Genomic DNA, 44,308 nt, shown 5'->3' with positions numbered 1-44,308 from the left:
TCTGTATTCCCTTCAAACCCCGGGGTCCCATTTGGGGGCCGGGGTTCGTTATCCCGCCCGGGGGGGGGCGCGCGCCCGGCGCCCCCCCCCCCCGCCCCGCCTCACCCACCGATGGTGAGTTGGCGGTCGTGGAAATCGAAGTGCCGCACTGGATACCGGTAGACGTCTTCGATGGTCATCACCGGCGTGAAGAACGGGTACCCGAACACCATGTGGAACAGCAATTGCTCGTTCGTCCACCGAGTGCCATGGGTGGGCCGCTCGAAGCCTTCATCGGTGCAGGAGTCGACCAGCTCGTGTAGACGCCGCCGCGCTCCCTCGAACTCGGCGGCGATCGCACATCGATCCACGGCCGGCTTGGTCATCCTTCGCCTCGGTGTCGACTTCGATTGTCGTCCTGCTGACGCGGGTGAACAAGGCGACGGGCAGGGATGTGTCCGGGTCGAAGCTCGGCTATATGCCGATGGCCGAACGCTTCGCCCGCCAGCAGCTGCATGCGCCCCTCGTCGCCAGCGAAATGCACCTGCACGGTGATTCTTGCGGGTGCGGTGTCACCGTGCGTGCCGGAGCGGAATGCAGAAGTCGCCACACGCGAGCGCGGGGGTCGCGCCGACCGGGAAACCGCTGTGCCGGGCCGCGTCGTGGCTTACCGTCGGATTTGTGTGACTTGCCCGGTCCAGTGAGTAGGGGAGACCGGGCCGTGAGTACCGCTGATGATCTCGACGACGCCTTCACCGATCGCCCGTGTGCGCACGCCATCGGATGAGGCTGTGCTGGGCGTTTTCGTCGTTCGTTTCACACGGAGGAGGACCGCTGTGACCGTCCAGATCGGTTGGCTACGCAAACTTCTCGATGAGGCCGACGGTGCCCCGGCCGAGGTTCCCGTCGATGGTTTCGGTTTCGGTGACGGGCTGCGGGTCCTGTTCCCGGACGGCGTGCTGCGCTTCGGGCACGATGGCGCGGCAACCCGCGAAGCAGTGGGCACTGCCCGTGTCCCCTTCTGCGAGACCGCGGCCGCGCTCACCCTCCAGATCGCCCCGGACGACAGCTCGGCCGCGCTGGAAATGCGCCTGCCCGGACCGGGGGCACCCGCACATCTGCTGGCTCGATGCCTCGGCTTCGAACTGCCTGTGCTGCCGTGTCAGGTGCTGGAGCGGGTCGACATCCGACTCGACGGGGCCGCCGGCGCGTCGCTGGAGGCCAGTGGCCTCGGGACGGTCGTGCGGATGCATGCGAACGATCAGCGGGTGTTCACGGTCGAGGCGGATGGCTGGCATGTGGTGTGCACCCACACGCCGGTGCCACTGACCCAGCTGGCGGAGCTGGGCTCTATCGAGGTGGTGCGCGGTGTGCTGCCCGACCCGCTCGCCACCGAGCTGCCACCGGGCAGCTGGCTACTGCTGCCCGCCGCGCCGACCCGCCCACGCAGGATGCTGGTGCCACTGGCCGCACCCCGCGGGGAGGTCGTACTCGATCCCTCCCGAGTGGACGGCCTCGGGAGGACGCTGCCGGTCGCGCAGCCGCGGGCACACCGCAGCGGGTTCGTGCACCCACCGGTCAGGGCGGTCGCGACCGCCGACGGGTTCGCCCTGCTCGCGGGCACCGGTTCCGGCTCCGAGCGCGGCAACGGCCGCTGGGCGCTGACCATCGGCGAGGATGGCGCGGTCGCCGACGTCACCTACGATTACGACCCGCTGATGATCAGCGGGGCGCTCGGGCTGCTGAACGCTCAGTCGCCGTACAAGACGATCATCGGCGGCGTCCTGATGTTCTCGTTCAAGGGCGCGAAGTCGAGCTTGTACGGCACCGGCGCGGGCGCGTACGTGGTGCCGGAGTCGGGGGCGGCGAAGCCGTCGTTCTTCGGCTACGCCGGGATCGGCGGCAACCCGGGCATCGGCATTCCCGCCATCCGATTGACCGGCGTGGCAGTCGGTTTCGGCTGGAACAGCCGTATCAGGGTTCCCGCGGTCACCGAGCTGGACGACTTTCCGTTCGTCAAGGCGCTCAGTGACCCGGCGTCGATCGGCGGCGAGACCGAGGATCCGGTCGAGATCCTGCGCACCCTCACCCTCACCGCCAATCCGTGGATCACGGCGAAGGACGACGAGCTGTGGGTGGCGGCCGGGCTGGGGTTCACCCTCGCAGAGCTGATCGAGGGCCGGCTGTTTGCCCTGGTGCAGACCGGCGAGGAGCTGACCATCGCCCTGATGGGCACCGGCGCCGCCGACCTACCCAAGGGAGCCGGGCGCAAGTACGCCCGGATCGGCGTCGGTCTGAGCGCGGTGATCAAACCCAAGCAGGGTGAGCTGGCATTCGACGCGGGTCTCACCAGCGATTCGTACCTGCTCGACCCGAATTGCCGGTTGCGTGGCGGGATCTCGCTGCGAACCTGGTTCGGGCCCAGCCCGTACGCGGGCGACTTCGTCTTCTCCGTCGGCGGGTTCCACCCGAACTACCGTGCGCCGAAACAGTATCCGGCGCAGCCGCGGGTCGGCTTCGATTGGGACTTGACCGGTTCGGTGACCATCTCCGGCAACGCCTACCTGGCCGTCACCGCGGGCGCGGCGATGGCGGGCGGCGGGTTGGCCATCCGGTTCCACTCCGGCGTCGTGCGGGCTTGGTGCACGGCGCAGGTCGATGCGCTGATCCAGTGGAAGCCGTTCTACTTCGACGTAGGCCTGAAGGTGTCCATCGGGGTGTCCGCTTCGGTGAAGATCATCTTCGTCCGCATCACCATCACCGTGGAAATCGGTGTGCACCTGGAAGTCTGGGGTCCACCGACCGGCGGCACGGCCAGGATCAAGCTGTGGTTCATCTCGTTCACCATCAACTTCGGTAACGGCCGCGCAGGGGCCAGCAACGAGCTGGATTGGCCTGGGTTCAGCGCACTGCTGCCGCCGGCGGAGAACAACGTGCGCGTGCTGCCGGGCGCGGGCCTCCTCGTCGAGAAGCACCCCGCCACCCGCACCCTCGCGAACGACTATTGGGAGGTATCGGCAAGCGGATTCACCTTCACCACCGACACCACAGTGCCGCTGACCAAGATATTCCTCGGCACCGCGACAGCACCCGCGGAATCGGGTAGCACGGTGAACCTGCGGCCCACCCGGTGGCGCGGCGTCACCAGCAACCAGCGGGTGAAACTCACCCTCGACGGCGCCGCCCGCGACCTCGGCGAATGGTCACGGGCCAAACGCACCGCCACCGTCGCCGCCGAACTGTGGGGCTCCCGCGGTTCCGGCAGCTTGCCCAGCGACGGCAACCACGTGGTGCCCGATCAGCTGCTGGGCGCCGCGATGACCTCGCCTGCACCGCGGCACGGCACCTCCACCGGATTCATCGACCAGGAGGCGATCGCATTCGACCCGGTCGACCCCGACGGCGCGCAGCCTCTGGACCCGAACGCAGGCCCGGTCGGCGCCCTTCCCACACGACCGGGCGGTGTCATCGCCACCATCGCCGCCACGGTCGCGGCCACCGAGCAGACGGCCGCGCGCCAGCGCCTCGCCGGGCAGCTCACCGCGCTCGGCTTCGACCTCGGCGCCCTCGACAACAACCTGTCCGGTTACGCCCGGGCCTGCCAGACGGCATTCACCGCCGAACCGATGCTGGTGTCCGCCAACTGAATCCGCTCCCTCCAGCGCCCGCCGAGAACAGGGGAACCTTCGCCATGCCGACAACCAGTCATCGCACCCGATTCTTGGACCACCGGATCCCGTCGCTCTACGCGGGCCAATACCTGATCAGCGTCGAACAGAACATCGACACCGTCGCCACCCTGACGACCCGGCAACAGCACTTCGGCGTGCGCGGGCCGCGATTCTCCTTGGGCGGCTCCGAGATCCACGGCTGCTACCCGGTGCCGGGAGCCGTCGGAAAGTACAGCCAGATCCTGCCGCACATCACCCTCGACGCCGCCGGCCTGCCTTGGGCGCGGCTGCTCGGTTCGTCCGGCGACGGCGTCCCATGGGTGGCGCTGCTGTTGTTCCGTGAAGGTGAACTGCCCGAGGACCCGCAGGCAGTCGGCGAAGTGACCGTGTCCACGGTCCGGCAACTGCTCGACCGCGCCGCCGGGCCCGGGAAACCGCCGACGATCACCGACGGGTCACTGATGGACGGCGAGGCCGAATTGGCCTGCAGCAGCATCCTCGTGCCCGCGAACGTGTTTGCCACGATCCGCCCGACCGTCGCCGAACTCGCGCTGCTCGCCCACATCCGGGAGGGCGGGCCGCCCGACGCCGATCACGTGCGCGGCACCGACCCCGAACCGCAGCTCTCCGACCTCAACGCCACTGTCGTCAGTAGCCGATTCCCGGCCGCGACCGCGGGCAGGCATGTCGCGCACCTGGTTTCACTGGAAGGGATGCATCAGTACCTCACCGGCACTCCACCGAGCGAGGGCCTGCGCCTGGTGACGCTGCACGCGTGGGCATTCGAGACGCTGCACGACACCGGCATCGGGTTCGGCGACCTCGTGCAGCACCTGGCCGCCGAACCCGATCTGGCGCTGCGGGTTCCGCTGGCCAGCGGATCCGCCGACGGCGATGCGATCGAACGACTGCGTTCCGGCGCCACCGCCATGGCGCAGCGTCTGGAATCCGGTGAGCGCAGCGTCAGCTTCTACCGCGGCCCACTCACGGCCGACCCCGCCCAGCGCCTGCCCGCCCCCGCCGCGCCCCGGCTCGAGTCCGCTGGGGAAGCTCTCATCTACTTGAAGCAGTGGGGGATCTTCGACACCGGCTACGCCAGCGCGTTCAGCCTCGGTCGCACCCTCGCGCTGGCTGATGCCCCGTTCCGGGACCGGCTGCTGGAATTCCGAAAAGTCGCGCGCCGCGCCGCCCGCCGGATCGGTGCGCATCCCGACCTGATCGCCGGACGCAGCGTCGAAGCCGCGGGCCGAGCGGTGCTGGAGAACCAGGCACGCCACGCCTTCGACCAGTTGCTCGAGACGCGGCTGTCCGGTGCGCTCGGCCGCAGCGGCGCCGACCTGGCCGCCGCCCCGATCCGCCCCGCCGCGCGGGCGACGCGCGGCAACGGCGCGCTGACGGCCGCCGGCCTGCGCGCCACTGTCGCACAGGCCGAAACGCGCGCGGTGTTGCGGGCCGCCGTCGCCGAGGAACTCGATCCGGTGCAGGAATGGCTGAATCGGCTTGTCGCGCTGGAGATGCTGCCGTTCGAGCATCTGGTGCCCGACCCACGCATGCTGCCACCGGAAAGCATCCGCTTCTTCTACGTCGACGAAGGGTGGCTGCGGGCCGCGGTAGACGGCGCACTCAGCGTGGGCGTCGGCCACGCTCTCGATGCCGACCTGAACACGCTGGCCCTCGAGGTCAGCGCGACTCCCGCGTGCGGGGTGCTGATCCGCTCCGCTCTCGTCCCGAACTGGCCGCGCACGATCTACAGCGCCTTCCGCGGCGAGCAACAAATCGCACCGAGCAGGCAGGCGAATTTCGGCAACGGCGTCCTGCTGCTGCTCTACCCGGAGGTCATCGACACCTTCACCATCGCGGAACCGCCACAAGGCCTGTACTTCGGCGTCGGCGACGTCGGCACCATCCAAATGCGTTGGCTGACCGGCAATATCGGCTCGCCCATAGACGACGGGGAGTTCCCCGAACCGGCTGGGTTCGGACGGTTCCTGCGCCCGTCCGGCGACGTGCTCGACATCGAGAACAAGCTGCTGCCCGAACTGGCCGCCGCGCACGGCATGTCGACGCTCTCGCCCGCTCAGTTCGCGCTGCAGATGATCCGAGCCCCGCAGATCCAGACTTTCGACCGTTCCTGACCCGATCCCGATCCTCCCGAAGGGGTACGCCCATGCCCAACGACACGCTCGTCGTCCCGGTCGAGGTCGCGGCTTTCGCGGTCAACGCGCAGACCCGCGACACCGACGGCACCTACGTCATGCAGCGCTGGATCGCCAATTTCGTGCCGTTCGTCGAGATCAACGCCGCACCCGAACCACAGCCGTTCTCCGGTACCGAGCCGTGGGGCGGCGATGCCTCCAGGCTCGGTGTGTATGTGCAGTGGCAGCTGCCCGAGGCTCTCACGCAGGGTCGCCAGGACGAAATCACCGGCGAGATAGGCGATTTCCCACTGGTGCCCAACCGCTGGCTGGTGACGCGGCGCTCGAATGGCGGTGTGCGCGCCTGGATCGTGCACAGCGACTTCCTGCACCCGCAGCAGGGTTCGGTGTCCTATCTGGACCCACACACCGAGAACGCCACCGCGACCAAGATCGGCAAACTGGTGGAGCTCACCACCGGCAGCCCGTGGCAGGAGCCGGGCGGCACCCAGTTCCTCACCGCGCTCGGGCCCGGGCTGCTCACGTTCTCGGTGTTCCAGCCCTACAACAAGAACGTCTTCTCCATCCACGATGCCCTCGCCGATATCGACGGCGACGACCGGCTCAGCTACCACGTCGTCGGCTGGTATTCCGACCCTGAGGCCGACATCCTCGTCGCCGGGGAGAACGCGGAAATCCCCTTCCCCGAATTGATGTCGAGCCTGGAGTGGAGTCTGGCCGCGACCTTCGGCTCCCCACGTCGCTCGGTGTACTCCGGTAGCGCCCTCGGGATCGACTGGCGCCCGAACGACGGTGTCTACCCATCCGATAGTCCGCGCGCCGCCGAGATCGCCGTAGCCATCGGCAACAGCACCGCCGAGGCGGCCGGTGTGCTCCAAGAGCAGTCGGGCGGCACCAGCTCGCTGAGCGAAGACGCGGCCCGGCTCTACAGCGCGTTCACCCTCGGCGTGCTGAACGAGTACGACCGTGCCGACGGCGAGTTGTTCCCCGACCGTGCCGCGCACCGCTCCGGATTCGGCCCCGTCCCAGGCGGGTTCACCTGGCGGGTGGTCGATCGCGGCGGCGAGGAAGCGCGTGCCGCGCTGTCGGCCGACGAACGGGCCGCCGAAAAGGCCCGCGCCGCCGACGTCGTCGCCGAACTCAACACTGCCCAACGCGAACTCGACGAGAAGGAACGCGAACTCGCCGACCTCCAGCAGCGCCTGCATGTGCTGTGGTCGCTGTCGCAGGAGCCGAATCAGCCGGACTTCTTCGCCACCCGCATAGACCGCGAACTCGATCCGAGCAATCCGGCGTACACGGCGGGCAAAACCGCCGCACTGGCCGCCGAGGTTGCGGCCATGCGCAACGAAATTCCCTGGGCGACAACCGCCGACGCGCTCGCCACCCGCGCGGCCGACTACGCCGCCCAGCACGGCCTACGGTCCACGCTGCAACTGCAACGCTCTCCTGAGGAGCCCTTCGAGCAGCACGCCGACCCGGTGTTGATGCTGGCAGGCGCCAACCTCAACGCGCCACTGACCCGCGGTTCGGACCTGCCGTGCCGGGTGGCCGAACGCCTGATCACGGCGATCGGCTCCATCACCGCCACCACGGTCGCCGACCTGGTGAATGACGTGAACGTCACCGGCCTGCCCGGTCCGATGCGTGCCCTGGTCACCGAGTTCTTCATCATCGACCAGGCCCGCAAGACCGGTGTCGGCCTCGGCGGCGCCACCGGGACACTGCCCGAATACGGTACCGCCCCGTGGCGTCAGCCCTGGCAGCCGCTGTATCTCATGTGGGAGGCCGAATACACCGCGATCCCGTTCGTGGAGGGCACCGCCGAACGCTGGCGCTTCGACGGCACCCGCTACCGCTGGCAGGGCGAGGGAACACTGAAGGCCGCCGTCACCGTCAGCGGCCGCCAAATGCTGGCACCCCTCAGCGGCTATGACCAGGAAGGCAAACTCGACAGCTACGCCAACGGCCGCGATGACCTGCCCGAACCACTGCTGCACGGGCTGCGCGAGCAATTGCACAGCCTCGACCAGCTGTCCCAGCGCCTCGATGGGCTCAGCGCCACCGTCGGCCAGCGAATGTCCGGAGGCAACCGCACACCCAGCGGTGCCATCGGCGATCTGATCGGCTCCGGCGTCGGCCCGGCCCCGGACCCCGGGCCCCAACCGGTGTTCGAATGGGACGACTGGGAGGACTCGGATTTCCAGGAACTCCGTTCCGGGCACCTGATGTTCACCCGGCTGTCGGTGGTCGACCGGTTCGGCCGCGCGGTCAACCTCATCGACAACCCGCTGCACTTCGACAGGCTGCGCAAACCCCGGTCCATGACCCCCGACCACGCCGTCGGCGAAATCCAGACCGACCGCTACGTGGAACTCGGTCCGCGACTGCTGCAACCGGCCAAGCTGCGATTCGACTTCTTGTCCGCCACCGCCGATTCCGATGTCGAACTCAGCGCGGGCGCCAACCCGATCTGCGCGTGGCTGGTGCACAACCGCCTCGATCGCGCGCTGGCGTGCTACGACCCGGAGGGCAAGGCGCTGGGCGATCTGCGAGTCGTGCTGTCCCCGAACGGGCAAAAGGTCGTCGAATGGACCCCGCTGCCCGAATCGCCGGTCCTGGAATTCGACCAGCTCGCCACGAACCACCCACACGCACACCACTTCCTGGCCGCGATCAAACAACGCGGACCGGCGGTGTTCGACGCAGTCCGCAAGCTGATCGACGACACCATCACCCTCATCGACCCGGACGGCCCAGAGGACAAAAGCCTCGGCTTCCTACTCGGCCGCCCACTGGCCCTGGTCCGGGCCCGCCTCGACCTGCGGCTGTGCGGTCCTGTGCGCACCGACGTCACCTGGCAGCAGGTACTCAGCCCACCGACCCCGAATATGCCGGGCTATCGCTGGAACGTCCGCCTCGGCGAAGCGTTGCAAACCGACGACGGCCTGGTCGGCTACATCCTCGACGAGGACTACAACCATTTCGAGACAGTGGTCACCCCGAGCGGCAACCACGGCGGCTACCTGCGCCCCATCGGCGACGGCGACCGCATCAAGCTCGCCTTCGCCAACGACAGCACCGCCACCCTCACCGTGCTCGCCGATCCACGCGCCGCCGTACACGCCACGACCGACATTCTCCCGGTCGAATCTGTGTTCATCCCACAGCGATTCACCGACGCCGCACTGGCCGAGATGGCGGTTGCATTCCGTGCTGGGCCGCTGCTGATCGGTACCACCGATCAGGGCGCGGCCATCCTGCCGCAGCCGGCCACCGTGACCGGCACATGGTCGTGGGCCGAACAGGTCGGCACCGAGTGGGCGCAGCTGCCGATCACGGCACCCGACCCGACCTCGCTCCCGATCGGCGACGACCACGAAATCCGTTCGGGATTCCTGGTGTTGAGCGACGCCGCCGAACACAGCCGCATTCCTGGCAACCAGCTGGGAGCACGCTGACCGCGACCGACCCGCAGCACCACGCCACCGAAACGATCGCTTCGGCCGCACCCCACCACGACACGACACGACACGACAGCATGCCACGCATCCGACGCTTACCCCTCCGACAAGCGAGGAGCCGCCGATGACCACGATCCCGCAGTACACCGCGACCACCGACGGCTCGATCACAAGCGACCCACCGCTGACCTTCGACCTCAACACCACTCCCGACCCGGTTCGGGTCTCACCGGCGTCCGGTGACCCGCAACGCGCCGATTTCGTTCTGGTGGGCAGCCGCCGCGGCCCGACCACTATCGAATGCCGCAAGGTCACCGTCGTGGTACCCACCGGCGAGAACTCTCCCGACCTGACCCCGGACCTCGCCAGCGCCTCGGCACAGATCAGCCTGGCCGATTGGACGCCGACCACCAACACCGCCGACAAAACCATCACCTTCACTTCCGCCTCCGGTTCCGCCGAGATCGGCCGCGACGAAGGCGTCACCGTGCAGTTGATGGGAATGCGCATCAATAGCGTCGTCGGCACCGCACTGCTGCGTCTCGAAGTCGAGTGGCGGGAAGCCGGATCCGACGACCAGTGGGAGACCGGCATCACCACATTCGACATCGGTAAGTTCCCGGCCGAGTTCGACCTCGTCGGTTTCATGGCCGAAGAGTTGGTCATCGACAACGGCGGCTCGGCCGAACTCAACTGGGAGGCCAAGGGAGTGTCTTCCCTGCGGTTGCTCTACGACGCCGCTGATGTCAACGTCATGAACCTGACCACGTACACGGTCAAGCACTTAGCCAAGACCACCGTCTTCTACCTGCGTGCGACAGTGCAGGTCGGCAACAACACCGTCGAACGTGTGCTCTCGACCACCGTCACCGTTCGAGTGCCTGACATGGAGATCGGAAACCTGCGGGTAGTCGGTTCACTGATGGTGGATTGGCCCAGCAGGCTCATCGTGGGAGGGCTGATCGGAGAAGACCCCGCACACTCCGCGCGGAACATGCTGGACGGCAACCTCGAAACCTACTATCTGAGCGAGTCCGGAGGTAACCCGAGCTACGGCGGCACGGTGAAAATCGACTTCGGCAGCCCACGGCCCATCCGCGATATCCACATCTATCTCGGAACTCCCGACGGCGCCCACCTGCCAAGTAGGTTCAACGTGCAACATTCCCTCGACGGCCATGGCTGGCGGCCCCTGATCTCGGAAATCACCCCGACGCCCGAGGCGCATTGGACGTCGGACGAAGACGTGATGATGCGCATCGTCCAGCTGTATGTCGAGAATCCGTCCTCCAGCATCGCTGTTCGACAGTTCCAAGCCGGGCAACCGAGGCTGCAAATCGGCGGCGCCGAAGCCGGATTCGGCATCCCGGTCACCGCGCATCGAGGCATCACCGAGGGGTGACGAACAGATCATCCCGCGCGGCTCACCTGGGCTCGGCAGGCGCGCTCGACCACGCTGCGGCGTTGTAGGCAGTGTGGATCGAATGCCGCCCACGGGAGCCGAAATACCCAGCAGCACAACGAATGAGGAGCCCGGCTGATGAGCACTACCATCCCGCAATACACCGCCACCACTGCCACGACCACCGACGGCGCGGTGGCCAACACCTCCCCGCTGCATTTCGACCTCAACACCAATCCCGACCCCGTCCGAGTCTCGCCGTCGAGCGGTGACCCGCAACGCGCGGACATCGTTCTGGTGGGCAGCCGCCGCAGCGCGACCGCGATCGAATGCCGCAAGATCACCCTCACCGTCCCTACCGGCAACAACTCACCCGATCTCACCCCGGACCTTACCAGCGCCTCCGCCCAGATCAGCCTGCCCGATTGGACTCCAACCACCAACACCGCCACCAAAACCATCACCTTCACCCCCGCCTCCGGCCACGCCGAGATCGGCCGCGACCAAGGCGTCACCGTGCAGTTGATGGGCATGCGCATCAACACCGAAATCGGCAGCGCGCCACTGCGTATCGACCTCGAATGGCGGGAAGCCGGCCTCGACGACCCGTGGGAAACCGGCACCACAATATTCGACATCGGTAAGTTCCCCCCGAACTTTCACCTGGCCAATTTCATTGCCGAACCACTGATCATCGACAACAACGGCTCGGTCGAACTCAACTGGGAAGCCAGCGGAGCCTCCTCGCTGCGACTGCTCTACGACACCGCCGAGGTCAACGTCCTGAACCTGACCACCTACCCGGTCAACAACGTGACCCACACCACCGTGTTCTACCTGCGCGCGACCGTCCAGGTCGGCAACAACACCGTCGAACGCACCCTGTCGACCACAGTCACCGTCCGCGTCCCTGACCTCGAGGTCAGCAACCTCACGGTGCTCGGTGCACTCACCATGGCGAAACCCTGGACCACGAGCGTGCCATTCTACCCAGGTGTCGACCCCCTCTACCCACTGGAGAATATGTTGGATGGAGACCTCGAAACGTATTACAAGGGCCAGCACGTCGTGGGCCCAAACGGCCCGCAAATAGATTTCGGAAGAGTGGCCGACATCGATGCCATCGATATCTATTTCGGCGATCCGAACGGCAGATACCTACCGCCGGCCGGGGAAGTGGTTACGTCCGTCGACGGCACGAATTGGCTGACACGGGGCGTATTCGAAGAAGGCCAGCGCGAGCTGCACGTGTCCTTGCCCTCGAGCGTGCCGGTGCGATATATCCAACTGAAATTCACCACCTATACAGCCAATACTCTCGCCATTCGATCGTTCCAGGTTGCGCCGCCGCCAGTACCGTTGCGAGTCACCAGCCAAGTCGCCGAGTTCGGCGTCCCGGTAACCGCACATCGCGGTGTCACCGAAGGCTGAAAGTCCTCCGCCACGACATCCTCGCCGGGTACGAGACCGAAGACCAAGCTTCGCGCATTCACGGGTCGGCTGAAGCGGACGGCATGTGAAGCGGAAACTGTTGCGCAGCAAGCCCGAAATCTGCCGACTGAGCCCAACCGGGGCAGTCTGGCCGATCAGGAAGCGCGCGTCCCAGCACGAGCGCAGTCGAGTACATCGTTGGGGAGCCGACCGACGCTGTCGCCGTCGGTGTCACCGCCGCACGGTAGCGTGCCGAACCAAGCAGTCCTTCGCCTGTGTGGCTGGTTCTCCCAGCCGTCGCAGGCTCGTCGGACTTGCCCTGACTCTCGTACCGGCACAGAACATTTCGCTACCAGGAAGATCTATGGCCCTGCATTCCGCCGCCAGTCGCTATTTCGGTTCCGCCGTCTCCACTCGGGTGACCGATGCCATCGATGACCACCTGCTCGACCACTGGGTGGGCGACCGCGGCCACCTTGTCGACGCCCATCTGGCGCTCAACTACCCGTACTTCGGAGCGATCGACAAGTCGCTGAGCGGATTCGTCATCCTCGACGACGAAGGTGACGACTACACCCTGCTGGATCTCCGCGGCACCGGCCGGGTGTGGTGGCAGGACCACGAAACCCGGGAATTGGAGCTGTGTTTCGACTCCTTCGACGACTGGCTCGCCTGCCAGGAGGAGCTCGGCCGCGCGGAGCAGGACGATGCGGACGACCGCTCGCCCCGGGATATTCGCAACTCCTTCCGGCCGCACTCACCCACCCTCGATGAGGAACCGACCCCCGGCAGCGCCGAACTGGCGGAGCGCTATCAATGGCTGATGTGGCTGCTGGCCCGGCCGCTGCTGCACGACGGGCAGCCCATGCAGGACGCCGAGGATCTGGCGTCCAACGCCGCCGGGCACTTCTCGCACCTGTGGGACGACGGTGCCCGCAAGGATTTCGAGGCGGAATTGCCGCTACTGCACCGGGATCCGCATCTGGCCATCTACTGGCTGCTGCACACCAGCCTGCTCGCCAACGACGCCGACCGTGCTCGGGTGCTCGATGAGATCGCTCGCGCCGAGTCGCGCCCCGAACTGCTGGACGCCTTCGTCGAGGTCTTCGGCGCACTGGCGATCGACGGCACCCTGACCGCCGTCACGGACTTCCGCATCCGCCGCTCACTGCTGCTGAGTTACCTTGCCCCCGACGACGACTCCCGCGCGCAGGCCGCGCTCACCGCCCTGGAGATGGCCCCGGACCACCAGCCACTCGGCCGTGCGAGCTGGATCATCCACGGGCTCGAGAGCGCGACGTTCAGCGTCGAGCGAGTGCTCGAGACGCTGGATCGTGTGCCCGACACCACGGGCACGGCGCTGCTGCGCGCCGATACGGACCGGCGAGCCGGCCGCGACCACAGCCCGGCCGCCGACACCCTCGTGCGACTGCTATCCGCCTCCACCTGCGACTGGCAGACCCGGGTATGGGCACTGTCGACGGCCCTGCCGCTGGTGCGCGATGGCGTGGCACTGGCCGAGGCGGCACGGGACCTGCTCACCAAGGATCCGTACAGTCGCCCGTGCCTGACCGCCCTGCTGCGGGCACACGAACTGTGCGGAGCCGAGCCGGTGCTCTCCCGCACGGAACTCGACCAGCGAGTCACCGCCGCCGAATCCTCGGCTCACTATCTGGTGCAGTTGCGCGAACAAGAGTGCGACCATGCCGCGTTGCTGGACGGGATCGACCGGCCCGAGCTGGCCGACGTTGTCGCACAACGGATTCTGCTGCGTGCCGACCTCGACAAAGCTCCGGCCGAAGCAATCGGGTGGGCGCTGCGCACCACCCTCGACGGCACCCGGGCCGATCGCGCCGAACTGGCCGCCATTGGTCTGGGACAACTGCCCGCGGAGGACCGCACGCAGATCGTCGGGGAACTGCGGGTGGATGCCGCCGACAGCCCCCTCGTGCCTGTCTTGATCCGGCTGCTCGAGCACACGCCGGAGCCCCACGCCTCGGACATTCTCGGCGACATGCAGGTCGACGATCTGAAAGAGACCGTCTGCGCGGCTCTGGCACCGGTTGCCCATCAGCCGCCGGTCTTCGACGAACTGATGCGGTTGACCGCGCTGCCCGCACCCGGCAGCACCGTCGAAGCGCTGTGGAATCAGCTGTTCGACGCGTCCGAGGAAGACAGCACGGTGCGGCGGCTCTCGCCGGAGCAGGCCGGGCGCGCTGCCGCCGCCATGATCGATACCGTGCTGACGCATCCCGCCATCGGCGCGCGCAATGCGGCGGGGCATCAGCTGTACCGGTTCGATCACCGGGGCGCGCAGGACTATCTCATCGCGGCACTCGACGAGTACGGGCAGCGCTACGCCGAGTCGGACCCGGCCGACAGCCCGGTGCTCAGCCACGGACAGACCCTCGACAGCCAGCTCGAGGATGTCGTCGCCAACCTGTACTCCGCCGTGCGCGCCATGGACACCACCACCGCGCGCACAGCGCTCATCGAGCGCCTGTTCACCGAGCGACGCAGCATCTGGCGCATGGGAAACGCGATCGGCAAGATCTTCTCCGCCGAGGTGCACCGCGAGGTGATGCGGGCGCTGCGCGACCGCCGTGACGCCCGCGCCGCCGGGCACTACGCCAATGCGCTCGCCGATCATGTCGGGCAGCGCTCGACCAAAGTGGAACTGCTGCAAGAGATCGTCGACTGGCCGACGCCCGTGGACGAGACCGATCAGCGCGTCTTCGCCTACGCGCTCATCATCGGCGTGGTGGCCGCCATGGAAGCCGAATCCTTCGATCTGGTCCGCGCCGCGCACGCCCGCCTCGAGGCCATTCCGGTCACGCCTGCCGAACCCGACAGCCTGGCTCGCGGCCGGGACTGGACCAACCCGCTCGATACCGACGACCTGCGCACCCGCCTGGCCGCGGTGTTGTCGGGGGAGGCCGACTCGCGGCGCAACGCCCTGCTCGAGCGTGGTGCGCGGGCACGGGGCGCGGGACGACCGCTCACCAAGATCAGCGACGACGACCTGTCCGTACTGGCAGGCACCAGCCTGCGGCGACGTCTGCTCAGCGATCCGGCCACCGGCCGGGTGTGGTTCCTCGACTCGGAGGGCGATATTTTCGCCTTCGACGGTTTCGGCATGTCCGAAGCCCCGTTCCTGCCGACCCCGATCGGCTACGGCGCTCTGCGGGAGTTTCTGGGGCAGACGACCGAACAGTCCGAGCGCACCCTGCTGTGGACGGCAGCCCGCGACGAATTCGTCGAACTGGTCCGCTATCTGGACCGGATCGTGTACCGATGGGGTGTCAACAATGGCCGTTTCGACACTATCGGCCTGGCCTTCCCCGATGCGTCCGCCGCCGAAACCGCTTTCGCCGCAATGAAAGCCACGAGCGTCGCGGCGAAGTACACCGAATCCGATCCGTGGTATCTGCCGGGGCGCGCCGCGATCCAGCGCACCTTCGCCCGCGCCGACGGCGAGTCCGAGTACCTGATGGCGTTCGACCGGCTCCTGTTCGCGGTGGATCCTGCGGCCGCGGCGGCGCACGAGCGCCGGGAGCTCGAGCTGTACCGCGACGGCGCGCGGCTGTCGTGTCTGGAGTCGGTGAGCTGGGACGGCTATCGACTGCGCACCGAGCTCACCGTCGCAGGGTGGGTTCGCGCGCGCATTCGCAATGACGCGCAAGACCCCGCCTGGCATGTGACCGCACTCGCCGAGATCGCGGAATACCTGGTGGCACAGGGATTCACCACGCACTCGCCCGGACTGGCAGGCTTCCGCGCGGAAGTCGGCGCGCCCGCTTCGGACGCGGAGATCGACGCGCTGGAAGCCGAGCTCGGCGCCCCGCTCCCCGAAAGTCTGCGCACCCTCTGGCAGCACGTCGGCCACGCCGAGTGGCGGGTCGGCGACATCGGCATGCGCCTGCTCGGTCCCGCCGAGGTGCGCCGCGAGCTGCCGCGCACGCGGGCGGCCGGACGGGAGTACACGGCCACGCTGCGCGGTGAACGCAAACAGGAGTGGGAGCCGGTGCTCTCGACCCTGAGCCCACTGGTGCTGGAACTCGACGGCACCATCGACACGGTGTTCGCCGAGGTAGCCGCCCCGCGCACGGACGACCGGGTATTCGCCCATCTGGGTCGGCATCCGGCCGAGGCGTGGTGGGAACGGTCGCTGTCGTGGATCCTCGCGACCTCGTTCCTGAGCCAGTTCGCCGACCGGCTCGAACGGGCCGTGCCCGAGATCATGATGCTGTCCGGGGGTCAACGGCGCGGGCCCGAGCTCATCCGCCGATATTTCGAGGCCACCGGGTCGCACGGTACGAAGTTCTGGGAGATCGTCACCGATCCCGGTCTCGACGTGGTCGCCACCCGGTACGGCAAGGTCGGTACCGAAGGCACCGTATCGGTCAAGCGCTGCGGCGATCCGGGCAAGGCCGCCGCGCACGCCGCGAAAATGATTGCCGCCAAGGAGAAGAGCGGATATCGGGAAAGCGCCGACTGATCGGCACCGTACCGCCGCGCGGCATCAGCCGAGCATCTTGCGTGCGAAACCGGTGTCGGCGAGTTCGTCGACACCGGACACGGCCTAGCCGCCGAGCGGACGAAGACCGATGATCGTGCGTCGGGCGGCGTAGATGTAGTGACCGTTGCCCTTCGCGCTGAGCTCGCCCTCGCCCGTGATGGCGTCGGGATCGGCGTGGACCGCGAGGAATGGTATGTCCCAGGTGATTTCGCCGGTTCGGAGGTCGACAGCCCACAGGCCGGTGGCATCGGTGAGGATGGCGAAATGACCGTCCCAGCCGTGCACCGCGCCGAAGCGTTCGGTATTCCTACGCCAAAGACGTTGCCCGGTGCGCAGATTAACCCCGGTCGCAGTAAGAGTCGCGGGATCGTGGAGGAGGGCGACGTCACCGAGCACAGCCGTCGCGGTGCCTCGGTTCGCGCCACCGCCGTTGCGGTCGGGGCCGTTCTGCACGAGGTCGGTATCGGTCCACCGGACGGTTCCGTCACGGCGATCGTAGGCGCCATCGGCCAGCAGGACGGGGATCGTCGCGTCGGCGGGCCTGTCGAACGTCAGATCGTGCACGCCCTCGCCGTTGGTCGCGACGAGTGCGCGTCCGGTGCGGTCCAAGATCTCGGCGCCGACAGGCGAATATCCGGCGCACCCGGTGTGGTCGTGCAGGACGAGGGCGTCGAAAGTCTGAGTGATGCGGGAACATCCGTGCAGTTGCGCGGTCCATGTCGGATCGCCGCCGCCCAGGTCGAAACCGGCGACGTCGGCGCCGAGGGCCAGCACACCCTGCCCGCGCGAGACGTCCAAGGCGTCGGAAGACAGGTCCTCCCACAAGGTGCCCATCGCGAACGCCCTGGTCCAGTAGGCGTCCGGATCCGCGAGCGTCCCCGCGTGGACCCGCACGTCGTCGGACTCGACATCGCCCTCCGCGATGTAGACGCGATCGTCGGCCGCCGCGAGCGCGAAAACGAGCCAATCGGTGGGTGTGCGGGTGATCGCTCCGCTGGCGACGTCGTAGCCGACCAGGGCCGGTACCTCAGCCATCGGGGACGTGAAGCACACGACGTCGCCGTCGACCGGAGTTCCCGCGCACCCGCCGAGCTCGCCCGCGGGAGCCCGCCAGCGCGTCGCGCCTGTCGTCGCATCGATGCCGTACATCACCGGGTCGCGCACCATGGATCCGTCCGCGACCCCGATCACGGTCACCACGGTGTCTCCCGCGTCGACGAAACCCGTGGCGTCCAGGTCGAATTCGGTGCCGGCTACCGGATCGCGGAACTCCGCCGACGCTCGCCCATCGATGGCCACGGCGTCGATCGACCACGCCAAACCTGGTGCGGCGTCGACAGTTCCGGTGATCTTGCGGGTGCCGTCCTCGGGATGAAGCAGCACCGCGACCGCGACCGTGCTCGTCACGACGGCGGCCACGGCGGCCAGCACCAGATTGCGGATGCCGGGCGGCCACGCCATCACGACACCTCCAGTCCGGGAGTCAGCGCGATCGCCTCCAACTGCGCGACGCTCAGCGGCTCGGCGGGACTGTCCGCGGCGGAAACCACCTGCACAGTGGCCCCGGCCGGGCGAGTCACGACGACGGTGCGCGTCAGCTCCGACGTCGCCGCGAGAGTCGTTCGCGCTTCCCGGCTTTCGACGACGGTTCCGTCCGGCAGCTGCCGTGCGGTGACCCGCTCCCCGCTCGAAGGCCCAGCGGATTCCGTCGTCGGCGTCGTCCGACCGGCGCCGATCGCGATGCTCAGGCGCGCGCGGTGGCCCGCGACGGTGACGCGAACCGTCTGACACGCGCCGCCGGAGTCGTCCGCGCCGGGACGCAGCGCCCCCAGCGGGCGGTCGAGGGTGAGGCCGTCGAGCGGGATCCGCGCCAGTACCGCGTTCAGTCTGCGCGCTTCGGCCTCGTCGATCGCGGCGGTGTCCTCCGCCGCGAGGCGGCAGTCTTCGGGCGGGTCCGGCGTGCCTGGTGGCACGGGCGCGGTGACCCGCGCCCCCGGCGCACTCACCAGGCCGACGAGTTCGTCGACGGACAACGGCACGATCCCGGTGGGATCGAGCCCGTGTGGCGCGTCGGTGGCAGAGGCCATCACGACGCTGCCGTCGGGCGCGTAGGCGCGGGCAGTGCGGGACAGGGTGCGCACCCCGTCGAGCTGCGACCAGGTGTCGTGTGTGTCGACCGTCGTACCGTCGGCGAGCAGGCGACGCTCGTCGAGCTCCCCGGCGACACAGGGCGGGATCGGAGCGGTGGATTCCCGCACCGAAACAGACAGCGACCCCGCCAGATCGCCGCGCCGCAGCGTGGCGCGCGCGTCTGTGGAGCCGCCGAAGTTCGCGAATTCGGCGAAGTCACCGGGGTTCCCGAGGATCGGCTGGAACAACAGCGACTCACCGACAGGCGCGAAGCCGATGGCCACTCCGCCGGGCAGCGCCTCGTGCAGCGCGGTCGACATCGCGACGGCTTTGGGTCCGGAGAACCACGGGTACGCCGGGTTGTCGTAACCGAATTCGCCGCTGACCGCGAAGCCCATCAACCCGCCTTCGCCGGGCGGTTCGACGGTTGCGCAGCCGGGAATCCGCGTCGGATACGTGACCGGCGGGGTGACGAAGGGCGCCTGCGGCGGCTCGGCCTCAGTGGTTGTGCTGGTTGTGGACGTAGGTGTGGTCGTCAGGTCGGGATCCGGTTCGTGCAGCAACCCGCCGACGATGACGCCGCTCGCCACGATCGCCACACAGAGCAGGCCTTGCGTCCACGCGGTGACCGCGCGCGACGGCGTCGTGTCCGCGCGCGTTTCCTCCGGCACCGTTGCTCCCCTCCGATCCCGACCATTAGATCAGGCGGCAGACACGCCGACCACGGGAGGTCACGATGGATCTGCCGATGCGCCATGGCCGCACCTACTACGACCGAAAACGCCCGGTTGCGCTGCGTTGACGGCGAGCGAGATCGGTAACGTGATGACGGTGCGGTCGCGGTCGGGGACTGGTTGGTGGCCCGCTGAGGTCGAGAACGCGCTGGAAACGGCGGGGTGTCCTGCCGCCGTTGCGAAGTCGCGCCGCTTAGGCTGTCGAGCGCTGAACCGTAGCTGCCACCATGTCGGCCTTGCGAACGGAGGCTTATGCCGAGCGATTCTGAACCCGCAGTGACAGGACTGAACCGGCGCGCGGCGATCGGCACCGGCGCCGCCGCGCTCGGTGGAGCAGCGCTGGGCGCAGGACTGATGGCGGCTACCGGCTGCGCCGATACTGTGGCGAGCCAACTGCCGAACACCGGTGAGATCGCCGAGAATCTGCAGAACTCCCCGCACCTGTTCCACCTCGCCTCGGCGGATCAGCAGCGCTTCGACGGCGGCACCCTGCAAGGCGCCCATGAGGGTAGCTTTCCCGTGCTGGCCGGGCAGAACGGATCGGTCTACTTCGTGCGACTGGAGCCCGGCGGCATCCGCGAGCCGCACTGGCATCCGACCGCCTGGGAAATGAACTACCACATCTCCGGAACCGCGAAATGGACCATCCTCGGCACCCATTCCGACGGCAGCTATCACACCGAATCCTTCGAAGCCCATCCCGGTGACCTCGTGTTCGCACCACAGGGCTTTTTCCACTACTTCGAGAACGCCCGCACCGACGCGCCCCTCGAGGTCCTCATCGTCTTCAACACCAGCGCCGCGGAGACCAACGACGACATCGGCATCGTCGCCGCGATCAACTCCATCCCGCGCTCGGTGCTCGCCACTGTGCTCGGCATCCCGGAATCCACCCTGGCGCGAATTCCCACCGACGTGAAACCAGTCGTGGTCACCAAACGACACTGACGGTGATGGCTGCCCGACATTGCCACGCCCGCACAGGCGCCCGGTACGGTGCGGAAGATACTCGAACTGCGCAGTACTGCACACCAAAGCATCACCGCCGCAGTCGATTTCGTGCAGACGGCCATCCGGGAGTCAGCCTGCGGCCCGTGGCGTCGCATAGAGATCTGAGCGATTTCTCGGCGCCGTTCGAGAGCGCGAGCGCTCCGATCGCCCACCGGTATTCGCCAGGGAGGTCTGGTCGCGAATTGCCTGTGGATTCGGCACGTTCGCGCTGCCGGTCAAGCGGAAACCCCACACGCTCAACGAACCGGCGAGACTGATATAGAGGATGTAGGCGACGTAGACCAAGCAACCGTAGTCGCGTGACCAACTCCGCACCTTCAGCAATGCGGCGAACCCGGCGCCGGCCAGCATGACGCCCAGAACGAGTGCGGGTACTCCGAGCGGGGCGATATCGTCGTTGCCGGCGCGCGTATTGGGCGAGGGAAGGTTTCCGGCGCGTTCCGTTGCCGGCCGGAGATTGTTGACTGCAGGCTTATTCGATTGCGGGGGAAATGATTCCGTCGGAATCGACATGATCAACTCTTTCTGGATCTTCCGACAACTGGGGCCGATTCGGCGGCATTCGTGATGGGGTCGAGGCGGCCGCCGTCGTGCGGCTGCGGTGACGCACTGCGGGCCTCGACGCCATAGCTGCGTTGTCGACGGGCATCGGATCAGCGGATGGGTCGCTCAGGGTTGATGCCGGAACGGTAGACCGCCGTGCGGGCCGGGCCATCGTCTCGAGAGCACGAAGTCTGCCCGGATGTTTGTCACCGGCGGACGCACTATGCCGGGTCCCGGCGCAATGCGGCCGCCCCGTACCACTGGCACGCCAGCAAAGCCATCTCGACCTCGAGCCGGTCGTCGTCGATCGGTCGACCCCGTCGCGCCACCGCTCGCGCTACCCGGTACTTCACGGAATTGGCGTGCAGGTTCATCTCCGCGGCCGCGGCCTTATAGCTCGACCCGGCACGCAGGAACACCCGTAATGTCTCCCGCAGCCGCTCATCGTTGTCGTTGTCGGCGGCCAGATCGCCGAGTACCTCGCTCACCCATTCCCGTGCTTCCGCGATGTCGCCGCACAGCAGAGCTGCGGCTGACAGTCCCGGGTCGGTCGCGGAGAACACCATCGGATGGTCCATGCCACGAGCGAGCGCGACCGCCCGCGCGGCCTGAGCGTGCCGATGTGATCGGCGGAAGCCCGCGACCCCGGCGCCGGGCGTGCCGATCGCGAAGCACGGAACGTCGGCGCGGTCGCGTGCGAAGCTGCGGACGGCGCCGACCAGGTCTACGGGAAGCGATCGGTAGGGCAGCCATGCCCATGCGTTGACCCGATCGGCGGCGGCGAACAGCGGGCGAGCCGCCGTATCCGCCGCTTCGGCCAGCTCCCGCACGAACCGCTGCATTCGGGGCACCTCGTCACCGTCGGTGCTCAGCTCCGGATACCACAGTACGAGTGCGAGGTGATGCCAGCGCAGCGGATAGCGGATCGATTCGGTCGCCGCGTCGACGTCGATGACGCTCGTCCCGGACAGCACTTCGCGGACCTCGAGGGCACGGAGGCTGTTCTGGTTCTCCAGCCACTGTTCCCGCTCACCCTGGTAGGCGGCGACCACCTGCCAGGTGATCGAGTCGACGTAGTCGAAAAGCGTCGTGGTGATGGCTTGCAGGACGTCGACGCACTGCTGTGCCGGGATGTCGGCGGCGCGCACCTCCGCGAAGACCAGTTCGCTCATCCGTCGCTGCCCGATCCAGTAGGAGCGAGCCAAAGAGCTGACCGGAACATCGTGTTGGGCAAGGCGTTTGGCGTACTCGATCGCCGCCGCTGGCGCCTGGATGCGCGCGACCGGGATATCGTGGCGCAGCGCGTGCAGCAGCGTTTCGACATTGGCTTCGACGCTGGCGCCGAGCAACTCCCTGGAATGTGTGTCGTCGCGCAGTGCGACTAACTCTTTCTCGAGTTCGCGTCGGATGGTCGCGCCGATTTCCGTCACCCGCTCGTTCATCCGGGCGGCGATCCGAACAACGTGGTGGCCGGGCTCGGCTTTGCCATCGCGACGAGAAGTCGTCACCCGATCATTGTAGGTACCTCGATCCGGCGCCATCGGAAGGTGCTTCCGTGGACTGTGCTGTTGGAAGTCATCGGCGTCGCCTGCTCGTGGAACGCGGGTTCGGTAACCACAGCTGCTACCCGGCAACCTGAGACAGAACCGTTATCCGAGCGGAAGGATTTCCAAGGTCAGAGCGGGATCCGCGGATCAGATCGCGGTTCGGTCTCGCGTGCAGCTCGAGTTGGCGCGGGCAGGAGGCACACCGATTCCTCCCGGTCGAGCCGGCTCATCGCGCACAGCGCCGACAGCGGCGGCGAGCTGATCGGCCTGTGTCAGCTCGCCGAGCTGAAGGTAGTCGAAGACCCTGATCTGCGGTGTGCCACTTTTCGTGAACTCGCCCTGGTTTGCACAGCCGCTCAGGGGGTTCGCGGGAGTAGTCGGGTTCGGCGCGGCAACTTTCGTGCAATGTACGGTGAGGTATGGAAATACGTTCGGAGCGTGGGGATTCCGACCGGAAGGGTGCGTCGATCACCAGGTTTCGCCGTCCGCTCGCGATCGTGGTCGCCATTGTGGTGGCGATATCCGTGGCGGGTTTGCTGCCGAGGTGGTGGTGCGGTCGTGACGCCGAGGAGTGGTTCCGCGGGGATCCGGAGCGGGTGCATGGGCTCGCCGAGGAGTTGGTGGCCTTCGAAGTCGATGACGATCGACGGCGAGCCACGGGTTCGGGAGGGGTAATCGACGGCATGTGGGGGCTACTCGCGCACCAAATGACGGCGCTGGGACTGGCGCAAGTGTGTCTGGCGCACCCCGAATGGCGGGAACGCTACGCCCCCGTCGTGACCAGCGCGGCAACCAAGAGTCTGTTGCCCGAGATGCGCACTGCGTTCACCGACGCCTGGCACGGCGAGGACGGATCAGCCCATCTCGAGAGTCCGCACGGCCACGCCTATCTGTCCTATCCCGCCCTCGCGCTCGGGATGGCGCGCCTGGTCGATCCGGCGTTTCCGGCCGACCTCGCGATGCGACACGACGCGCTGATCGCCTCGTACGAACGGCGATTGCTCGCCTCGCCGACCGGGCTGTTGGACACCTTCCCCGGCGAGGCCTATCCCACCGATGTGGCAGCCGTCGCCGCCGCGATCGCGGTGCACGGCCGCGCGACCGGCGTCGACCACTCGGCGGTCCTCGCTCACTGGGCGCGACAGGTACGCAGGATACAAATCGATCGGGACACAAAGCTGGTACTGCAGCGTATGGGTGGCGACGGGCAGGCCCACGACGCCCCACGCGCCTCGGGAACCGGACTGGCGGCCTACTTCGCCGGCTTCGCGGACCGGGCGCTCGCCGAGGAGTTGGCGGACGGGTTGTTCCGCCAGGAGCGGAGCGTCCTGGGCTTCAGTGCGATCCACGAGTACGGCGAGGGCTATGCCGGTGCCGGGGATATGGACAGCGGTCCCCTGATACTCGGGATATCGATGTCGGCCACCGGCTTCGCGCTCGCCCCGGCACGTTCCTTCGGTCACCAGGACGTGTTCACCCGCCTGTATCGGACCGCAGATCTCGTCGGTCTGCCACTGCGGAGCGGGACCCGCTTGCGTTTCGCGACCGGTGGGGTGATCGGCAACGCCCTGCTACTCGCATTCCTCACCTCCGGACCGGAGCTGGCGGGATGAGACGTGCCGGTATCTCGCGGTTGCTCACGGGCCTGCGGCTGGTCCGTGTGCCGGTGATCCTGATCGTGTTGTACCTTGCCCTGCACCTGGTTATGGCGGCGTTGTCAGCACGACACGGGTTCGGTTCGCCCGACGGCACCGGCCCGGGCTACCTGGCCGTCAGCGTCGCGCTCCTGGCACTGCGCATGGCGCTACTGGTTGTCGTACCGGCTGTCTTGACCTACCGCGTCGTGGCGTACGCGGTTACGCACATCCCGCGCCGGGCCGATCCGACAACCCGGCCCAACGGCGTGGCTGGATCGAATGCCCGAGAGGCGGGGGAGGCGCCCCGAGTAGGCAGTTAGCCCCACTACGGTGACCACTCGACAACGGCAAGGGACCCGGCACAGACTGGTGACTGGGCCCCGGTTCGTAATGCGAACGGGCGCTTGATGGTTGATCACCGCCCGGTCGTGGTGGGCGGGCGTAACATGCGACAGTTCCTGATGCAGAGGTCAGCCTCGACGTCCGTTCCACTCCCTTGGAAGTGGAGCAGCCCTGGCCGTGCGCCTCCGGGATCGGGGGAGTGGCGGGAGTTCTTCCAGGGTTGGGCGGTTCAGTCGCAGCAGTCGCAGTCGTCACCGACTCGATCGCGGCCGGTGAGTGCGGTGGGGTTGGGGCAGCAGGGGTCGCCGCGCCAGGCGTTCAGGCCTTCACGGACCGCGATGACGGCGATCACCAGAGCGGCGATCGGATCGGCCCAAGACCAGCCGAACAGGCTGTTGAGTCCCAGCCCGACCAGCAAAACCGCCGACAGGTAAGTGCACAGCAGGGTCTGTTTGGAATCGGCGACCGCGGAGGCGGATCCGAGTTCGCGGCCGGACCGGCGCTGCGCCGTCGACAGCAGCGGCATGATGACCAAGCTGGCTGCGGCAAGACCGATTCCGACCGCTGAATGCTGGGCTTCGCCGAGACCGAACAGGGCGCGGATCGAGTCGACGGTGACATAGGCGGCCAAGGCGAAGAAGGAGAACGCGATGACCCGCAGCGCGATCTTCTCCCGCGCGGCCGGGTCACGGCCGGCGAACTGCCAGGCCACCGCCGCGGCCGAGGAAACCTCGATCACAGAATCCAGCCCGAACCCGATCAGCGCGGTCGACGACACCCGCGCGCCCTCGGTCAGCGCGACCGCGGCTTCGATCACGTTGTAGCTGATCGTGGCCGCGACGAGCCAGCGGATCCGCCGGGCCAGCACCGCCTTACGCACCGGATCGGGCCCGTGGGTCACCGGCAGGCTGGGCATGCCCAGGGAAGTCATCAGCAGCAGCCTTCGGCATCAGCGGCCGGGCAGCAGGCCGGATCCACAGCCAGCACCAGCCCCAGCAAATCCTCCAACGCGGCCGCGATCCGGGCATCGGCGAGTTCGTAGCGGCTGCGCCGGCCCTCGGGGACCGCGACGACCAGTCCGCAACCGCGTAGGCAGGCCAGGTGGTTGGACAGGATCTGGCGGGTCACTCCGATCCGCTCGGCCATCTCCGAGGGATAGCCCGGCGCCGCGCGCAGGCTCAACAGAATCCGGGTCCGAGTGGGATCCGAGAGGGCGTGCCCGAACCGGGCCAGCGCATCGGTGTGCACAGCGGTCTCCATACCCAAACGGTACATCAGAATCTGTATTCAGAAAATGATGAACCTTCAAGCGCTGGCCGCACGGCCCCAACGTCCAGCGCTCCGGGGGTGAGCGCCGTTGGCGCGCAAGTACTTACGAAGCCGACCGCCTATCGGTAGTGCATCAGCGATGAGCTCGGCCGACCGGCGACGACCACCGCGAGGCCAGAGCTTCAGCGGCAGCAATTCGGGTCGAGGACCACACACAGTGCGGCGAGGGCGTCGCGGCGGGCGGAGTGAAAGGTGTTCATCCCGCGTCGTTCGGAGGCGACGAGTCCGGCTTTGCGTAGCTGGGTCAGGTGATGGCTCACCGTAGATTCGCCCAGTCCGACCGCGGTGGCGAGATCGCCGCCGTTCTCCTCCCCGGCGGGGCTGGTCAGCAGCAGCGACAGTAGCCGCACTCGCACCGGGTCGGCGATGGCTTTGAGCCGCAGCGCCACCGCCAATGCGGCGTCTTCGTCGACCGGGGCGGCGGCCACCGGAGCGCAGCACACCGGTGCGGACATATCGATCACGGGCAAGGCCTTCGGCATGGAATCCACCCTACCGAGCGTGTTGACATATGTCGAAAAGGTGGAAGACTTCGTGATGTCAGTTCTTCGACATATGTCAAATAATCGGAGGTAATGTCATGTCCCGCGTCCAGCTCGCACTCAACGTCGACGATCTCGAGCAGGCCGTCGCGTTCTACTCGACCCTTTTCGACACCGCCCCGGCCAAGCGCAAGCCGGGCTATGCCAACTTCGCCATCGCCGAGCCAGCGCTGAAGCTCGTGCTGATCGAGAACCCCGGTCACGGCGGCAGCGTCAACCACCTCGGCGTCGAGGTGGAGACCTCCGAACAGGTTCACGCCGAGATCGCCCGGCTCTCGCGGGCCGGGTTGTTCACCGAGGAGCAGATCGCGACCACCTGTTGTTTTGCCACTCAAGACAAGGTCTGGGTCACCGCGCCGGACGCCGAACGCTGGGAGGTCTACACCGTCCTGGCCGACAGCGAAACCTTCGGCACCGCACCCGAACACGCCGCCGCCGATGCCGACGCTGTGCAAGTCTGCTGCGGGACCGCCGAGGAGGCCGCGGCCGAAGACGCGTGCTGCGGCAGTGCCGCCAAGGCTGAGGCAAAGGCGTCCGGCGCGTCCTGCTGCGCCTGACTCGGCAGTCTCGGGACTGTTCGCCGGCTGTTCATTTGCCCGCGGATTCGATATCGATCAATATCGATGCGTGTCTAAATCGGAGTTGTCGTTGACCGACGTGACCTCACCGTCGTGTGAGGTCACGCCCCTGACCCGCGAGCCGCTGACCGCGGCGGCGGCCGCGGAGCTGGCGGGGATCTTCAAGGCGCTGTCGGATCCGGTGCGGTTGCGGTTGCTGAGCCTGATCGCCAGCCATGCCGGGGCCGAAGCCTGCGTCTGCGATATCTCCGACGGGTTCGACGTCTCCCAGCCCACCATCTCTCATCACCTGAAAGTGCTGCGCGAAGCCGGGTTGCTGTCCAGCGAGCGGCGCGGCTCCTGGGTGTACTACCGCGTCGAACCGGCCGCGTTGGCACAGCTTTCCCGGCTGCTCGACATCACCCTGCCTTCGGCGGCTACCCGATGAACACGCTGATTCGTCGGCTGCTGGCCGAGTTCATCGGCACCGCGCTGCTGGTCGCGGTGGTGGTCGGCTCCGGTATCGCCGCCGAGCAGCTCTCGCCCGGCAACGTCGGGTTGCAGCTGCTGGAGAACTCCACGGCAACGGTGTTCGGACTGGGTGTGTTGATCCTGGTCTTCGGGCCGGTCTCCGGCGCGCATTTCAACCCGATCATCTCGGCGGCGGACTGGATGGTAGGCCGCAGGCGCACCGGGTTGACCGCCGCCGAGCTGGGCGGCTATATCGTGGCCCAGACCGGTGGCGCGATCCTCGGCGCGATCGCCGCCAACCTGATGTTCGACCAGGCGGCCGTGCAGGTCTCGACCCATCACCGGGTCACCGGCGGTCACCTGCTCGGCGAAGCCATCGCCACCGCAGGACTTGTCATGGTCGTCTTCGCGCTGGCCCGCTCCGGTCGTGCGGCCTGGTCGGCGGCGGCGGTCGCCGCCTGGATCGGCGCGGCCTACTGGTTCACCTCCTCCACCTCCTTCGCCAACCCCGCGGTCACGATCGGCCGGATCTTCTCCGACACCTTCGCCGGAATCGCCCCCACGTCCGCGCCCGGCTTCATCGCCGCCCAAATCCTCGGCGGCGCAATAGGACTCGCAGTGATCAGCATTCTCTATCCCGGCAACGCCCAGGTCGCCGATAGCGTCGTTGTCCCACACCGCGACCGCGACATCCCTCTCACCGATTCACGAAGCCCCCGATAGCCAGCCACCGACCGAGGCCATCGAGGCCCCGGACCCCCGCTTCGATCGAAAGCCCCACCCACCAATGGTTTCCAAGCCCAGCGTCCTGTTCGTCTGCGTCCACAACGCGGGACGCTCACAGATGGCGCAAGCCTTCCTGACCCACCTTGCAGGCGACGCCATCGACGTTCGCTCCGCCGGCTCCGCCCCCGCCGACACACTCAACCCCGCCGCCATCGAAGCCATGGCAGAGATCGGCATCGACATCACCGGCCAAACCCCGAAATTCCTCACCCCCGACGCGGTCGAAACCTGCACCGTCGCGATTACCATGGGCTGCGGCGACGCGTGTCCCTACTTTCCCGGCGTCGACTACCGCAACTGGGAACTCGACGACCCCGCAGGAAAAGGCATCGACGCCGTCCGCCCCATCCGCGACCGAATCCGCACCCGCGTCGAAGAACTCATCACCGAGCTCCTCACCTAGCGGAGGCTGCGCAGGTGGCGGACGAACGCCGCGGACTCGGTGGCGTACTTCGTGCGGCGGCGGATTATGTCGTCGTGGTCGAGGATGCTGCCGGTGCAGGTGGCGAGCGTCGCGATCAGGTCGGCCTCGGTGGTCGCGGCGCGGAATGTCAGCACGTGGTCGGCGATTTCGCGGGCGCGCAGGATGTCCAGCCGTAGTGTCTTGTAGAGCAGGGCGTCCGACGAGAAGCGGAGGGCGTGCGGAAACGTTTTCGTCTGTGAGTCCGGCCCCCGATACCAAGCGATGAAGACGCCGTTGTCGCAGATCTCGTGGCGGGTCACCGCGCTGTCTTCGGCGAAAACGACGTCGATCGGACAGATGTCGCGGCAGTCGAACAGGGCGACCAGGGCGGTCAGCAGCGAATCGCGATAGTCGCGGATCATCTCGTCCATCGGTACGCTGCGCAGGCGGGGTAGGAGCCTGCGGTCGGCGACTCGTCGCCGAACCGCCTTGTCGAAGGCCGGTGAGATCATCCGCACCACAACCTGATCGGGCGGATTGTCGCTTTCCCGCAGCCTGGCTGGGACGTACCACGGGTTCGGGCCACTGCATGCATAGAAGGTGGAACCCGCCATGGCTTGCTGCATATCACGGTTGAAGACCGGATCGAATCCTGCTGTGGCCGGATAGGTGCGCTGCGGCAGGTAAGTCGAGTTGGCCTGAAAAGCGCGATCGATGACCTGATCGGACATCGTCGCGAACGATTCCCGCAGGGTCGCCTGCAAGTTCTGGTCTTGGGTGCGGGTCGCGATGAGCGCGAAGAAGGTCGCGAAGATCGCCGAGGCAACCAGGTTCAAGCCGATCGCGGAAGCGATCTCGCGGCCGGTGAGACTCTCGTCCAGCAGTGCCAGGAAGACGCCCACCGCGAACGTCACCACGTAGGCAAGGGCGATCGCGTAGAGCATCACTTTCTTCTGGAGTGCACTCACCTATCGATCTTGCCTCAGAACGCAGCGCGCTGCCGGTAGTTCGGTCGCGGCGCTGGTCGGAAAGAACTTCTCCGAGTTCGAGATTCCTGGCATCGCGGAGGCCGAAGAGCGGCACATGTTGTTTCGATGTCCTGCGACCCAGCGATGCTTAGGGGATCATCGGGGTGATGATGACGGCGTCCTGGGCGAGACGGGGACCGGGGACTTCCACGCTGCCCTTGCCGTGACCGTGTGTCAGCGCGAGCCGATGGAACTACGAGAAGAGACTCAGGCCATGAAAGTCGAATTCGACAGCGACGGAGTAGAACTCGTCGGCAACCTGTACTTGCCGCAGGGGCAAGACCCCGCGCCGGGCGTGGTGGTCGCCGGTACGTGGACCAGCGTCAAGGAAATGATGGCCGACCGGTACGCCGAACGGCTGGCCGCCCGCGGTTACGCGGCGCTGTCGTTCGATTTCACCGGCTTCGGCGAATCGGCGGGCGAGCCGCGCGATGTCGAATCCCCGCGGCGGAAGGTGCGGGATATCCACAACGCGGTGAGCTTTCTGGCCGGACATTCCGCTGTCGACGCCGCGCGACTGGGCGCGCTGGGGATCTGCGCGGCGGCAATGTACATGTCCGACAACACGGCGCACGACGCGCGCGTGAAATCGCTCGCGCTGGTGGCGCCGTGGCTGCACGACGCCGCCATCTGCGAACAGGCCTACGGCGGGGCCGAGGCGGTGGCCGCCAAGATCGAGCTGGGGGAGCGGGCACGGTCACGGTTCGACCAGACCGGCGAGATCGACTACGTGCCGGTGGTCAGCGCCACCGACGAACGCGCGGCCATGCCCTACGACATCGACTTCTACCTCGACCCCGCCCGCGGTGGAATTCCCGCATGGCCCAACCGGTTCGCCGTCATGTCCTGGGTCGACTGGCTCACCTTCGACTCGATCGCGTTGGCGCCGAAGATCTCCCAGCCCACCTTGCTCGTGCACAGCGAGCAGGCTGCGATCCCCGAGGGGGCACGGCGTTTCCACGCCGGGCTGGCCGGACCCAAGGACATCTTCTGGACCGAAGGCACCCAGTTCGACTTCTACGACCAGGAGCCCCAGGTCACCGTCGCGGTCGACACCGTCGCAGCGCACTTCGGACGGACACTGTGACCACGTTGGCCGACACCGAGCGGTAAGTCAGTCGGCGGGTTCGGCTTCGATCAGCGACACCGGCGACGCCGTCGGCAACACACGCCGCACGCGGAATCCCGCACGAGTCAGGAGTTCGCCGTATTCGGCCGCTGTCCGTTCCCGGCCGCCGACCGACACCAGCATCTCCATGTCGAGCAGCTTGCCGAAATGCGGCGAGTCGTCCTCGGGGAGAACGATTTCGATGAGCAGCACTCGGCCGTTCGATGCGATCCGGCTGCGAACGTTGCGCAGGATCCGCACCGCCTCGGCGTCGTCGAAACTCTCCACGACGTGCTTGAGCACGTAGGCGTCACCGCCTCCTGGAACGCCGTCGAAGACGGATCCCGACTCGATCGTGACGCGATCGGTGACGCCGTGTTCGTTCAGCAGTGGTGGTGCGCCTTCGGTCACCGCAGGCAGATCGAACAGGATTCCGTGAGCCTGCGGCGCTTGGTCGAGGATCGCGGCCAGCAGGCGACCGTGGCCGCCGCCCACGTCGACGATCGTGCGGAAGTCGCGGAAGTCGTACACGGCGAGGATCGCGGGGATCGACATGTTCGTGACGGTGGTCATGGCGTCGTCGAAGATGTCGCCGAACTCGCGGTTCGTTTGCATGTAGTCGAAGACGCCCATTCCGCGGAGCTGCGTCACGCTCTCCTGGCCCGTCTCGACCGAGTCGGCGAGCCTGCTCCAGTGCTCCCAGTGCGCCGGATAGCCGACGTACAGGGCGAACGAGCGCATCGATACCGGTGCGTCGGAGCGCAGGGTCTCGCCCATCGGCGTGAGTTCGTAGCGACCGTCTTTCCGATGGCGGAATATCGATCGACTGGTGAGCAGCCGGAGCAGCCGACGCAGTGCGGCTTCGTCGGCGCCGACTCTTTGCGCGAGTTCCCCTGCGTCGAGCGGCCCCGCGCTCAGTTCATCGGCGATGCCCAGCTTCGCGGCGGCGTAGACGGCCTGTGTCAGCCAGCTCCCGGTGATCATTTCCAGCAGGCTGATCGGGGCCGGAATCAGCTTGTGGTCGATGGACTGAAGACGTGAACGTGCGCCTTCGACCAACCGGACGATGCGCGCGGGTGGAACTTTGGCGAGCGTGTTCGTCATTGTGAGCTCCTTGGCGAGAAAGACCCGACCTTCGGAGAGAGCTGTGATCGAGTCAGCTGGATGAGTGAGTCGATTCCGTGCGCTCGGCGCGATGCTTGGCCGGCGCCATGCGGATCACGTGAGTCCGACCGGGCGACAGCCGGCTCAGGTCGGCGCGCAACCACGACGCCGTCGAGTAGAAACCCGCCGGTCCGCGTACCCATGAGGAGGGCGGCTGGATCTTGTTCTCCCGATCCACCGCGTCTGGATGAGCCACCAGGTCGAAGTCTGCCCGGCTGCCGGTGGCCATGGTGTGAATGCCGCGTATCGCGACCGAAACGGGATCGGTCGTACCGCGCCAGCACGACAAGCCGGGGCTGTGGTCGGTCAGCGAACGACCGTACTTCACGCCCAGTCCGCGACGACGGTGGCAGTTCCGGATCAGGTGAGGCATGGATCGACCGGATGACACCGCTCCACGGGCGGCAGAGTGGTGTCACGCGTGCAAGGGTTGCGTTTCGCCCGGGCCGATGATGCCGTGCAGCACGAGTGCGACAAGACGGTCGGTGGCCGGCGTGGTGGTGTCGGACTGCTCGCCGGTCCATGCGATTGCGGTGGCGATCTTGACAATGTCGTCGGTGGTGGCCTCGGGGTGCGCGCGTCCTGCCTGTTGGGCGCGGACCAGCACGGTCTCGGCCGCGGCCAGTGCTGCGGCGCAATGTGGCGCCAATGGGCTGTCGGGGACCTCGAGGGCCCGCATGATCTCCTCGGACAGCCCCCGCACACGGCGAATGTGTGACACCAGCGCGGCAACCCACTGCGACAGGGCGCCAGCGGGATCGAGCTCAGCGTCAAGGGTGTGCGCGAGTGCGGTGACCTCGTCGAGGCTGGCGCCCACCACGGCGGCGATGAGGTCTTCCCGCTGCGGGAAATGCCGGTAGAGGGTGGCCGGGCCGACACCGGCGCGGCGGGCGATCTCGTTGAACGACACATCGACGCCTTCGCTGGCGAACATCGTGCGGGCGGCCTCGAGCAGTCGTGCGCGGCTGCGGCGGGCATCGGCTCGCACACCGCCCGGCGGCGGTGATTCGGCTCGCTCCATAAGACTCCTTGGCAAATCGGAATGCCACTCCGTATATTCGGAGTGGCATTCCGAATTGTAGTGGACAGGGAGTCGAACATGGTGTTGCCGACAAATATGCCGCGCACCGGCATCTGGGTGAACGGGCTCGACCTGCAAGCACCGGCCGCGACGACAGGGCTGGTAGCCGAGTTGGAGGAACTGGGCTTGGGCGCGATCTGGCTCAGTGAAGGGCTCGCGCACGACCCGTTCGTCACTGCCGCCGGACTGCTCGCCGCGACCCGCAAGCTGCTGGTCGGTACGGGGATCGCGGTGACTTACGGCCGCCATCCACACTGGATGCGAGCCTCGGCCCGGGCCCTACTCGATGCCTACCCGGAGCGGTTCGTGTTCGGAACCGGCACATCCAATCCCCGCGTCATCGAAGGGGTGCTCGGACTCGAATACCACAGACCACTGGCCACCTTGCGCGAGTACCTCGACGATCTCGACAAACCGGACACCTTGCGAGCCCAGCTCGGACTGCCGGACTCCGGTCGGTTGCCTCGCGTGCTGGCGGCGCTCGGTCCGCGCGCATTGCAGCTGGCTCGGGACAGGGCCGACGGCGCTATCACCTATCTTGTGACGCCCGAACACACCGCGCAGGCCCGCGCCACTCTGGGGCCGGACCGGACGCTCGTGGTCGAACAGGCGGTCGTGGTCGGGGCCGACGACGCGGACGCCCGGACACGCGCTCACGCACACGTGGGCGCCTACCTGTCCAATCCCGGCTACCGCGCGAGCTGGCAGCGACTCGGCTTCACCGACGCCGATCTCTCCGCACCCGGCAGCGACCGGCTCGTCAACGCGTTGGTCGCGATTGGGGAAGACCAAGTCCGACAACGGATCGCCGCACACATCGCCGCCGGCGCCGATCACGTCTGCCTTCAGGCTTTACCAGCCGAGCCGTTCACCATCCCGGCACAGCAGTGGAAGATCTTGGCCGCTATCGATGACAGCTTTTGCTGACCGATGCGTGGTTCCGCGCCGGAAGTGTCCACAGAATTGGGCACATTCACTTTTCGGGGAGCAGCGTCCCCAGCGGTCCGAGGTCGATGTTCAGATCCTCGGGGGTGAGTCCGAAATGGTCGCGTAGTTCGGCCATGCGCTGTTCGAGCAGCATCAGGGTGGTGCCGATGCGCTCGATCTGCTCCTCGCTGAGGTCGCCGTCGTCCACGCGACGCAACGCCTGACGCTCCATCAACTGGCGCAACAGCTCTACGAGGGTGAGCACGAGCGTGACGAGTCCTCGTTCGACGGATTCGGGATCGGTGTCGATACGCGGGGAGATGCCGTCGAATTCAGTCATCCGGAGGTGGCTCCAGTGCGCTGCGCGAGGCGGACGCTGGCAGGGACAAGGCGCTGACCGACGAGATCAGGGCACGCAGCGAGATCTGGACCATGTCGACGTCCGCGATGGAGAGCTTGATGTCGCCGGTGATGACAACACCGCCCGCAAGCACCCGATCCAGCAGGTCGACGAGCGCGACGCGTCGCTCGCTGTCGGTGCGCGTCATGGCGTGTCCCGTTCCGCGCCTGCGAACGAATACGGCGGCCACGGTCCGGTGAGTTCGAGCCGGATACCCGGAAACCGGTTCCCGAGATCCTCGACCGCCGAGGCGAATTCGTCCGCGCGGTCGTCGTCGACCAGGTAGGTGCCGTTGAGCACCATCCATTCTCGGCGGCCGTTCAGCACCGGATCCGTCACGGGCTGACGCCGCCCCGCCGCCGCCTGTCGGACCAACAGTTCGTGTATTCGATCGGCGCGCTCGGCCGCGTCGCGTTCGACGGTTTCCTGTGCCGACAACTGCGCGCGCCGCCGCAGCAGATAGGCCGTGCCTGCGCCGCCTCTTTCGGTCCTGGCCAGATCGGCCTCGGCGACCGCGGCGGTGAGCGCGGCGCGGTCGCCGTAGGCTTTGACGCCCCACTCGGTCCGTCCGCGAATCAGGGCCAGCGCCGACTCGAAGGCCGCTCGGCGTTCCTCCAGCATGCCGCGCACTCGGTCGTCGTCGAGGAAGACGACGGCCAACCGCAGCGGCACGGCCGTGCCCCGTCGCGCCAGCGCGGAGACGACGGTGTCGTGGGCCCGGGCAATCGCCTCCAGCCACGTCAGATCTTCCAGGTTCCGGCGCAGCGGCTCGTCGCCGAAGACCGCGAGCGGCACCGACCCCACCACCGCCGCGAGATCGCCGGACACCACCGTGCGCACCGCCTCCCCGGCTACGCCGGTCAGGTCGCCCAGGTCTTCCCTGAGGTCTGCGACGCTGGTCACCGCGTACAGCCAGACTCCGTCGGCGTCAGTCACGGTCTCGCTCTTCCTCCGGTTCGCGTGCGCGCTCGATGGGTGTGGGGCTGACCTCTTTTCGCGACTCCAGTTCCGCGATCCGATCGCGCAGCGTCTGGTTCTCGAGTTCGAGATCGTGATCCTGCCGCTCGAGGGCGCGGGCCTTGCTGTTGAGCCAGGGATCGGTCTCCCACCAGTCGATCCCCACCGCCTTCGCCGTCTCCAGCGACGCGACCACCAACCGGAGCTTGATCGTGAGGAGTTCGATGTCGAGCAGATTCACCTGAATGTCGCCCGCGATGACCAGCCCCTTGTCGAGGACCCGCTCGAGGATGTCGCCGAGGTTCGTCGACCGATGACCGCCGTCGAAGGGCTCCGGCACCTGCGATCCGCTATTCACGACGGTCATGACGTACCCCTCACACCGATGTCGGTGCTGCCACGGCTGTAACGCCGGGTTCTGCGGTACGCCACCAAACTCCCCTCTGGGTCGAGCTCCACCTCGTAGAGCGCGAGCATGTCCGCCGACGAGGGGATGCGACGGTCCTCGAGCACCTCGACCTCCACCAACCAGCCGTCCTCGATGGGCTCGGCCGAGGTCGCCCCCTCGGTGTCCTTCGAAGTCAGGTCGGCCAGTTGCGCGATCGCCGCCGCGGCGGCCTCTGCGGCGGTCCGGCACCGCGATCGATCCGATCGGCCGCCGCCATTCTCGGTGTCGTCGTCCGCTCTCCGGGCGCTCATTCGAATCACCCCTTCTCGTCAGGCGGTGCCAGGCCACCGCTCGGACGCATCATCCGGTCGAGGACGGCCTGCTGGGCCTGCGCATGTTCTTCCTCGGAGAGCTCACCGACCGCCGCGGCCTCGTCGATCTCCTCGAGCTCACGCCGAATAGTCGCCGGATCGTTCAACTGTCGTTCGACTTCGTCCTGGATGACCTGACCGAGCCAGATCACGCCGCGGACCGGAGCGAGCGGTAACGTGACGATCGCCGAAATCAAACCCACAGGTCAGCCCTCCGGGGCGCGCTTCATCACGAAGTCGTAGGCCGCCATCGGACCGAGCAGCGACAAGTTCACGCGGTCGTCCCACTCGTCGGCGAGCCCGGCCAGCGCCTCCTCCAGGTCGTCCTGCCTGGACAGCTCGATGAGCACCGCGACGTGCACCGCGTCCTGCTCATGGGTCGGTTGCCGTTCGTTGACGAGCGGCTCCAGCGCTTCGAGCGCGTCGATCACCCGTCGGGTGTCCTGGGCGCGTTTGGACTCGATGCCCTGGTTGATGATCTCGCCGAGCGCCATCCTCGTGTCCCGCGTGGCATCCGCCGGCTTGTCACGGATCTCGTCGCGCAACTGAGCGGCCTGGGAGTTCTCGTCGAGCAGTTCCCGCAGGATCGTCTTCTCGACGTAGCGACCCTTGACCACGAACTGCGCGCGCCCTTCCAATTCCTCCAGCGCGGCACGGAACTCGTCGTGATGGGCCTCGAGCAGTTCTTTCTCCACCGCCTCCGCGGTGGACATGACGGCTCCGAACCGCAGCGGCAGCACCGGTGTCACGGCGGCCGAGCCGTCCAGCAGATCCGCGTGCGCGGTCATGTCGGCGGGGGTGCCGAGCGGGCGGTCGGTCGAGATCTCGCTGACCAACGCGCCGATCTCCCCGTGTCGCACCACGCTGACGCCGTGATCGCCGACACCGGAGGCCTGCTCTTCGGGCTGCACGTCCGCGGGCACGATGCCGTAGACGTACACCGCGGTACGCCCAGCGCTTTCCTTCTCTCGCGCTTCGGTCGCTTGTTCGGTGGACATCAATCCTCCTTACGTGCAGACGACCGGCTCTGCTTCTGGCGCCTGGCTTCGACGTCGTCGAGGAAGTTCATGACTTTCTCGCCTGCGGCCTCGAGTGCGCCCTGGGTCTTGTGCTTGGCTCCGCCGCTGGCGACCTCCCCGACCAGGTCCGGCAGACCCTTCGGTTCGGTGTCGGAGATTTCGAGTCGATTGACGGCCTCGGCGAATCTCAGATAGGTGTCGACGCTGGCCACCACGACTCTGGCGTCGATGGTCACCAATTCGATACCGACCAGCGACACGCGCACGAACGCGTCGATGACCAGTCCCTTGTCGAGAATCGTGTCGATGACGTCGGCCAAGCCCGAGGAGTTCGGGCGAGCCGCGACGCCCGTGGCACCCGCGGGTTCGATAGTCATGCTTCTTGCCTCCTTCGCGCGGTCGATCGGCGTACCGGGGTGGCGCGTCGGCTCTCCGACGTGGTGCGACGAGTCGCCGATGTAGTGCGACGGCGCGCCGCGGGCGGACGAGAAGGCGCGGCATCTTCCCCGCCCTCCTCGTCTTCCTCGCCTTCGTCGGCCTCGCCGCGTTCTTCGTCCTCGTCCTCGCCGGGTTCTTCGTCTTCGTCGGTCTCCTCGTCCTCGCCTTCGTCGCGTTCCTCGTCTTCGTAGGCTTCGTCGCGTTCTTCGTCCTCGGCTTCTTCCTGCTCCTCGCGCCGGGCGGTCTCGTCGTCCTTGACCACTTTCTTGTCGCGGATTTCGCCGTGCCAGCCGGTGATGTCGTCGGGGTGCAGCACGCTGTCGATCATGACGTGACGCTGAAAATGCTTGAGCTCGAGTCGAACCCGGCGACCTGCCGCACGCCAGAGGTTGGCGGTCTTTTCGAAGAACCCACCCGGGTGGTACTCGAGCACCACCATGATCCGCGTGAGATCGGGGGTGAGTTCGTGGAAGGTCACCGCGCCGTCGATGTAGCCCTTGTTGCCCTTCGAGCGCCACACGATCCGCTCGAACGGCACCTGCTCGATGATGGTGGAATTCCAGGTCCGCTTGGACCAGAAGACCTTGCCGGACCATTCGAGCTTCTCGTCGGAGACCTGCTCGACTTGCTGGACCTTCTTCATGAATTTCGGGAAGTCGGCGAACTGGGTCCATTGGTCGTAGGCGAGGTCGATCGGGACACCGACATCGATGTACTCGACGATATTGGTCAACTTGAGCTTCTTGCCGCCGCCACCCTTACCTTTGCCTCCGGCCAGGGATTGCTTGACATCCTCGAACTTCTCGGTGGCGGTGCGCTTGAGCGTGTCCATGCCCGCGCCCATCGCCGCGGCCATCGGTGATTTGCCTTCGGCGAGCTTCTCGACGCCGGTCAACGCCGACAGCAGGCTGCCACCGCCGCCCTCGGCCACCTGGGTGAGCCGATCGGCCGTCCCAGCTACCCGGCCTGCGACACGGGTGAGAGCGCGTTCGGCGATGGTTTCCGTGAGATTCCGCAGTGATTCCTGCAGCTGCGCCTGCGGTGTGGCGGGAGCGGCCGCCTTCTTGGCCCGGCCTGCGGCTCCGGTCGCAGTCTTGCCGACCTTGCCGACCGTGCGGGTGACGTCTCCGAGAGCTTTCGCGGCCATCACCGTCACCTCCTCGTGCGTCGCACCGGCGCGGCGTCCGCGGTCTCGGCACGGACTCGACGCCGTCGGGCGCCCGTCGGCTTACGCTCCCCGGAGCCGGACGCTGTGGACCGTGTCCTGGAGCTGGACGCCGCAGCCCGACGGCGGGTGGGCGTCCGCGAGCTGGTGGCTGACGCCGTCTTGCCTCGCTGGGGCTCGGCGTCCTCCTCTTCGTCCGCGGCCTCCCGGTCTTCGCCGGGGGATTCGTAGTCCTCTTCGGCATAGTCCTCCGCGCCTTCGGGCTGCTCGTCCTCGCCGACGCCTTCGCCCGCCTCGGAGATCTCGCCCTGCCTTTGGAGGCGAGTGTTCAACGCATCGATACGGTTGCTCGCGGCGGTGACCGCCGCGGCCCGCGCGGCATCCATCAGCTCGCCGCGAATCGTGTCGGTGATCTTGGTCAGTTCCGTCGACGACCCGAGCACCGACGCACCGCGTTGCAGCAGGGCCTGCGGGCCCCCCGCCTGCCTGCTCAATCCCGCGCCCACCAGCATCAACGCCAGTCGCATTTTGTGCGTGCGTCCCAGCATGTATCCGATCCCCACCCCCGCCGCCATCCTCACTCCACACTTCATGGTCACTCCTGGTTTGCCATCTACTCCATCTCTCATCGAAGGTGCGAAATAGAGTTGAGTTATAGCCTCGCGTATACAAAAGTGGGCTGGATCACATTACGTCCCCAAGCTTGCACGCTACGCCCTATACGAGTGCGGTGTAACCGCGTTCTTCCTGCGGAAACCTGAAACGGCACAATGCCGGGCCCCGGACATCATTCGCCGTACCACGACAGGCCGCGAGGTCGGGCTCCCGCGAAGCCGTGCTCTGAGCCGAGCGATAGCCAGATAGTTCCTCGCACGGCCTTTCGCGCTCCGGTTCGGCAGGCAGACCGAGGGTCACGGGCGAGGTGAATCTCGTTTTGCGAGAAGAAGCTTCGACGGCGCCCGTGCTCGCACCGCCGCCCGGTGAACGAACCGCGGGGACCGCCATATTGGGCGCGGAAAGCGCTGCGAGTCAGCGGAACTCGTCGTGGGCTCGGCGAATGTCGATCACCGGTTCATGGCACAAGCACGAGACGACCGCGCAGCTTCCCCTCGGCCATCCGATGGTGCGCCTTCACTGCATCCGCCAGCGGGAAGGTCTCGGCCACGCGGATGGTCAATCTCCGGTTCTCCGCCAAGGCCGCGATCTCGGCGAGCGCGGCCCCGTCGGCGACGACCCACTGCTCGCGGACGGTGATGCCGCGCAGGGGAGTGGGTGCGGCGCCCGCGATCACTGAGACGAAGACGCCTCGATTCCGTACCGCCCCGAGGGCAGGCAGACCGAGCACGGCCGCGTCCACCGCGGCGTCCACACCTCCGGGGACGAGTCGTCGCACGGCGTCGGCGAGATCGTCGGTGCGCGGGACGAACCATTCGGCGCCCACCGCACGGAGGAATTCCTCGTCGGCCGCGTTCGCGTTCGCGACGACCCGCCACCCGCGGTGCGCGGCCAGCTCGACGGCGAAGCCACCCATCGCGCCCGCCGCGCCGGTGACGAGCACGGTGCCGCCGGGGGGCAGGTCGAGCAGATCCAAGGCTTGCGTGGCGGTGAGCCCGTTCAACGGCAGGGTCGCCGCTTCCACCGCCGACAGCCCATGCGGCGCGGGCGCGAGCGCGGCCGCGTCGAGCACGAGGTAGTCGGCGTAGGCGCCGATCGAGAGGTCGAGCCGGTCGCGCAGGCCGATGACCCGATCGCCGACGGCGAAGTCGGTGACACCGGCGCCGATGCCATCGACCCGACCGGCGACATCCCAGCCGATGCCGGTGACGGGCCGCGGCGACATGAGTCCGGCTTCGACCAGCATTCCGGTCCGCGTCGCGACATCGACCGGGTTGACCGCGGCGGCCTCGACCCGCACAAGCACCTGACCCGCGCCAGGCGCCGGAATCGGGACCTCGGTCGACGTCAACGCTTCCGGTCCGCCGGGTGTCCGCACCACCACGGCGCGCATCGTGGGGACATTTTCGTTCTGCAAGCTCGTCATGACGGCGATCGTATGAAGAGTTACTCTCTGCTGGGAAGAACGCACTTCGAAGTGCGGTAGGCACTCGAAGGAGAGTTGTGCGGACAAAGGACGAGGCGCGCGCCGCCTACGACGCCTATCTCGCGGGGTGCCCCGCGCGGCAGCTGCTCGATCGGATCAGCGACAAGTGGGTGAGTCTGCTGATCAACGCGCTGGCGGAGGGCCCGCAACGCTACAGCGACCTGTCGCGCACGCTGGTGAGCGTCAGCCAGAAGATGCTCACCCAGACGCTGCGCAACCTGGAGCGCGATGGTCTGCTCACCCGCACCGTCACCCCGTCGGTGCCGGTGCGCGTCGATTACGCGCTGACCCCGCTCGGGGAGAGCCTGGTGCCGCTGATGCGGGATATCAAGGCGTGGGCGGAGGAGCACATGGACACGGTGACGACGGCACGCGCCGCATACGACACCGCGACCGCCTAGCAGGCCTGGGTAGCAGCGGTTTCGCGAACAGTCGCGCGGGTACGCGACGGCTGATCCGACCGAGCTGCTGCGCGAGCGCGGCGCACGGGTCGAACGACGCGGCTGCCGACGGGCAGCAAGATCGTGGACACCGCGAGCCGCAGACGAGGCAGGATCTTATTCCGCCAAGGCGTTGGGGGCCGCCTTCGTGGCGAAGGTTCGCGCCAGCGTGCCGGTCTCGACCCGGCAGCCCCGGCTGATCCAGCGGCGAGTTGTCCACCGGTGCAACCGGTTTCGGCTTCCCGCTGTGCGCCTCACACGATTCCGGTCGCGAGGCCCCTCCGCGCGAACCTCTTTCGCGCGATCCGTCATGACGCGAATGCAATGCTCGGCGAAACACCGGACGTCACGAAGAAATTAGAAATCACGGTTTGATCACGAGCCGCGGTGGGTAATACCGATACATGACCTCACGGAACTACCGAGCCGGCCGAATCATCGGCGTCGAGCGCGGTACGGCCGTGCTGTGCGCTCTTATCGCCACGGCTCTGGCCTGCGGCGTAGCACTATTGACCAGCTCGCTGACCTGGGCACTCGCGGCGGGAGCCGCGGTATGCGCGGGTATGGCGATCAGTTTGCCGACGATTTCCCGGAAACCGCCGCCGCCGAGCACAATTCGTGATATATGACCAAGACAGGACGTATTCCCTTCATCAATTCGCAAAATACTGCATGACACTCCGGCCGATACGTCCTGCCGCAAACGGAAAATGATCTTCCGAAACGACTCGGCTGCGATCAAGAGCACGGTGGCTCGCCGAACCACCGTCGCACGGCTGAACGAAGCGTATCCAGTTCCGCCGCGGTCGGTTTCGGCGACGAGGACGCCCAAGCGAGGTAGCCGTCGGGTCTGAGCAGCATTGCGGTCACTTCGGCGGATTCGGTTGCGGCGGTGACGATTTCGATGCGGCCATGGTCGACCGCTTTCGCGGCGGAAGCGTCGTCCGTCAGATCGAGCAGCAGGGGGCGGGCGGATCTGGCCAGTTCGGCGAGGCGGACCGTTCCGGCGGCGGTGCGCACCTCCATGTCGGGGGCGAAGCGGCCGACCAGTGGGTGCGCGTCGGGGGCGCCCATGTCGTAGTGGACGTCTGCGCCCGCGATGAGATCCGCGAGCCGCTGCACGGTGTTCCGGTCGCGCAGGAGTTCGGTGAACAGGTCGCGCAGCCCGCCGGCGTCAAGGCCGGGAGCGATGAGCGCCGATTGCGCCCGCGCGTTCATCACCATGCGGTGGGCGGCGTGCCTGCGTTCGGCTTCGTAGCTGTCCAGCAGTCCGGGCGGGGCGTGGCCGACGATCTCGGCGGCGAGTTTCCAGCCGAGGTTGACCGCGTCCTGGAGGCCGAGATTGAGGCCAGGACCGCCACCCGACGCGTAGACGTGGGCGGCGTCGCCGATCAGGAACACCCTGCCGTGCCCGAATCGCTCTGCCACCCGGGTGTTTCCGCCGAACAAGCGGCGCAGTACATGCGGGCCCGCGCCCTCCGGCGCGGTCAGCGGCAGATCGGCGCCGAGCACGCGGCGGATACTGGCCCGCATTTCGTCGAGAGTCATCGGCGCATCGGTGCGCGGCTGGTCCCACTCCGTGGTGCTGACCAGCGGTGGGTGTCCGGGCAATGGCGCGTAGGAGAATCCGCCGCGCTCGGTGCGATGCGGCGCGAAGGGCCGGATGTGGCCGTAGTCGGGAACGCGCAGCGCGCCGGTGCCCGGATCGATCGACGTCGCCGGGAGTGTGACGTGCGCGGATCGCGTCGTGGTCCGATCATAGGTGACACCGGGAAAATCGATGCCGAACAGCTTGCGCGTGACGCTGTGCGCACCGTCCGCGCCGACGAGGTAGCGGGCGTTCAACCGGTAGGTTCCGTCTGGGCCCGCGACGTCGACGGTGACCTCGTCGTCTTGCCGTACACCGAGAACTTCATGGCCCCAGCGTATTTCGGCGCCCAGCTCGGCGGCTCGCTCCGCCAGCACCTCCACGAGGCGACGCTGCGGCACGGGCAGGGCATAGATCGGACTGTCGTCGAGCAGGGTGAGGTCCAGATCCATGGCCGCGAACATGAAGTACGCGGAGTTCGGCTGCGGCGGAACGGAACCGCCGCCGAGGCGCTCGAAAAGGCCGCGGCGGTCGACCATCCGCACGACTTGACCGAGCAACCCGTTCGCTTTCGGCTCGGCGCTCGGCTCCGGCAGGCGCTCCAGCACGATCGGCCGGACGCCGGCCAGGCTCAGTTCGCACGCCAGCATCAGCCCGGCCGGGCCCCCGCCGACGATGACGACATCGGTGTTCATCGGATCTACTCCTCAGCTGAGAACGGATCGTTCGAAGGCGTTACGGGACAGGGAGTCCGGCGCGGATTCGGTCGAATACCTCGCGCAGCACCCGCACGAGCGGAAACGGTTCGTCGGCGCGCAAACAGTGCTCCACGGCCGCGGCGGTGCCCGCGCCGATCACGGCGGCGACCAGTTGCGGGTACACGTCCCGCGACGCGTCGGTGCCGGTGCGCTCGGCGACCGCCGCCGCCAGCGCGTTCTGCGCGACCGCGTTGGCCTTGACCACCTCACCTTGCAAGGCGGGCTCGGCCAGCATCAGCCGCAACGCGTCACGCCACCGTCGATCGTCTTCCGAGTCCGCGGCGGAGCGCTCGCCGGCCGCGAACTGTGCCTGCACCGCGTCGGTGATCGAATCCCACAGCGGCTCGTCGCTCGGTCGCGTCCGCAGCTCGTCTGCGATGCGCAGCGACCGTTCGACATGACTGGCGGCGATCGCTTCGGCCTTGTTGGCGAAGTAGTTGCGAAACGTGCGCACGGAGACATTCGCTTCCGCCGCAATGGCCTCGACGGTGACGTTGTCCCAGCCGCGCTCGATCGACAGCCGAATCGCCGCGCGGCTCAGCGCGAGTCGCGTCTCCCGCTTCTTGCGTTCCCGGAGACCCGGAGCTTCCTCCACTGCCATGTCAGCCACAGTAGCAATAGTTGCCGATTGTGCAAGTTTGCACTTCGGGCAGAATTATTGACACAAGGGCGCGGAGATTCCCACACCGTCTGGGCCGCCGAGACAACTCGCACCCCGGCT

Annotated in this window: 41 protein-coding genes; 16 read left to right on the top strand and 25 right to left on the bottom strand. The window is 67.3% G+C overall.

The window, feature by feature from the left end:
- Window positions 1-101: 101 nt before the first annotated feature.
- A complete protein-coding gene (locus tag AB0H50_RS26945) occupies window positions 102-365 on the bottom strand; it encodes a hypothetical protein (RefSeq protein WP_357457643.1) in 264 nt (87 codons plus the stop codon).
- A 450-nt stretch (window positions 366-815) separates the two neighbouring features.
- Here AB0H50_RS26945 and AB0H50_RS26940 point away from each other — a divergent pair, with 450 nt between their 5' ends.
- From AB0H50_RS26940 to AB0H50_RS26915, 6 genes are all read left to right on the top strand, one after another.
- On the top strand, window positions 816-3,626 hold the full coding sequence (locus tag AB0H50_RS26940; protein ID WP_357457641.1) for a DUF6603 domain-containing protein: 2,811 nt from the start codon (window positions 816-818) through the stop codon (window positions 3,624-3,626).
- 44 nt (window positions 3,627-3,670) lie between these two features.
- Complete coding sequence (locus AB0H50_RS26935; protein ID WP_357457639.1) at window positions 3,671-5,785, top strand: hypothetical protein; 2,115 nt, start codon at window positions 3,671-3,673, stop codon at window positions 5,783-5,785.
- Window positions 5,786-5,817: 32 nt separating this feature from the next.
- On the top strand, window positions 5,818-9,267 hold the full coding sequence (locus AB0H50_RS26930; RefSeq protein WP_357457637.1) for a hypothetical protein: 3,450 nt from the start codon (window positions 5,818-5,820) through the stop codon (window positions 9,265-9,267).
- 127 nt (window positions 9,268-9,394) lie between these two features.
- Complete coding sequence (locus AB0H50_RS26925; RefSeq protein ID WP_357457635.1) at window positions 9,395-10,672, top strand: discoidin domain-containing protein; 1,278 nt, start codon at window positions 9,395-9,397, stop codon at window positions 10,670-10,672.
- Between the two features lie 195 nt (window positions 10,673-10,867).
- Complete coding sequence (locus AB0H50_RS26920) at window positions 10,868-12,103, top strand: discoidin domain-containing protein (protein ID WP_357457633.1); 1,236 nt, start codon at window positions 10,868-10,870, stop codon at window positions 12,101-12,103.
- 364 nt (window positions 12,104-12,467) lie between these two features.
- Complete coding sequence (locus AB0H50_RS26915) at window positions 12,468-16,601, top strand: SMI1/KNR4 family protein (protein WP_357457631.1); 4,134 nt, start codon at window positions 12,468-12,470, stop codon at window positions 16,599-16,601.
- An 84-nt stretch (window positions 16,602-16,685) separates the two neighbouring features.
- Here the strand turns inward: AB0H50_RS26915 and AB0H50_RS26910 are convergent, their stop codons facing one another.
- The gene (locus AB0H50_RS26910; RefSeq protein ID WP_357457629.1) at window positions 16,686-18,083 is read right to left on the bottom strand and encodes a PQQ-binding-like beta-propeller repeat protein; all 1,398 of its coding nucleotides are present in this window, start codon (window positions 18,081-18,083) and stop codon (window positions 16,686-16,688) included.
- On the bottom strand, window positions 18,083-19,423 hold the full coding sequence (locus tag AB0H50_RS26905) for a hypothetical protein (RefSeq protein ID WP_357457627.1): 1,341 nt from the start codon (window positions 19,421-19,423) through the stop codon (window positions 18,083-18,085). The genes AB0H50_RS26910 and AB0H50_RS26905 overlap by 1 nt, the downstream gene beginning before the upstream one ends.
- A 339-nt stretch (window positions 19,424-19,762) precedes the next feature.
- Here AB0H50_RS26905 and AB0H50_RS26900 point away from each other — a divergent pair, with 339 nt between their 5' ends.
- A complete protein-coding gene (locus tag AB0H50_RS26900; protein WP_357457625.1) occupies window positions 19,763-20,434 on the top strand; it encodes a cupin domain-containing protein in 672 nt (223 codons plus the stop codon).
- Window positions 20,435-20,566: 132 nt separating this feature from the next.
- Here the strand turns inward: AB0H50_RS26900 and AB0H50_RS26895 are convergent, their stop codons facing one another.
- Both AB0H50_RS26895 and AB0H50_RS26890 read right to left on the bottom strand, forming a co-directional pair.
- Window positions 20,567-21,010 (bottom strand): hypothetical protein, encoded by a 444-nt coding sequence (locus tag AB0H50_RS26895; RefSeq protein WP_357457623.1) that lies wholly within the window; start codon window positions 21,008-21,010, stop codon window positions 20,567-20,569.
- A 251-nt stretch (window positions 21,011-21,261) separates the two neighbouring features.
- Window positions 21,262-22,548 carry a helix-turn-helix domain-containing protein gene (locus tag AB0H50_RS26890; protein WP_357457621.1) on the bottom strand — a complete coding sequence of 429 codons (1,287 nt, stop codon included), beginning with the start codon at window positions 22,546-22,548 and terminating at the stop codon, window positions 21,262-21,264.
- Window positions 22,549-23,006: 458 nt separating this feature from the next.
- Between AB0H50_RS26890 and AB0H50_RS26885 the strand changes: the two genes are divergently transcribed.
- Together AB0H50_RS26885 and AB0H50_RS26880 are read left to right on the top strand one after the other, a co-directional pair.
- Entirely contained in the window at window positions 23,007-24,200 is a 1,194-nt protein-coding gene (locus AB0H50_RS26885; protein ID WP_357457619.1) for a hypothetical protein, read from the top strand.
- A complete protein-coding gene (locus AB0H50_RS26880) occupies window positions 24,197-24,544 on the top strand; it encodes a hypothetical protein (protein ID WP_357457617.1) in 348 nt (115 codons plus the stop codon). Before AB0H50_RS26885 ends, AB0H50_RS26880 begins: the two co-directional genes overlap by 4 nt.
- A 251-nt stretch (window positions 24,545-24,795) precedes the next feature.
- Here the strand turns inward: AB0H50_RS26880 and AB0H50_RS26875 are convergent, their stop codons facing one another.
- The 3 genes from AB0H50_RS26875 to AB0H50_RS26865 all read right to left on the bottom strand — a co-directional run bounded on the left by AB0H50_RS26875 (window position 24,796) and on the right by AB0H50_RS26865 (window position 26,377).
- Window positions 24,796-25,497 carry a cation transporter gene (locus AB0H50_RS26875; RefSeq protein ID WP_357457615.1) on the bottom strand — a complete coding sequence of 234 codons (702 nt, stop codon included), beginning with the start codon at window positions 25,495-25,497 and terminating at the stop codon, window positions 24,796-24,798.
- Complete coding sequence (locus AB0H50_RS26870) at window positions 25,497-25,826, bottom strand: metalloregulator ArsR/SmtB family transcription factor (RefSeq protein WP_357457613.1); 330 nt, start codon at window positions 25,824-25,826, stop codon at window positions 25,497-25,499. Before AB0H50_RS26870 ends, AB0H50_RS26875 begins: the two co-directional genes overlap by 1 nt.
- A gap of 191 nt (window positions 25,827-26,017) precedes the next feature.
- Window positions 26,018-26,377, bottom strand: coding sequence for an Rv2640c family ArsR-like transcriptional regulator (locus AB0H50_RS26865; protein WP_357457611.1), 360 nt, complete (start codon window positions 26,375-26,377; stop codon window positions 26,018-26,020).
- 98 nt (window positions 26,378-26,475) lie between these two features.
- On the opposite strand from AB0H50_RS26865, the gene AB0H50_RS26860 reads away from it, so the two are divergent.
- The 4 genes from AB0H50_RS26860 (at window position 26,476) to AB0H50_RS26845 (ending at window position 28,654) form a co-directional block, all read left to right on the top strand.
- A complete protein-coding gene (locus tag AB0H50_RS26860) occupies window positions 26,476-26,994 on the top strand; it encodes an ArsI/CadI family heavy metal resistance metalloenzyme (RefSeq protein WP_357457609.1) in 519 nt (172 codons plus the stop codon).
- A 70-nt stretch (window positions 26,995-27,064) separates the two neighbouring features.
- A complete protein-coding gene (locus tag AB0H50_RS26855) occupies window positions 27,065-27,442 on the top strand; it encodes a metalloregulator ArsR/SmtB family transcription factor (protein ID WP_357457608.1) in 378 nt (125 codons plus the stop codon).
- Entirely contained in the window at window positions 27,439-28,188 is a 750-nt protein-coding gene (locus tag AB0H50_RS26850) for an MIP/aquaporin family protein (protein ID WP_357457606.1), read from the top strand. Before AB0H50_RS26855 ends, AB0H50_RS26850 begins: the two co-directional genes overlap by 4 nt.
- A gap of 64 nt (window positions 28,189-28,252) precedes the next feature.
- A complete protein-coding gene (locus tag AB0H50_RS26845) occupies window positions 28,253-28,654 on the top strand; it encodes an arsenate reductase ArsC (protein ID WP_357457604.1) in 402 nt (133 codons plus the stop codon).
- Here the strand turns inward: AB0H50_RS26845 and AB0H50_RS26840 are convergent.
- Window positions 28,651-29,622, bottom strand: a complete 972-nt coding sequence (locus tag AB0H50_RS26840) for a hypothetical protein (protein WP_357457602.1) — start codon at window positions 29,620-29,622, stop codon at window positions 28,651-28,653. The two genes, AB0H50_RS26845 and AB0H50_RS26840, sit on opposite strands and share 4 nt — an antisense overlap.
- 274 nt (window positions 29,623-29,896) lie before the next feature.
- Here AB0H50_RS26840 and AB0H50_RS26835 point away from each other — a divergent pair, with 274 nt between their 5' ends.
- On the top strand, window positions 29,897-30,769 hold the full coding sequence (locus AB0H50_RS26835) for an alpha/beta fold hydrolase (protein WP_357457600.1): 873 nt from the start codon (window positions 29,897-29,899) through the stop codon (window positions 30,767-30,769).
- Window positions 30,770-30,796: 27 nt separating this feature from the next.
- Here AB0H50_RS26835 and AB0H50_RS26830 read toward each other — a convergent pair whose 3' ends face one another.
- The 3 genes from AB0H50_RS26830 to AB0H50_RS26820 are packed head-to-tail and all read right to left on the bottom strand — an operon-like array spanning window position 30,797 to window position 32,975.
- On the bottom strand, window positions 30,797-31,894 hold the full coding sequence (locus AB0H50_RS26830) for a methyltransferase (RefSeq protein WP_357457598.1): 1,098 nt from the start codon (window positions 31,892-31,894) through the stop codon (window positions 30,797-30,799).
- Window positions 31,895-31,946: 52 nt separating this feature from the next.
- On the bottom strand, window positions 31,947-32,327 hold the full coding sequence (locus AB0H50_RS26825) for a hypothetical protein (protein ID WP_357457597.1): 381 nt from the start codon (window positions 32,325-32,327) through the stop codon (window positions 31,947-31,949).
- 42 nt (window positions 32,328-32,369) lie between these two features.
- Window positions 32,370-32,975, bottom strand: a complete 606-nt coding sequence (locus AB0H50_RS26820; RefSeq protein ID WP_357457595.1) for a helix-turn-helix domain-containing protein — start codon at window positions 32,973-32,975, stop codon at window positions 32,370-32,372.
- Window positions 32,976-33,053: 78 nt separating this feature from the next.
- Between AB0H50_RS26820 and AB0H50_RS26815 the strand changes: the two genes are divergently transcribed.
- Window positions 33,054-33,962 (top strand): TIGR03620 family F420-dependent LLM class oxidoreductase, encoded by a 909-nt coding sequence (locus tag AB0H50_RS26815; RefSeq protein ID WP_357457593.1) that lies wholly within the window; start codon window positions 33,054-33,056, stop codon window positions 33,960-33,962.
- 46 nt (window positions 33,963-34,008) lie between these two features.
- Here AB0H50_RS26815 and AB0H50_RS26810 read toward each other — a convergent pair whose 3' ends face one another.
- From AB0H50_RS26810 to AB0H50_RS26760, 11 genes are all read right to left on the bottom strand, one after another.
- Window positions 34,009-34,302: a gas vesicle protein K gene (locus AB0H50_RS26810; RefSeq protein WP_357457591.1), complete on the bottom strand. Its 294-nt coding sequence runs from the start codon at window positions 34,300-34,302 to the stop codon at window positions 34,009-34,011.
- Window positions 34,295-34,510 carry a gas vesicle protein gene (locus AB0H50_RS26805; protein WP_357457589.1) on the bottom strand — a complete coding sequence of 72 codons (216 nt, stop codon included), beginning with the start codon at window positions 34,508-34,510 and terminating at the stop codon, window positions 34,295-34,297. The genes AB0H50_RS26810 and AB0H50_RS26805 overlap by 8 nt, the downstream gene beginning before the upstream one ends.
- Window positions 34,507-35,298 carry a GvpL/GvpF family gas vesicle protein gene (locus AB0H50_RS26800; RefSeq protein ID WP_357457587.1) on the bottom strand — a complete coding sequence of 264 codons (792 nt, stop codon included), beginning with the start codon at window positions 35,296-35,298 and terminating at the stop codon, window positions 34,507-34,509. The genes AB0H50_RS26805 and AB0H50_RS26800 overlap by 4 nt, the downstream gene beginning before the upstream one ends.
- Window positions 35,291-35,686, bottom strand: coding sequence for a gas vesicle protein GvpJ (gvpJ, locus tag AB0H50_RS26795; protein WP_357457585.1), 396 nt, complete (start codon window positions 35,684-35,686; stop codon window positions 35,291-35,293). The genes AB0H50_RS26800 and gvpJ (AB0H50_RS26795) overlap by 8 nt, the downstream gene beginning before the upstream one ends.
- A complete protein-coding gene (gene gvpO / locus AB0H50_RS26790) occupies window positions 35,683-36,018 on the bottom strand; it encodes a gas vesicle protein GvpO (RefSeq protein WP_357457583.1) in 336 nt (111 codons plus the stop codon). The genes gvpJ (AB0H50_RS26795) and gvpO overlap by 4 nt, the downstream gene beginning before the upstream one ends.
- A gap of 5 nt (window positions 36,019-36,023) precedes the next feature.
- A complete protein-coding gene (locus AB0H50_RS26785) occupies window positions 36,024-36,281 on the bottom strand; it encodes a gas vesicle protein GvpG (protein ID WP_357457581.1) in 258 nt (85 codons plus the stop codon).
- 3 nt (window positions 36,282-36,284) lie between these two features.
- A complete protein-coding gene (locus AB0H50_RS26780; RefSeq protein WP_357457579.1) occupies window positions 36,285-37,076 on the bottom strand; it encodes a GvpL/GvpF family gas vesicle protein in 792 nt (263 codons plus the stop codon).
- Window positions 37,076-37,474, bottom strand: coding sequence for a gas vesicle protein GvpJ (gvpJ, locus tag AB0H50_RS26775; RefSeq protein ID WP_357457577.1), 399 nt, complete (start codon window positions 37,472-37,474; stop codon window positions 37,076-37,078). Before gvpJ (AB0H50_RS26775) ends, AB0H50_RS26780 begins: the two co-directional genes overlap by 1 nt.
- Complete coding sequence (locus AB0H50_RS26770; RefSeq protein WP_357457576.1) at window positions 37,471-38,682, bottom strand: SRPBCC family protein; 1,212 nt, start codon at window positions 38,680-38,682, stop codon at window positions 37,471-37,473. Before AB0H50_RS26770 ends, gvpJ (AB0H50_RS26775) begins: the two co-directional genes overlap by 4 nt.
- A 5-nt stretch (window positions 38,683-38,687) precedes the next feature.
- Window positions 38,688-39,293, bottom strand: coding sequence for a hypothetical protein (locus AB0H50_RS26765; RefSeq protein ID WP_357457574.1), 606 nt, complete (start codon window positions 39,291-39,293; stop codon window positions 38,688-38,690).
- A 479-nt stretch (window positions 39,294-39,772) separates the two neighbouring features.
- Window positions 39,773-40,741, bottom strand: a complete 969-nt coding sequence (locus AB0H50_RS26760) for an NADP-dependent oxidoreductase (protein ID WP_357457572.1) — start codon at window positions 40,739-40,741, stop codon at window positions 39,773-39,775.
- A gap of 77 nt (window positions 40,742-40,818) precedes the next feature.
- Between AB0H50_RS26760 and AB0H50_RS26755 the strand changes: the two genes are divergently transcribed.
- Window positions 40,819-41,202, top strand: a complete 384-nt coding sequence (locus AB0H50_RS26755) for a helix-turn-helix domain-containing protein (protein WP_357457570.1) — start codon at window positions 40,819-40,821, stop codon at window positions 41,200-41,202.
- A 777-nt stretch (window positions 41,203-41,979) separates the two neighbouring features.
- Here AB0H50_RS26755 and AB0H50_RS26750 read toward each other — a convergent pair.
- Together AB0H50_RS26750 and AB0H50_RS26745 are read right to left on the bottom strand one after the other, a co-directional pair.
- Entirely contained in the window at window positions 41,980-43,524 is a 1,545-nt protein-coding gene (locus tag AB0H50_RS26750) for an FAD-dependent oxidoreductase (protein WP_357457568.1), read from the bottom strand.
- Between the two features lie 40 nt (window positions 43,525-43,564).
- Window positions 43,565-44,188, bottom strand: coding sequence for a TetR family transcriptional regulator (locus AB0H50_RS26745; protein ID WP_357457566.1), 624 nt, complete (start codon window positions 44,186-44,188; stop codon window positions 43,565-43,567).
- Between the last annotated feature and the right edge of the window lie 120 nt (window positions 44,189-44,308).

Source organism: Nocardia sp. NPDC050793, assembly GCF_040654065.1.
Taxonomy (GTDB): Bacteria; Actinomycetota; Actinomycetes; order Mycobacteriales; family Mycobacteriaceae; genus Nocardia.
This window is presented reverse-complemented; position numbering and strand designations above follow the sequence as displayed.

Coding starts and splice junctions, on each gene's coding strand:
- AB0H50_RS26945 (WP_357457643.1), bottom strand. CDS start 365: ATGACCAAGCCGGCCGTGGATCGATGTGCGATCGCCGCCGAGTTCGAG.
- AB0H50_RS26935 (WP_357457639.1), top strand. CDS start 3,671: ATGCCGACAACCAGTCATCGCACCCGATTCTTGGACCACCGGATCCCG.
- AB0H50_RS26930 (WP_357457637.1), top strand. CDS start 5,818: ATGCCCAACGACACGCTCGTCGTCCCGGTCGAGGTCGCGGCTTTCGCG.
- AB0H50_RS26925 (WP_357457635.1), top strand. CDS start 9,395: ATGACCACGATCCCGCAGTACACCGCGACCACCGACGGCTCGATCACA.
- AB0H50_RS26915 (WP_357457631.1), top strand. CDS start 12,468: ATGGCCCTGCATTCCGCCGCCAGTCGCTATTTCGGTTCCGCCGTCTCC.
- AB0H50_RS26910 (WP_357457629.1), bottom strand. CDS start 18,083: ATGGCGTGGCCGCCCGGCATCCGCAATCTGGTGCTGGCCGCCGTGGCC.
- AB0H50_RS26895 (WP_357457623.1), bottom strand. CDS start 21,010: ATGTCGATTCCGACGGAATCATTTCCCCCGCAATCGAATAAGCCTGCA.
- AB0H50_RS26885 (WP_357457619.1), top strand. CDS start 23,007: ATGGAAATACGTTCGGAGCGTGGGGATTCCGACCGGAAGGGTGCGTCG.
- AB0H50_RS26880 (WP_357457617.1), top strand. CDS start 24,197: ATGAGACGTGCCGGTATCTCGCGGTTGCTCACGGGCCTGCGGCTGGTC.
- AB0H50_RS26875 (WP_357457615.1), bottom strand. CDS start 25,497: ATGACTTCCCTGGGCATGCCCAGCCTGCCGGTGACCCACGGGCCCGAT.
- AB0H50_RS26870 (WP_357457613.1), bottom strand. CDS start 25,826: ATGGAGACCGCTGTGCACACCGATGCGCTGGCCCGGTTCGGGCACGCC.
- AB0H50_RS26865 (WP_357457611.1), bottom strand. CDS start 26,377: ATGCCGAAGGCCTTGCCCGTGATCGATATGTCCGCACCGGTGTGCTGC.
- AB0H50_RS26860 (WP_357457609.1), top strand. CDS start 26,476: ATGTCCCGCGTCCAGCTCGCACTCAACGTCGACGATCTCGAGCAGGCC.
- AB0H50_RS26850 (WP_357457606.1), top strand. CDS start 27,439: ATGAACACGCTGATTCGTCGGCTGCTGGCCGAGTTCATCGGCACCGCG.
- AB0H50_RS26845 (WP_357457604.1), top strand. CDS start 28,253: ATGGTTTCCAAGCCCAGCGTCCTGTTCGTCTGCGTCCACAACGCGGGA.
- AB0H50_RS26835 (WP_357457600.1), top strand. CDS start 29,897: ATGAAAGTCGAATTCGACAGCGACGGAGTAGAACTCGTCGGCAACCTG.
- AB0H50_RS26830 (WP_357457598.1), bottom strand. CDS start 31,894: ATGACGAACACGCTCGCCAAAGTTCCACCCGCGCGCATCGTCCGGTTG.
- AB0H50_RS26825 (WP_357457597.1), bottom strand. CDS start 32,327: ATGCCTCACCTGATCCGGAACTGCCACCGTCGTCGCGGACTGGGCGTG.
- AB0H50_RS26820 (WP_357457595.1), bottom strand. CDS start 32,975: ATGGAGCGAGCCGAATCACCGCCGCCGGGCGGTGTGCGAGCCGATGCC.
- AB0H50_RS26815 (WP_357457593.1), top strand. CDS start 33,054: ATGGTGTTGCCGACAAATATGCCGCGCACCGGCATCTGGGTGAACGGG.
- AB0H50_RS26810 (WP_357457591.1), bottom strand. CDS start 34,302: ATGACTGAATTCGACGGCATCTCCCCGCGTATCGACACCGATCCCGAA.
- AB0H50_RS26805 (WP_357457589.1), bottom strand. CDS start 34,510: ATGACGCGCACCGACAGCGAGCGACGCGTCGCGCTCGTCGACCTGCTG.
- gvpJ (WP_357457585.1), bottom strand. CDS start 35,686: ATGACCGTCGTGAATAGCGGATCGCAGGTGCCGGAGCCCTTCGACGGC.
- gvpO (WP_357457583.1), bottom strand. CDS start 36,018: ATGAGCGCCCGGAGAGCGGACGACGACACCGAGAATGGCGGCGGCCGA.
- AB0H50_RS26780 (WP_357457579.1), bottom strand. CDS start 37,076: ATGTCCACCGAACAAGCGACCGAAGCGCGAGAGAAGGAAAGCGCTGGG.
- gvpJ (WP_357457577.1), bottom strand. CDS start 37,474: ATGACTATCGAACCCGCGGGTGCCACGGGCGTCGCGGCTCGCCCGAAC.
- AB0H50_RS26770 (WP_357457576.1), bottom strand. CDS start 38,682: ATGGCCGCGAAAGCTCTCGGAGACGTCACCCGCACGGTCGGCAAGGTC.
- AB0H50_RS26765 (WP_357457574.1), bottom strand. CDS start 39,293: ATGAAGTGTGGAGTGAGGATGGCGGCGGGGGTGGGGATCGGATACATG.
- AB0H50_RS26760 (WP_357457572.1), bottom strand. CDS start 40,741: ATGACGAGCTTGCAGAACGAAAATGTCCCCACGATGCGCGCCGTGGTG.
- AB0H50_RS26750 (WP_357457568.1), bottom strand. CDS start 43,524: ATGAACACCGATGTCGTCATCGTCGGCGGGGGCCCGGCCGGGCTGATG.
- AB0H50_RS26745 (WP_357457566.1), bottom strand. CDS start 44,188: ATGGCAGTGGAGGAAGCTCCGGGTCTCCGGGAACGCAAGAAGCGGGAG.